This window comes from Wenzhouxiangella sp. YN9, from assembly GCF_056324165.1.
This window is the reverse complement of the sequence record NZ_JBJNIP010000115.1, coordinates 1-56173: the sequence shown is the minus strand read 5'-3', so window position 1 is coordinate 56173 and position 56173 is coordinate 1. Positions and strand designations below refer to the sequence as shown.

At 63.7% G+C, this 56173-nt stretch carries 57 protein-coding genes and 1 pseudogene (1 of these 58 cut by a window edge); 10 read left to right on the top strand and 48 right to left on the bottom strand.

Features of this window, described 5'->3' with window-relative positions:
- On the top strand, window positions 1-299 hold the 3' portion of the coding sequence (locus ACEWQ0_RS12300) for a YkvA family protein (protein WP_476482249.1). 268 nt of this gene lie to the left of the window's left edge; only the last 299 of its 567 coding nucleotides appear in the window; the start codon falls outside the window, past its left edge; it ends in the stop codon at window positions 297-299.
- Here the strand turns inward: ACEWQ0_RS12300 and ACEWQ0_RS12295 are convergent.
- Entirely contained in the window at window positions 279-776 is a 498-nt protein-coding gene (locus ACEWQ0_RS12295; RefSeq protein WP_476482250.1) for a GNAT family N-acetyltransferase, read from the bottom strand. The genes ACEWQ0_RS12300 and ACEWQ0_RS12295 overlap by 21 nt on opposite strands.
- Between ACEWQ0_RS12295 and ACEWQ0_RS12290 the strand changes: the two genes are divergently transcribed.
- Both ACEWQ0_RS12290 and ACEWQ0_RS12285 read left to right on the top strand, forming a co-directional pair.
- Window positions 775-1866, top strand: a complete 1092-nt coding sequence (locus tag ACEWQ0_RS12290) for a hypothetical protein (protein WP_476485479.1) — start codon at window positions 775-777, stop codon at window positions 1864-1866. The two genes, ACEWQ0_RS12295 and ACEWQ0_RS12290, sit on opposite strands and share 2 nt — an antisense overlap.
- Window positions 1863-2222, top strand: a complete 360-nt coding sequence (locus ACEWQ0_RS12285; protein ID WP_476482252.1) for an SET domain-containing protein — start codon at window positions 1863-1865, stop codon at window positions 2220-2222. Before ACEWQ0_RS12290 ends, ACEWQ0_RS12285 begins: the two co-directional genes overlap by 4 nt.
- Before the next feature lie 12 nt (window positions 2223-2234).
- Here the strand turns inward: ACEWQ0_RS12285 and ACEWQ0_RS12280 are convergent, their stop codons facing one another.
- The gene (locus ACEWQ0_RS12280) at window positions 2235-2717 is read right to left on the bottom strand and encodes a YajQ family cyclic di-GMP-binding protein (protein WP_476482253.1); all 483 of its coding nucleotides are present in this window, start codon (window positions 2715-2717) and stop codon (window positions 2235-2237) included.
- Between the two features lie 254 nt (window positions 2718-2971).
- Here ACEWQ0_RS12280 and ACEWQ0_RS12275 point away from each other — a divergent pair, with 254 nt between their 5' ends.
- Together ACEWQ0_RS12275 and ACEWQ0_RS12270 are read left to right on the top strand one after the other, a co-directional pair.
- The gene (locus ACEWQ0_RS12275; protein ID WP_476482254.1) at window positions 2972-3487 is read left to right on the top strand and encodes a gamma-glutamylcyclotransferase; all 516 of its coding nucleotides are present in this window, start codon (window positions 2972-2974) and stop codon (window positions 3485-3487) included.
- 92 nt (window positions 3488-3579) lie between these two features.
- Complete coding sequence (locus ACEWQ0_RS12270) at window positions 3580-3717, top strand: DUF3096 domain-containing protein (RefSeq protein WP_476482255.1); 138 nt, start codon at window positions 3580-3582, stop codon at window positions 3715-3717.
- A gap of 41 nt (window positions 3718-3758) precedes the next feature.
- Here ACEWQ0_RS12270 and ACEWQ0_RS12265 read toward each other — a convergent pair whose 3' ends face one another.
- On the bottom strand, window positions 3759-5636 hold the full coding sequence (locus tag ACEWQ0_RS12265) for an ATP-binding cassette domain-containing protein (RefSeq protein ID WP_476482256.1): 1878 nt from the start codon (window positions 5634-5636) through the stop codon (window positions 3759-3761).
- A gap of 183 nt (window positions 5637-5819) precedes the next feature.
- Here ACEWQ0_RS12265 and ACEWQ0_RS12260 point away from each other — a divergent pair, with 183 nt between their 5' ends.
- Window positions 5820-6296 carry an NfeD family protein gene (locus tag ACEWQ0_RS12260; RefSeq protein WP_476482257.1) on the top strand — a complete coding sequence of 159 codons (477 nt, stop codon included), beginning with the start codon at window positions 5820-5822 and terminating at the stop codon, window positions 6294-6296.
- A 37-nt stretch (window positions 6297-6333) separates the two neighbouring features.
- Window positions 6334-7266 (top strand): SPFH domain-containing protein, encoded by a 933-nt coding sequence (locus ACEWQ0_RS12255; RefSeq protein ID WP_476482258.1) that lies wholly within the window; start codon window positions 6334-6336, stop codon window positions 7264-7266.
- A gap of 72 nt (window positions 7267-7338) precedes the next feature.
- Here ACEWQ0_RS12255 and cysQ read toward each other — a convergent pair whose 3' ends face one another.
- The 14 genes from cysQ to ACEWQ0_RS12185 all read right to left on the bottom strand — a co-directional run bounded on the left by cysQ (window position 7339) and on the right by ACEWQ0_RS12185 (window position 19168).
- Window positions 7339-8145 carry a 3'(2'),5'-bisphosphate nucleotidase CysQ gene (cysQ, locus tag ACEWQ0_RS12250; protein WP_476482259.1) on the bottom strand — a complete coding sequence of 269 codons (807 nt, stop codon included), beginning with the start codon at window positions 8143-8145 and terminating at the stop codon, window positions 7339-7341.
- Window positions 8132-8317, bottom strand: coding sequence for a hypothetical protein (locus tag ACEWQ0_RS12245; protein ID WP_476482260.1), 186 nt, complete (start codon window positions 8315-8317; stop codon window positions 8132-8134). The genes cysQ and ACEWQ0_RS12245 overlap by 14 nt, the downstream gene beginning before the upstream one ends.
- A 97-nt stretch (window positions 8318-8414) precedes the next feature.
- The gene (galU, locus tag ACEWQ0_RS12240) at window positions 8415-9275 is read right to left on the bottom strand and encodes a UTP--glucose-1-phosphate uridylyltransferase GalU (RefSeq protein WP_476485478.1); all 861 of its coding nucleotides are present in this window, start codon (window positions 9273-9275) and stop codon (window positions 8415-8417) included.
- A gap of 1013 nt (window positions 9276-10288) precedes the next feature.
- A complete protein-coding gene (ybgF, locus tag ACEWQ0_RS12235) occupies window positions 10289-11113 on the bottom strand; it encodes a tol-pal system protein YbgF (RefSeq protein WP_476485477.1) in 825 nt (274 codons plus the stop codon).
- Window positions 11114-11142: 29 nt separating this feature from the next.
- The gene (gene pal, locus ACEWQ0_RS12230) at window positions 11143-11673 is read right to left on the bottom strand and encodes a peptidoglycan-associated lipoprotein Pal (protein ID WP_476482263.1); all 531 of its coding nucleotides are present in this window, start codon (window positions 11671-11673) and stop codon (window positions 11143-11145) included.
- Between the two features lie 53 nt (window positions 11674-11726).
- Window positions 11727-13010 carry a Tol-Pal system beta propeller repeat protein TolB gene (gene tolB, locus ACEWQ0_RS12225; protein ID WP_476485476.1) on the bottom strand — a complete coding sequence of 428 codons (1284 nt, stop codon included), beginning with the start codon at window positions 13008-13010 and terminating at the stop codon, window positions 11727-11729.
- Between the two features lie 28 nt (window positions 13011-13038).
- Window positions 13039-14019: a cell envelope integrity protein TolA gene (gene tolA / locus ACEWQ0_RS12220; RefSeq protein WP_476482265.1), complete on the bottom strand. Its 981-nt coding sequence runs from the start codon at window positions 14017-14019 to the stop codon at window positions 13039-13041.
- Window positions 14020-14194: 175 nt separating this feature from the next.
- On the bottom strand, window positions 14195-14638 hold the full coding sequence (gene tolR, locus ACEWQ0_RS12215; RefSeq protein ID WP_476482266.1) for a protein TolR: 444 nt from the start codon (window positions 14636-14638) through the stop codon (window positions 14195-14197).
- A 7-nt stretch (window positions 14639-14645) separates the two neighbouring features.
- Window positions 14646-15335, bottom strand: a complete 690-nt coding sequence (gene tolQ / locus ACEWQ0_RS12210; RefSeq protein ID WP_476482267.1) for a protein TolQ — start codon at window positions 15333-15335, stop codon at window positions 14646-14648.
- Entirely contained in the window at window positions 15332-15778 is a 447-nt protein-coding gene (gene ybgC, locus ACEWQ0_RS12205) for a tol-pal system-associated acyl-CoA thioesterase (protein WP_476482268.1), read from the bottom strand. The genes tolQ and ybgC overlap by 4 nt, the downstream gene beginning before the upstream one ends.
- 243 nt (window positions 15779-16021) lie before the next feature.
- Window positions 16022-17059: a Holliday junction branch migration DNA helicase RuvB gene (gene ruvB / locus ACEWQ0_RS12200; RefSeq protein ID WP_476482269.1), complete on the bottom strand. Its 1038-nt coding sequence runs from the start codon at window positions 17057-17059 to the stop codon at window positions 16022-16024.
- A gap of 265 nt (window positions 17060-17324) precedes the next feature.
- Entirely contained in the window at window positions 17325-17912 is a 588-nt protein-coding gene (gene ruvA / locus ACEWQ0_RS12195; protein WP_476482270.1) for a Holliday junction branch migration protein RuvA, read from the bottom strand.
- Window positions 17909-18397, bottom strand: coding sequence for a crossover junction endodeoxyribonuclease RuvC (ruvC, locus tag ACEWQ0_RS12190; RefSeq protein ID WP_476482271.1), 489 nt, complete (start codon window positions 18395-18397; stop codon window positions 17909-17911). Before ruvC ends, ruvA begins: the two co-directional genes overlap by 4 nt.
- A gap of 33 nt (window positions 18398-18430) precedes the next feature.
- A complete protein-coding gene (locus ACEWQ0_RS12185; RefSeq protein WP_476482272.1) occupies window positions 18431-19168 on the bottom strand; it encodes a YebC/PmpR family DNA-binding transcriptional regulator in 738 nt (245 codons plus the stop codon).
- Window positions 19169-19811: 643 nt separating this feature from the next.
- Here ACEWQ0_RS12185 and ACEWQ0_RS12180 point away from each other — a divergent pair.
- The gene (locus ACEWQ0_RS12180; protein WP_476482273.1) at window positions 19812-20867 is read left to right on the top strand and encodes a hypothetical protein; all 1056 of its coding nucleotides are present in this window, start codon (window positions 19812-19814) and stop codon (window positions 20865-20867) included.
- A 179-nt stretch (window positions 20868-21046) separates the two neighbouring features.
- Here ACEWQ0_RS12180 and ACEWQ0_RS12175 read toward each other — a convergent pair whose 3' ends face one another.
- The 4 genes and pseudogenes from ACEWQ0_RS12175 to ACEWQ0_RS12160 all read right to left on the bottom strand — a co-directional run.
- Window positions 21047-21664 (bottom strand): alpha/beta fold hydrolase, encoded by a 618-nt coding sequence (locus ACEWQ0_RS12175; RefSeq protein ID WP_476482274.1) that lies wholly within the window; start codon window positions 21662-21664, stop codon window positions 21047-21049.
- 153 nt (window positions 21665-21817) lie between these two features.
- On the bottom strand, window positions 21818-23587 hold the full coding sequence (gene aspS / locus ACEWQ0_RS12170; RefSeq protein ID WP_476485475.1) for an aspartate--tRNA ligase: 1770 nt from the start codon (window positions 23585-23587) through the stop codon (window positions 21818-21820).
- Between the two features lie 3 nt (window positions 23588-23590).
- Window positions 23591-23803, bottom strand: a complete 213-nt coding sequence (locus tag ACEWQ0_RS12165; protein WP_476485590.1) for an FmdB family zinc ribbon protein — start codon at window positions 23801-23803, stop codon at window positions 23591-23593.
- Between the two features lie 12 nt (window positions 23804-23815).
- Window positions 23816-23911, bottom strand: a pseudogene (locus ACEWQ0_RS12160) (FmdB family zinc ribbon protein); the annotation flags it as partial.
- A 138-nt stretch (window positions 23912-24049) separates the two neighbouring features.
- Between ACEWQ0_RS12160 and ACEWQ0_RS12155 the strand changes: the two are divergent.
- The gene (locus tag ACEWQ0_RS12155; RefSeq protein WP_476482277.1) at window positions 24050-24703 is read left to right on the top strand and encodes an RIO1 family regulatory kinase/ATPase domain-containing protein; all 654 of its coding nucleotides are present in this window, start codon (window positions 24050-24052) and stop codon (window positions 24701-24703) included.
- Here the strand turns inward: ACEWQ0_RS12155 and ACEWQ0_RS12150 are convergent.
- Window positions 24698-25675, bottom strand: coding sequence for an NAD-dependent epimerase/dehydratase family protein (locus ACEWQ0_RS12150; protein ID WP_476482306.1), 978 nt, complete (start codon window positions 25673-25675; stop codon window positions 24698-24700). The two genes, ACEWQ0_RS12155 and ACEWQ0_RS12150, sit on opposite strands and share 6 nt — an antisense overlap.
- 167 nt (window positions 25676-25842) lie before the next feature.
- Here ACEWQ0_RS12150 and ettA point away from each other — a divergent pair, with 167 nt between their 5' ends.
- Window positions 25843-27513: an energy-dependent translational throttle protein EttA gene (ettA, locus tag ACEWQ0_RS12145; protein WP_476482278.1), complete on the top strand. Its 1671-nt coding sequence runs from the start codon at window positions 25843-25845 to the stop codon at window positions 27511-27513.
- A 530-nt stretch (window positions 27514-28043) separates the two neighbouring features.
- Here the strand turns inward: ettA and ACEWQ0_RS12140 are convergent.
- From ACEWQ0_RS12140 to ACEWQ0_RS12015, 26 genes are all read right to left on the bottom strand, one after another.
- Window positions 28044-28877, bottom strand: coding sequence for a Rossmann-fold NAD(P)-binding domain-containing protein (locus tag ACEWQ0_RS12140; protein WP_476485474.1), 834 nt, complete (start codon window positions 28875-28877; stop codon window positions 28044-28046).
- Window positions 28874-29737, bottom strand: a complete 864-nt coding sequence (locus ACEWQ0_RS12135; protein WP_476485473.1) for a glycosyltransferase family 2 protein — start codon at window positions 29735-29737, stop codon at window positions 28874-28876. The genes ACEWQ0_RS12140 and ACEWQ0_RS12135 overlap by 4 nt, the downstream gene beginning before the upstream one ends.
- Window positions 29734-30606: a class I SAM-dependent methyltransferase gene (locus ACEWQ0_RS12130; RefSeq protein WP_476485472.1), complete on the bottom strand. Its 873-nt coding sequence runs from the start codon at window positions 30604-30606 to the stop codon at window positions 29734-29736. Before ACEWQ0_RS12130 ends, ACEWQ0_RS12135 begins: the two co-directional genes overlap by 4 nt.
- A 143-nt stretch (window positions 30607-30749) precedes the next feature.
- Window positions 30750-31559, bottom strand: a complete 810-nt coding sequence (locus tag ACEWQ0_RS12125; RefSeq protein ID WP_476482282.1) for a glycosyltransferase family 2 protein — start codon at window positions 31557-31559, stop codon at window positions 30750-30752.
- Window positions 31556-32731 (bottom strand): ABC transporter ATP-binding protein, encoded by a 1176-nt coding sequence (locus tag ACEWQ0_RS12120; protein ID WP_476485471.1) that lies wholly within the window; start codon window positions 32729-32731, stop codon window positions 31556-31558. The genes ACEWQ0_RS12125 and ACEWQ0_RS12120 overlap by 4 nt, the downstream gene beginning before the upstream one ends.
- Window positions 32728-33504, bottom strand: a complete 777-nt coding sequence (locus tag ACEWQ0_RS12115; RefSeq protein WP_476485470.1) for an ABC transporter permease — start codon at window positions 33502-33504, stop codon at window positions 32728-32730. Before ACEWQ0_RS12115 ends, ACEWQ0_RS12120 begins: the two co-directional genes overlap by 4 nt.
- A complete protein-coding gene (locus ACEWQ0_RS12110; protein WP_476485469.1) occupies window positions 33501-34373 on the bottom strand; it encodes a peptidylprolyl isomerase in 873 nt (290 codons plus the stop codon). Before ACEWQ0_RS12110 ends, ACEWQ0_RS12115 begins: the two co-directional genes overlap by 4 nt.
- Window positions 34374-34599: 226 nt before the next feature.
- Complete coding sequence (locus tag ACEWQ0_RS12105) at window positions 34600-35742, bottom strand: hypothetical protein (protein ID WP_476485468.1); 1143 nt, start codon at window positions 35740-35742, stop codon at window positions 34600-34602.
- 386 nt (window positions 35743-36128) lie between these two features.
- Window positions 36129-37739 carry a hypothetical protein gene (locus ACEWQ0_RS12100; protein WP_476485467.1) on the bottom strand — a complete coding sequence of 537 codons (1611 nt, stop codon included), beginning with the start codon at window positions 37737-37739 and terminating at the stop codon, window positions 36129-36131.
- A 79-nt stretch (window positions 37740-37818) separates the two neighbouring features.
- On the bottom strand, window positions 37819-38244 hold the full coding sequence (locus ACEWQ0_RS12095; protein ID WP_476485466.1) for a hypothetical protein: 426 nt from the start codon (window positions 38242-38244) through the stop codon (window positions 37819-37821).
- 44 nt (window positions 38245-38288) lie between these two features.
- Window positions 38289-40514 (bottom strand): type II secretion system secretin GspD, encoded by a 2226-nt coding sequence (gene gspD / locus ACEWQ0_RS12090; protein ID WP_476485465.1) that lies wholly within the window; start codon window positions 40512-40514, stop codon window positions 38289-38291.
- Window positions 40504-41265, bottom strand: coding sequence for a hypothetical protein (locus tag ACEWQ0_RS12085; protein WP_476482290.1), 762 nt, complete (start codon window positions 41263-41265; stop codon window positions 40504-40506). Before ACEWQ0_RS12085 ends, gspD begins: the two co-directional genes overlap by 11 nt.
- Window positions 41266-41267: 2 nt before the next feature.
- The gene (gene gspM, locus ACEWQ0_RS12080; protein WP_476482291.1) at window positions 41268-41876 is read right to left on the bottom strand and encodes a type II secretion system protein GspM; all 609 of its coding nucleotides are present in this window, start codon (window positions 41874-41876) and stop codon (window positions 41268-41270) included.
- Window positions 41848-43011: a PilN domain-containing protein gene (locus ACEWQ0_RS12075; RefSeq protein ID WP_476485464.1), complete on the bottom strand. Its 1164-nt coding sequence runs from the start codon at window positions 43009-43011 to the stop codon at window positions 41848-41850. The genes gspM and ACEWQ0_RS12075 overlap by 29 nt, the downstream gene beginning before the upstream one ends.
- Window positions 43008-43901, bottom strand: a complete 894-nt coding sequence (locus ACEWQ0_RS12070; protein WP_476482293.1) for a type II secretion system minor pseudopilin — start codon at window positions 43899-43901, stop codon at window positions 43008-43010. Before ACEWQ0_RS12070 ends, ACEWQ0_RS12075 begins: the two co-directional genes overlap by 4 nt.
- On the bottom strand, window positions 43898-44647 hold the full coding sequence (locus ACEWQ0_RS12065) for a prepilin-type N-terminal cleavage/methylation domain-containing protein (RefSeq protein ID WP_476485463.1): 750 nt from the start codon (window positions 44645-44647) through the stop codon (window positions 43898-43900). Before ACEWQ0_RS12065 ends, ACEWQ0_RS12070 begins: the two co-directional genes overlap by 4 nt.
- Window positions 44648-44724: 77 nt before the next feature.
- Window positions 44725-45297 carry a type IV pilus modification PilV family protein gene (locus tag ACEWQ0_RS12060; protein WP_476485462.1) on the bottom strand — a complete coding sequence of 191 codons (573 nt, stop codon included), beginning with the start codon at window positions 45295-45297 and terminating at the stop codon, window positions 44725-44727.
- Between the two features lie 10 nt (window positions 45298-45307).
- The gene (locus ACEWQ0_RS12055) at window positions 45308-45796 is read right to left on the bottom strand and encodes a GspH/FimT family pseudopilin (RefSeq protein WP_476485461.1); all 489 of its coding nucleotides are present in this window, start codon (window positions 45794-45796) and stop codon (window positions 45308-45310) included.
- A 1-nt stretch (window position 45797) separates the two neighbouring features.
- On the bottom strand, window positions 45798-46208 hold the full coding sequence (gene gspG, locus ACEWQ0_RS12050; protein WP_476482297.1) for a type II secretion system major pseudopilin GspG: 411 nt from the start codon (window positions 46206-46208) through the stop codon (window positions 45798-45800).
- A 59-nt stretch (window positions 46209-46267) separates the two neighbouring features.
- Entirely contained in the window at window positions 46268-47479 is a 1212-nt protein-coding gene (locus ACEWQ0_RS12045) for a type II secretion system F family protein (RefSeq protein ID WP_476482298.1), read from the bottom strand.
- A 4-nt stretch (window positions 47480-47483) separates the two neighbouring features.
- Window positions 47484-49247, bottom strand: a complete 1764-nt coding sequence (gspE, locus tag ACEWQ0_RS12040) for a type II secretion system ATPase GspE (protein ID WP_476482299.1) — start codon at window positions 49245-49247, stop codon at window positions 47484-47486.
- A 32-nt stretch (window positions 49248-49279) separates the two neighbouring features.
- On the bottom strand, window positions 49280-49933 hold the full coding sequence (locus tag ACEWQ0_RS12035; protein WP_476482300.1) for an exosortase H-associated membrane protein: 654 nt from the start codon (window positions 49931-49933) through the stop codon (window positions 49280-49282).
- Window positions 49934-49943: 10 nt separating this feature from the next.
- Window positions 49944-53780: a phosphoribosylformylglycinamidine synthase gene (purL, locus tag ACEWQ0_RS12030; protein ID WP_476485460.1), complete on the bottom strand. Its 3837-nt coding sequence runs from the start codon at window positions 53778-53780 to the stop codon at window positions 49944-49946.
- Between the two features lie 91 nt (window positions 53781-53871).
- Window positions 53872-54621: a DsbC family protein gene (locus tag ACEWQ0_RS12025; protein ID WP_476482302.1), complete on the bottom strand. Its 750-nt coding sequence runs from the start codon at window positions 54619-54621 to the stop codon at window positions 53872-53874.
- 161 nt (window positions 54622-54782) lie between these two features.
- A complete protein-coding gene (gene xerD / locus ACEWQ0_RS12020; protein ID WP_476482303.1) occupies window positions 54783-55700 on the bottom strand; it encodes a site-specific tyrosine recombinase XerD in 918 nt (305 codons plus the stop codon).
- Window positions 55697-56173 (bottom strand): hypothetical protein (locus ACEWQ0_RS12015; RefSeq protein ID WP_476485459.1); only part of this gene is annotated, 477 nt, incomplete at its 5' end. The genes xerD and ACEWQ0_RS12015, both read right to left, overlap by 4 nt.

Genomic DNA, 56173 nt, shown 5'->3' with positions numbered 1-56173 from the left:
TGAGCTACTTCAACAACCCCAAGGATCTGATTCCCGACAACATTCCCGGCCTGGGCTTTCTCGACGACGCCATCATGATCGAGCTGATGACCCGCGAGCTCAAGCCGGAGATCGACGCCTACCGTGACTTTGTGGCCTATCGAACCTCCGAGTCGGAGCGCCGCGGCATGGACCCCGACGAGCTCAATCGCGGCGACTATCTGCAGGCGCGCGAGCAGGCCCTGCTGGCACGCATGCGCCGACGCCGGCGGCGCAGTGGCGGCGGTGGCGGCCACAGATCACCCTTCTCGCTGTTCTGAGCCGGGGCGGCGAAGCATTTCAATGTGGGGAATGCCGTCCTCGAGATAAGGGGCGCTGACGGTTTCGAATCCCAGCCCGGAATAGAACGCCTCCAGATAGTGCTGGGCGGCAATTCGCACGGCCTGCCCACGAAAACGGCGATCGGTCAATTCGAGACAGCGCCGCATCAGGTCGCGGCCCAGACCACTGCGCCGCGCCGAGAGCATCGTCAGAACACGCCCGATCGACGGCTCGGCGAACGGCTTGCCCGGCGGCAGCACGCGAGCATAGGCCAGAATCGAGTCACCTGACCAGGCGCTGACATGTACACCGGCCGCGTCAAGCCCGTCGATGTCCTGATAGGGGCAGTCCTGCTCGACCACGAAAACCGCCATGCGCGCGGCCAGAATGGTATACATCCGGCTCAGCGCCAGCTCGTCAAAGGCTTCGGTCCGCCACACGATTTCGTCATTCATCGCCAGAGGCCATTCCGTCATGAGTGAAAGCGTGCATCATATCCGCCTGCTGGCCGGACTGGAAATCAAACCGGGCAGCGGCATGCAGCGATACCTGGAGCGCCACCAGGCCGAACTGCTGGCCGGCCACCTCGCCGCCGACCTGCAAAGCGTGGTCGCCGCCGTCGACCGGGCAATGCTGGTGCTCGGCGGCAGCCTGTTCGAACCATTCGAGGTGATCCGGCCCGGCTTTCCCGTCTGGCAGGCGCTGGAAGAACTGGCCGCGACGACGCTGCGCGAACGCGGCTTCGAGCCGCGTATTCTCGCCATCGGCGCCTATCGGGGCAGGATGCCACACACCGCACTGCAGCCCCCGGGCCAGCCACCTCAGGGACAACTCCTTGTCCTGCCCATGACCCTGATCTGCAGCGAAGACGATGCGCAGGAGCTGCGCAACGCGCTGGAGGCGGAGCTGTTCGAGCGCGCCGGCATCGATCCGCCGGCGCGCGCGCTACTCAGCGAGGCCTGCGGCGTGGAAACCGTGCACGGCCAGCTACTGACCCTGGCCGACCTGATTGCGCTGCAGCATGTCCAGCTCGACAGCGTCGGACTGGGCGGCTTCTGGCCGGTGGTCGAGCAGATTCTGGTCGACGACACCCGGGCAAAGGCCCACACGCTGCCGGCCGAACTCGAAGCCCGCTGGGAGCCGGAATCTGCCAGCGTGAACATCACCTTCATCAGCTTCGATCAGTACGCCGGCGAGCTCAGCGACTACACCCTGTGGCTGCGCTCGTTGCGCACCCTCACCACGCTGCTCGACACCCATGGCGTCGACTGGCGCGCCATGGCCGAAGCACCGGTGGTGTTCGACCCCGACGGCCCCAGCATGATCGAGTCGGCCGGCCCCAGCCAGCACCCCGACGGCATCACCGCCCACCGGCACCCCGATATCGGCCTGCTGGCCTGGACCGTGGTCGAGGACGGCCGCATGATGCACATCTACCCCCTGCGACCGCAGGCGGCCGAACGCATCAGGCAAGACATGACAGCACGCGGTCTGCCGCGCTTCGATCAACAGCAGCAAATCCACTTCGACCCGGAGAACGGTCGCCTGCGACCCGCCAGCGAATGAGTACAAAAGAATACAACGACGATTACGACAACAATTACGACAACAATCGCCTGGCCTATGTGGCGCCCTCACCGATTCACGGTCACGGGCTGTTCGCGCGTCGGCGCATCGACGCAGACGAATACATCGGCACCTACGTCGGCCCAGCCACCCGCGATAACGGCATGCACGTGCTCTGGGTCTGGAATGAGGACAGCAACGACTGGGAAGGCATCGACGGCGTCAATGAAATGCGCTTTCTCAACCATGCCGCCGAACCCAACGCCGACTGGTGGGGCGATGAGCTCTATGCGCTCAAGACCATCGAAGCCGATGAAGAGATCACCTTCGACTATGGCTGGGACGAAGAGGAGTGAGCGCGCAAACGCTCAATCGCGCAGGTTCTTGAACTGCAGCGGCAGGCCGAGCTCGGCCTCGCGCAGCAGCGTCATCACCGCCTGCAGATCATCCCGCTTCTTGCCGGTCACGCGAAGCTGGTCACCCTGAATGCTCGTTTGCACCTTGAGCTTCGACTGTTTGACGAGTTTGACCATCTTCTTTGCCATTGCCGTATCGATGCCCTCCACGAGGGTCACGTGACGGCTCGCACTCTTCGCACCGATTTCCGGCTCGTCGGCCTCGACACCATCCAGATCGATGCCTCGCCTGGAAAGCTTTGCGTAGAGCATGTCGAGCATCTGGCCAAGCTGCAGCTCGGACTCGGTCTTGAGCGTGACCCGATTGCCGTCGAGTTCGAACACCGAATCCGTGCCCTTGAAATCAAAGCGGGTGGCAACTTCACGGTTGGCCTGGTCAACGGCATTGGCCAGCTCGTGATGATCAACCTCGGAGACGATATCGAAAGACGGCATGATGACGGTTCTTCTTTGTGGAAAAGGCCATCATACGATCAAAACGCAGCGCACTGCAGCGCCGTGTGCACAGCGGTTACGGCAACTGCATCGCACCTCTCCGCTATACTCTTGCATGGTGCAAACGCTGATCAACACCCTGCCGAACCATTGATGGACTCGTCAATCATGCTCGAGCCGCCTGCGCGAACCGTCGCCCGGCACAGGCTTGGGGGTATCGCTGCTGACGGCATGGACTCGACCGGAGATTCGCCATGACGGACTGGGTTTTTGGCTACGGTTCGCTGATCTACAAGGTGGATTTTCCCTGGCTGGAGCGCCAGCCGGCAGAAATCTCGGGATGGACCCGACGCTTCTGGCAAGGCTCGCACGACCACCGGGGAACGCCCGACGCGCCGGGCCGGGTAGTAACTCTGGTGCCGGCTGCCGGCGAGATCTGCCGCGGCATGGCCTACCGCGTTGAACACCGGGTCTTCGAGCATCTCGATCATCGCGAGAAGAACGGCTACGAGCGTCACCGCGTGGAGATCAGCCTGCTCGACAGCGCGCGAACAGTGGCCGGCAACCTCTACGTCGCCGCCGATGACAACCCGGCTTTTCTCGGCCCCGACGAGCCGGAAAAGATGGCGGCACATATCCTCGGCGCGCGCGGCCCCAGCGGCGACAATCTCGAGTACCTGCTGCAGCTGGCCCACGCACTCAGAGAGCTCGGCGAACAGGACGAGCACGTCTTCGATCTGGAACAGCGCGTCAGCGCCCTGCGCGGCTGAGCTGGCGAACGCGGTGCCCCGCAGCCGCCCGTCATTGCCGGCCCGGTTCTGATAGGCTCGGTGAACAAATTCAAAGCAAAGGTTTTCCTGCCATGACCATCCACCTTGAACTGATCCCCGTCCTGTCGCTGGTCGCCGGCATTGCCATCCTGATCGTGCCCAAGCTGCTCAATCTGATCGTGGCAATCTATCTGATCGTGATCGGCATCGTCGGCATTTTCGGCATCTGAACCGGCGGGACGCTCACCATGATCCGGGCCGGTAACGCAGATTATCCGGCCCGGCTTTCCAGCTCCTCCCAGCGGCTGTAGGCGGCATCCAGCTCGGCCTGCACCGCTTCCACCTCAGCGGTATGGCCAGTGATGGCCTCGGCGTCCTGGCGATAGAATTCAGGGTCATTCATGCGCTCGGTCAGGTCGGCCATCCGCGCTTCCAGCGATTCGACCTTCTCCGGCAAGTGCTCGAGTTCGCGAGCCAGCTTGTAGCTGAGCCTGGCCGGCTTGCTCTTTTTCGGCTCCGGCCTGGCTACGGCCGGCGGGGCTGGCTTGTCCTGCGCAGTCGTTGTCGGTTCGGGGCGCCGCTGTCTGAGCCAGTCGCTGTAGCCGCCGACATACTCGCCCACCCGGCCGGCGCCTTCCAGCACGAAAGTGGCGGTCACCACGTTGTCGAGAAATTCACGGTCATGGCTGACCAGCAGCAGCGTGCCGGTATAGTCGGCGACCAGCTCTTCGAGCAGCTCGAGGGTCTCGGCGTCGAGGTCATTGGTCGGCTCGTCCATGACCAGCAGATTCGACGGACGGGCGAACAGGCGGGCCAGCAGCAAGCGGTTGCGCTCGCCTCCGGACAGCTTGCTGATCGGCGAGCGCGCCCGCTCGGGCGTGAACAGGAAGTCCTGCAGATACCCGATGACGTGCTTCTGCCGGCCGTTGATTTCGACAAACTCGCGGCCGTCGGCCACGTTTTCGGCCGCCGACCAGTCGTCGCGCAGCACTGAACGGTGCTGATCGAAGTACGCAATTTCCAGATTGGTGCCGTGGGTGACGCTGCCCGAGTGGGGCTCGAGCTGACCGAGAAGCAGCTTGAGCAGGGTCGACTTGCCGCTGCCGTTGGGCCCGATCAGGCCGATGCGATCACCGCGGAACACGGTCGTCGAAAACTCGCGAACCATCGGTCGGCCCTCCCAGGCAAACGAAACGCCTTTGGCCTCGATGACCTTGCGCCCGGACTGGCCCGCGCTGGCGGCCTGCATCTGGATGCTTCCCTGGCGCTCGCGGCGCTGCAACCGCTCGCGGCGCATCTTTTCCAGCGCGCGCACGCGGCCCTCGTTGCGCGTGCGGCGCGCCTTGATGCCCTGACGTATCCAGACCTCTTCCTCGGCCAGCTTCTTGTCGAAGCGCTGGTTTTCCAGCGCTTCGGCATGAGCGCGCTCGTCCGCCCGTCGCAGGTAATTCCGCCAGTCGCCCGGCCACGAGGTGACCTGACCGCGATCGATTTCCACGATGCGAGTAGCCAGCGTCTGCAGGAAGCGGCGATCATGGGTGACGAAGACCACGCTGCCGGGGAATTCCCTCAGAAACGTTTCCAGCCACTCGATCGATTCGATATCGAGATGGTTGGTGGGCTCGTCGAGCAACAGCACGTCGGGCCGCTGCACCAGCGCACGGCCCAGCAGCACACGACGCTTCATGCCGCCCGACAGCTGTGCAAATGCAGCCCCGCCATCGAGCCCGAGCTGGTCCAGCACGCGCTCGACCCGCCCGTCCATGTCCCAGCCCCCGGTGGCATCGAGCCGCGCCTGCACGCGCGCCAGCGCGTCCGGGTTGAAATCGCCGCGGCTGATACGGTGGAATTCGGCCAGCAGATCGCCGATATCCCCGAGCCCCTGGGCCACCTGGTCGAAGACGCTGCCTTCGGCTTGATCGGGCACATCCTGCTGCAAGGCTGCCACGCGCGCGCCATCGGCGACGATGACCTCGCCGTCATCGGGCTCGATGGTGCCGGCAATCAGCTTGAGCAGCGTGGATTTTCCCGCGCCGTTGCGGCCCACCAGAGCGATGCGCTCGTTCGGTTCGATATCGAACGCCACATTTTCCAGCAGCAGCGGGCCACCGATGCTGAAATCGAGCTTGCGGATTGAAATCAGGGGCATGGGGGATCGGGCCTGGCGGCCCAAGCATCAAGGGAAACAATGATTGTAAGGAATATCCGCGCCGCTGCGTGAGCGGATAATCCCGGCGGCCACAGAACAGGCGCGTCGGGGCCTGTGATCGGAGTTCAGGCTATAATCCGGTGTCGCCCCGGGGCGGGCGTTACCGGCGAGAGGGAGCACCACATGATCGAGCAGTCCTGGTTCTGGCTGATTCTGGGGGCCCTGCTGGTCCTGTCCGAATTCTTCATGACCGGCATTGTCGCCATCTTTTTCGGCGCCGGCGCCATGCTTGTCGGCATCGCCACGGCCCTGGGCCTGCTCGCCAGCCTGCCCGAGCAGGTGATTACTTTCGCGGTGCTGTCGGTGGGCAGCCTGCTGTTTGCCCGCGAGCGCATCAAGGTGTGGTTTCGCGGCAACGTGTCCGATCGCTGGGACGGCGACCAGGACCTGATCGCATCGCGCGGCGAGCGCGTCACGGTCACGCGAAGCTTTGCCAACGGCGTGGGCCGGGTTCGGCTCAGCGGCGCCGACTGGAAGGCTGAATGCGAGGACGGCCAGTTGCAGGAGGGAGACACCGCCTGGATCATCGGCCATCGCGGCATCACGCTGCTGGTATCGGCCAGCCGCCCTGAATATCCACACGATCAGACAGCGAGCTGATCGGCTTCCCGCAAACCCCATTGCAGAGGGACCCACAATGGACTTCGCCACCGTTCTTTCCCTGATCATACTGCTGATCGTCATCATCGCGGTGGTCAAGACCGCCCAGATCGTGCCACAACGCTCGGCCTACGTGGTCGAACGCCTGGGCCGCTTCCACAGCGTGCTCGATGCCGGCTTTCATCTGATGATTCCATTCATCGACAAGGTCGCCTACAAGCACACGCTCAAGGAAGAGGCGATCGACGTGCCGCAGCAGGCCTGCGTGACCCGCGACAACATCCAGATCCACGTCGACGGCGTGGTCTACATGCAGGTGATCGACCCGCGCCTGGCCTCCTACGGCATCGAGGATTACCGCTATGCCGCCATCCAGCTTGCGCAGACCACGCTGCGCTCGGTGATCGGACAGACCGAACTCGACAAGAGCTTCGAGGAGCGCGTGATCATCAATGAAAAGGTGGTCGAGGTACTGTCTGAAGCCTCCGAGCCCTGGGGTATCAAGGTGTTGCGCTATGAGGTAGCCGACATCACCCTGCCCGAAACCATCCGCGACGCACTGGAAAAGCAGATGCGCGCCGAGCGCGAACGGCGTGCGGTGGTGGCAGAGTCCGAAGGCGCGCGCGAGGCCAAGATCAACGTCTCCCAGGGCATGAAACAGGAGACCATCAACGTCTCCGAGGGCGACATGCAGAAACAGATCAACGAAGCCCGGGGGCGCTCAGAGGAGATCCGGCTGATTGCCGAGGCCACCGCCACCGGCCTGGAGCGCATCGCCACGGCGATCAACCAGCCCGGCGGCAGCGAGGCGGTCAGCCTGCGCATCGCCGAACAATACGTCGAGGAGTTCGGCAACCTGGCGCGAGAAACCAACACGCTGATCCTGCCGGCCGAGCTGTCGGATATCGGCGGCGTGGTCGCCGGCCTGGCCCGCACGCTGGATAAAAGCGTCAAGTCAACCGCAGGCTGATGTCCGGCTCTTCCCGGCTTTGCATGGGTATCAAGCGCCATCGGACGCCGCCTGGCGCTCGCGCAGTCGCTGTCAGGCCCTTGGCGCGAACCACTCTTCGCGCGGCTCACGACAGACGATGAACCAGGGGTTGAGCAGTTCTTCGCGGGCGTTATAGGTAAGCGGCTCGCCGGTTTCGGCGTTGACCACCTGCGCGCCGGCGGCTTCGACCACCGCCTGGGCAGCACAGGTATCCCATTCGCAGGTCGGGCCCAACCGCGGATAGATGTCGGCCGCGCCGTCGGCCACCAGGCACAGCTTGAGCGAGCTGCCCATGGCCACGAACTCGGCGGCGCCCAGGCGGGCAACGAAGTCCTCCACCTCGCGGGTCTTGTGCGAACGACTGCCCACAACCTGCCAGGGGCGGTCGTACTGTTTCTGCCCGGCCGCGATCGCAACCGGCTCGCGATCATCGTCCTGGCGCCAGGCGCCGTCGTCAACGGACGCGAAGTACCAGCGATCCAGCGCCGGAGCGTAGACAACACCGAGCACCGGCTGATGGTTGCGCACCAGCGCCACGTTGACGGTGAACTCGCCGTTGCGCTTGATGAATTCACGCGTGCCGTCGAGCGGATCGACGACCCACAACTCCTGCCAGTGCCGGCGCTCGGACCATGGCGCCTGAGTCAGCTCCTCCGACAGAATCGGCGTATCGGGCGCAATCTTCTGCAAGTGCTCGACGAGGATGCGATTGGCAGCCAGGTCGGCTTCGGTCAGCGGACTCTTGTCGTCCTTGGCGATGACCTCGATTGCAGCCGGGTCGTCATAGACGGCCATGACCGCCTTGCCGGCTTCGGCCACGGCCTCGCGCACGCGAGGCAGCATTTCATTCAGTTGCATAATTTTCTCGAATAGTCGCTTGATTCAGTGCAGGGAAAGCCCGGGCAAAATCTTCAAAACGCAAAGCAGCAGAGACCGCGACGAAAAAAGATAAAGACCGCTCACCGCGAAAGACAAGGGATGGCACGGAATAAAAGAGCTGCTTCAGATAAGGATCGGCCTTTTTTTCCATCTCGTTCCGTGTGATTCCGTGTCTTCCGTGGTTTTGATGTTTTCCATTCTAACTTGGCGCTTTCCTTGCGTCCTTTGCCACTTCGCTGCTTTGCGTTTCAACGGTCATCGAGCCAGGCGGAAAAGCTGTCTCCAAGCTCGGGGTGTTTGCGGCCCAGATCGACGGTGGCCTGCAAGAAGCCCAGCTTGGAGCCGCAGTCGTAGTGCCGGCCCTCGAACTGGTAGGCGTCGACTGCCCGCTCTTCAAGCAGCGCGGCAATGGCATCGGTGATCTGGATCTCGCCGCGATGATCCGGGGCGGTATGCTCCAGCAGCTCGAAAATGCGCGAGTGGAGAACATAACGCCCGACAATGGCCAGGTTCGAGGGCGCATCCGCCGGCTCGGGCTTTTCCACCATGCCGTGAATGCGGCCGCTGCGGCCGGTAAAGGGCTCGGTAGCGACCACGCCATAGGCGCGGGTCTTCTCGCGCTCCACTTCCTCGACGCTGACCACCGACGCGCCCGTCTCGGCGTGGTGGCGGACAAGCTGGGCCAGCACCGGATCATTGCCGTTGTCGATCAGATCATCGGGGAGGATCAGCCCGAATGCGGCGCCCGGCACCAGGGATCGGGCGCACAGCACGGCATGGCCCAGACCCAGCGCCTGGCGCTGTCGGACATACAGGCACTCGACGCCTTCAGGCACGGTGGCCTGCGCCAGAGCCAGCAGTTCGTGCTTGTCGCGCTGCTCAAGCTCGGTTTCGAGCTCGAATGCGGTATCGAAATGATCGGCGATGGCGCTCTTGGTCCGCCCGGTGACAAACACCAGCCGGCGGGCGCCGGCCGCCACGGCTTCCTCTACCGCGTACTGAATCAGCGGCTTGTCCACCACCGGCAGCATCTCCTTGGGGATGGCCTTGGTGGCGGGCAAAAACCGCGTGCCGAGGCCGGCGACGGGGAAGACGACGGTTTCGATCATGGTGGATGTGCCCCAGGTTGCCACAAAACGGCCATGGTAGCCCATCCCGGATCAGGGGCAGGACAATAATGTTGCCTGACTGGTTGGCTGGTTGGCTGGTTGGCTGGTTGGCTGGTTGGCTGGTTGGCTGGTTCGGCGCGTACGGGTTGGCGGGGCGGCTGCGCCGCGATGCCGTCCGGGCGCTTTGTGCGTTGCAGTCTGGTGAGGTTGATGCTGCCGGGCGCTAGGGTGGCCTCGACAAGTCAAAGGCGTTCCGCCCGCCTGCTGCGCAGGCTGATGGCGGGTAACTTTCTTCCAGAGCAAAAAAAGTAACCAAAAATTGCTCTTCAAAGTCAACGTCCCACGTTCGATTGTTTCAGGACTTACCTGCTGTGCGGGCTGGCCCCTTCGCGACGATACCTTCGCGAATACTCCGTCGGAGGATCTGGTGGCGCTAGCAGGAATGGGGCGATGCCGACATCAAAACGGCCCGGCTTCGATCCCTTGACATTGGATTGCACGGCGGTCGCGCTTGGCTTGCTGGTTTCGAGGACGTCCGCTTCGCGATCTGCGGCAAGCTTCCAGCTCTACTGCCTCGGCTCCCCGCAGATGGCGCGCGCTGTGCGCGCGATGTAACTGATTTCGGGCGTAAGCCCATGATTTCTCCCATGGCCACTTTCGGAAGCCATCCAGGCCAACGCGCGACCAGCCGGGTATTCGCGAAGCCCGCCCACCGAAGGGGCCAGCCCCCGCAGTCATCAATCTTCTGAGATAACCGAGCGTGGGATATTGACCTTCAAGCGCGCTTTTTCGTGCCTTTTTTCGCGCTGGAAAAAAGGTACCCGCCCAAAGTGCTTGCGAAGCAAGCCGGGCGGAACGCCTTTGACTTGTCGAGGCCACCCTGGCGCCCGGCAGCATCAACCTCACCAGGCCGCAACGCTGGAGCCGCTCGGATGGCATCGCGGTGAAGCTACTCCGCAAGCATCGGCAGATACCGAACCAGCTAACCAGTCAACTAACGCGCCAACCGCCGATCAGTAATGTCCGGCCAGGCGCATGTCGCGCAGGCGGCCTTCGGCCAGCCGTGAGAGCGTTGTGCCGGGGTGCTGGCTGCGCACCTGCTCGAGCGCGGCGCGGGCCTCGTTCCAGCGTTCGAGCTCGTAATGGCTGAAGCCGATCTTGAGCAGCGCATCGCCCTGCTTGCCGCTGTCAGGAAATTGCTCCAGCAGCTCTTCGAAATAGCTCAGCGCGGTCTGGAAATCGCGCGTGACGTAGTAGGTCTCGGCCAGCCAGTACAGCGCGTTGGGCGCGTAGGACGAGTCGGGATAGCGGTCGAGGAAGCTCGAAAAACCTTCGGCAGCATCAGCGTAACGCGTTTCGCGCAGGGCGCGGAAGGCGCGATCGTAAGCGCTCTTTTCTTCTGCGCTCACCGAAGCGAGATCGCGGGACGGGCCGGATGACGGCTTCGCCAGCGGGGTGACCTCGGGCTGAGCGTCAATCGGTGCCCGCACCTCGGGCTCATCACGGGCCGGCCGCTGCGGCGGCACGGACTCGCTGGCCGGTGCCACCGGCGCTCTGGAAGCGCTGCCGGACTCGTCTGCCGGGCGCTCGCTGCGGTCGTCGCGGGCAGGCGCCCTGTCCCCCTTTTCCAGCGCCTGCAGACGACGGTCGAGGTCCAGATACTGATCGCGCTGGCGGCGTCGAAGGTTCTCGATTTCGCGCTGCTGAGACTCGGTCTGGCCCCGGAGCTCACGCACTTCCTCGAGCAGCTCCTGAACCTGATAGACCGTGTCGCTGGCATCCTGCGCCTGGGCCGGCGCGGTGACGGCGGTCGGCACCAGGCCGACCGCCGCGATCATTGCTGCTGTGGTGAAGGTCTTCAACGCCATTACCGGGCCGTGTAGACGATCTCCACCCGGCGGTTGCGCTGCCAGCAATCTTCACTGCTTTCGCGGCAGACCGGGCGCTCTTCACCGTAGCTAACAACCTCGATCTGGCTTGAAGAGACGTTGTTGGCACGCAGCAGATCCTGTACGGAATTGCCGCGGCGCTCGCCCAGGCCAAGGTTGTACTCGCGTGAGCCGCGCTCGTCGGCATGGCCTTCGAGAATCACCCGCGCCGAAGAGTTGGAACGCAGGTACTCAGCGTGTGCTTCGATGATGGGGCGAAACTGCGAGCGCACGTTGGAGCGGTCAAACTCGAAATAGACAACGCGCTGGCTCAACAAGCTGTCGGCATTGTCGAGGTTGCGCGGGTCGGAAAAGTCACGCGGATCAAGGCGCTGGGTTTCCGGCTCGGGCGCTGGCTCGGCCGGCGGCGGCGGTTCGGGGGTTTCGGGTTCTTCCACCGTTTCCCTCGCGCAGGCGGCCAAAATGGCAGCCAGCATGACAAGGGCGATAAAACGCAGTGCAGTCTTCATGCTACCTCCTGGGGGATCAAACAGGCATTTTGTTGGGGCAAACTTCAGTCTTTTTATTGAATCATTGGCGACCAGGCCGGCTCTCGAACATCATCACCCTCGCTCAGAACCAGCCTCTGACGAACCCGACCATCGGCCGAAACGGCGGCCAGTTCGTTTCTGCCGTTTCGGCGGGCAGAATACAGAACCATGCTGCCGTTCGGCGCAAAACTCGGCGACTCGTCCAGCCGACCATCAGATAATACACGCAAACGCTCCGTTTCGCGATCATGGATTGCGATGCGGTAGTCATTGTTACCCTCGCTGTAGATAACCGCCAGGTAGCGTTCCTCCAGCCCGATGCTGGCGTGGGCGTTGTAGCGCCCTTCCCAGGTCACCCGCTCGGGGTCACCGCCGGCGGCATCCATGGCATAGATCTGCGGGCGGCCAGCACGGTCGGAGGTGAAATAGATACGCTGGCCGTCAGGCGACCAGACCGGCTCGGTATTGATCGACCAATGATGCGTCATCTGCTCGCTGCGGCCGGTTTCCAGGTCGATCACCCAGATTTCCGGGCTGCCGGTGCGCGACAGGCTGACCGCCAGCTTGCGGCCATCGGGGGAGAATGCCGGCGCACCGTTGATGCCGCGATCGGCGCTGACCACTCGATTTTGTCCGGTATAAAGATCCTGCACGACGATCTGCGAGCGCCCCGTGGCAAAAGAAACATAGGCGAGCTTGCGTGCGTCCGGTGACCAGGTCGGCGACAGGATCGGTTCGCTGTTGCGTACCACCGTCTGGGGGCTGTGGCCGTCCGCATCGGCAACGACCAGCTCGAACAACTCGCTGCCGGCATCGTCCTCGCGCACGGCAACGTAGGCAATGCGCGTGGCAAAGGCGCCGGGCACGCCCAGCAGGGCTTCGTAGACGGCATCGGCCACGCGGTGGGCGCCAAAGCGCAAATCACCCAGGCCCACGGTCATGGCCCTGGAAAACAGGACGCTGCCGCTGTGCACGTCAAGCAGGTGGTATTCGATCTCATAGCCCATGCCGTCGTGGGTCTCGCGCACCGAACCGACCACCAGATGATCGACCTTGAGCAGGCGCCAGGTGCCAAACCGCACTTCCGTGGGTCGGGAGGGGCGGTTGACCATTTCCGCCTCGTCCATCGGGTCGAACAGCCCCGAACGATGAAGGTCGGCGCTGACGATGGCGGCCACGCCGTCTTCGGGCTCGGGCATCTCGGCGTTCCAGGCAAACGGCGCGACCGCAATCGGCATGGCACCCTCGACGCCGTCGACGATCTCGATGCGCAAATCCGCTGCCGCCGGCGAACTGGCCAGCAACAGCAGCAGCACGATGCCGGGGATTCCTCTCAGAAAGCCCTTAACCGTCGTAAACAAAAACAAATGTGATCTGGCGCTCGAATACATCTTCATATCCTTGGTAGGGCAGTTGGCCGACCCGCATCACCGCCGCGGTGATCGAGCGGCGCGTGGCCTGGTCGGCGTTGCAGGGAGAAACAATGCTTGCATCAATGATTTCACCGCCGGGAATCTGAACGACTCGAACCGAGCATTCTACGCCCGGATTGGCCGTTGGCGGTCGAATCCAGTTGCGCCGCACCAATTCACGAATGGTACCCACGTATTCCTCTCTGAGCGTGGCGCGCCGGGCATCGGCGGCGGCCCGCTCATCGGCCAGGCGGAGGCGCTCGGCCTCCTCCTCGGCTTGTTCCTGCTGGCGTTCACGCTCGCGCTCGTCGGCCAGCGCCTGCAGGCGACGCTCCTGTTCCTCGCGCTGGCGCTGAGCCTCTTCGCGCTGCCGCCGCAGTTCTTCGAGCTCGCGCTGGCGGGCCTCCTCGCGCTCGCGCCGCTGCTGCTCAAGGCGACGACGCTCACGCTCGGCCTCCTGACGCGCCTTTTCGTCTTCCTGGCGGCGGCGCTCGGCCTCTTCTTCGCGGCGGCGCTTTTCTTCGCGACGCTGCTGCTCAAGCTGCTCCTGGCGTCGTCTTTCAGCTTCTTCGGCCTGCTGCTGTTCTTCCTGGCGCTGGCGTTCGGCCTCTGCCTCCCGTTGGCGCTCGAGTTCGGCCTGACGCTCACGCTCGGCCCGCTCCGCCTGCTGCTGGCGTTCAAGCTCGGCCTGGCGCTGGCGCTCGGCTTCTTGCTGGGCGGCCTGCTCCTGCGCCCGATCGGGCTCGGCGACCGCGCCCTGATCGACCAGGGTCACGCGTACCGGCACCGGCCGGTGCTCGAACGGCTTCCAGTCCCAGGTCCCCACAATCAGGATCAGCACGAACCCCAGGTGCACAGCCACCGCCAGCCCGAGGGCGGACAGAAAGTCCTTGATTGCCTGCTTTCGCTGCAAGGAGAGCACGATTACCTGTCAACCCGAAGCCGTCGGCAAGCACATTTCGAATCCCGCAGGGCGCGAAGATCACGAAGAAGTGACAGGGAAAGAAAAGGATTCATGAATTCTTCGTGTCCTTCGTGGTGCATTTCAGAATCAGCAATCAACACGGGCGCCCTTGCGACCGGCGGAGTCAGTTCTGGTCCGGATTGTCCGGCTCCGGATCGCCGATCATGCCCACCGAGGCGACGCCGGCGCGCTGGAGCAGCACCATGGCGCGGTAGATGTGCTGATAATCGACCCGGCGATCGCCGCTGACGGTGACCTGCAGCTGCGGATTGCGGGCCACGATGGCGCCGACCGTATCGACCAGGGTTTCGCCATCGATCAGCTCGGGCGCGTCCCCGGTATCCAGATACATGTCGCCCGATTCGGTAACCGTCACCATCAGCGGATCGCCCTGATCGCTGATCGGATCGGCCGAACCGCTGGGCAGCTCGACTTCGACGCCCAGGTTCATCAGGGGGGCGGTAACCATGAAGATGATCAGCAACACCAGCATGACGTCGATATAGGGCACGACGTTGATTTCCGACATGTGCCTGCGGCGCCGGCGAATATACGGTGAGTCGGACATAGGCGGGCTACCCCTTCTCCTGCAGCCGACGCGCCTGTCGGAGAAGGATGGAGGCGAACTCTTCCTTGAAGTTGTCGTAGCGGATCGCCAGGCGTTCGACCTGGTTGGAGAAGCGGTTGTAGGCGACCACTGCCGGAATGGCGGCGAACAAGCCCATGGCGGTGGCAATCAGCGCCTCGGAGATACCCGGCGCGACCATGGCAATGGTCGCCTGCTGCGATCCGGCCAGACCACGGAAGGAGTTCATGATGCCCCAGACCGTGCCGAACAGGCCGACGTAGGGGCTGACCGAGCCGACCGTAGCCAGAAAGCTCAGCCGATGCTCCTGGCGATCGAGCTCGCGGGTCAGCGTCACGCGCATGGCGCGCTGGGCACCGTCGGTGATCGACTCGGGATCGAGCTGGCGCTCTTCGCGCTGGCGCTTGAACTCGCGAAAGCCGGCTTCGAACACGCTTTCCATTCCGTCGCGCGGCTCCCGCCCCCCGGCAACGGCATCATAGAGCTGATTGAGATCAGCGCCCGACCAGAATTTCTCCTCGAACTTCTTTGCCCGCGATTCGGCCCGCGACAGCATCTGACGCTTGCGGAAAATGATCACCCAGGAGGCGACCGAGGCCGCCAACAACAGGGCCATCACGCCCTGCACCAGCAGACTCGCTCCATGGATGAGTTCCCAGACTTGCAACTCGCCGTTCATTGCGCTTCCTGTTTGTATTGTTGTCGTTGAATGGCCGCACGCAGCGCCTCGGGCATGCGCGCCGGAACAAAACGGTCGGCGGCCAGGCAGGCGGCGTCCACCCGCGCTGTAGCCAGCAGCTCGCCATCACGGGCGCGCACCATGCGCTGGCTGAACGTCAGCGAGGCCGCTCGCAGGTGTTCGACGCCGATCGTGATCTCGAGTTCATCTTCGAGCCGGGCCGGCATGATATAGCGGGTGTCGACCCGGCGCACCACGAACAGGCGATTCTGCTCACGGCGCATGGGCACCTGGGGAAAGCCCATCGCCAGCAGCCAGTCGGACCGGGCGCGCTCGAAAAACGCCAGATAGCGCGCGTGATAGACCACGCCACCGGCGTCCGTGTCTTCCCAGTAGACGCGGTAGCGGAAGGGACTCTCCACTTGCCCTGGCAGATCACTCATGAGTGCCGCCATGCCATGCTGGACTCTCCAGAACCGAAGACCACTGCAGCCGCGGAATGCGCGGATGGCCTCTTGCCCACCCCGACCGAGGCGCTGCAGTCATCGCTGTTGACGGCTTTCCAATCACCTTCCGTGTATTCCGTGTGTTCCGTGGATGCCGGGCCTGGATTTTTTGGGGATCTGATCATCGACCCTTCCAGCAACCTGCACGCCAAAAGCCGGCAAAGTCAACAGCGGTATCGGTCATGTCTCGGAACGATTGTCGAACAGATCGTCGGGCCGGTCGGGCGGATTGAGGCCGAAATGGTGCCAGGTGGCGGTGGTGGCCATGCGGCCGCGGGCGGTGCGCATGAGAAAGCCCTGCTGAATCAGATAGGGTTCGATGACGTCCTCGATGGTGCCGCGCTCTTCCGACAGCGCCGCGGCCAGACTTTCCACGCCCACCGGCCCGCCGCTGAAGTCCTCGACCAGTTTTTTCAGCAGCTTGCGATCCATGGCGTCGAAGCCGCGTGCGTCGACCTGCATCATCTCCAGGGCGTCGGCGGCCACCGATTCGCTGATGCGCCCGTCCGCGCGCACCTGGGCAAAATCGCGCACCCGCCGCAGCAGGCGGTTGGCGATCCTGGGGGTGCCGCGCGATCTGCGGGCGATTTCCAGCGCGCCTTCGCGGTCGGCCTCGATGCCGAGGATGCCGGCCGAGCGGATCACGATCTCGGCCAGCTCGCCGGGGGCATAGAACTCCAGGCGCTCGACAATGCCGAAGCGATCGCGCAGCGGCGAGGTCAGAAGGCCGGCGCGAGTGGTCGCACCCACCAGGGTAAAGCGCGGCAGATCGAGCTGAATCGAGCGCGCCGCCGGGCCTTCGCCGATGATGATGTCGATGCGATAGTCTTCCATCGCCGGGTAGAGCACTTCTTCAACGACAGGGCTCAAGCGGTGGATCTCGTCGACGAAGAGCACGTCGCCGGGCTCGAGGTTGGTCAGCAGCGCGGCCAGATCACCGGCGCGCTCAAGCACCGGGCCGGAGGTCTGGCGGACGTTGACGTCCATCTCGTGGGCGATGACGTAGGCCAGCGTGGTCTTGCCCAGGCCGGGCGGACCGAAAATCAGGACGTGGTCGAGGGCTTCGTGGCGCGCGCGGGCCGATTCCAGATAAATGCCCAGGCGCTCTTTCATTTCCGGCTGGCCGATGTACTCGTCCAGGCGGCCGGGACGCAGGCTGGCCTCGATGCGGGCCTCGTCCTGATCCACTTCTCCGGTCACCAGTCTTTCTTCGCTCATCAGTGCACCCCGCCGCCGATTCTGCAAGCTTCAGCGAGTCGGAAAGCATTTGGCTGCAAGGCATGTTTCGCAGGCAATGGCAGCATCCTTGTCAAGAAACATAACGCCGCAGATGAATGCTTTCCGGCTCGCTCTGCGGGAGCGCGCCAGAGCCGACATTGCGGCGTTGCGCCCCGTGCAATGGGCGCACCATTCACTGCAGGTAGCGCCCTGCACTCTTGGCTCAGGCGCGCTCTGAATGTTACAGAATCGGCGGCGGGGTGCACTAGCCCTGCATCTTCTTCTTCAGCGCGTCACGGATCAGGGCCTCGGCCGACTGGTCCGGCGTGGCCACCGCACGGATCATCTTCAGCGCTTCCGATGAGGAATAACCCAGGGCGGTGAGCGCCTCGCGGGCCTCGCCTTCGGCGCTCAGCGCGCTGCCACCCGCGGCATCGGCCCCGCTGCCCAGATCGGAGACCTTGCCGCGCATTTCCAGAATCAGCCGCTCGGCGGTCTTCTTGCCGATGCCCGGCAGCCGGGTCAGCGATTTGGTATCGCCGGCCTCGACCATCAGCGCGAAATCGTCGCTGCTGACCCCCGACAGGATGGCCAGAGCCAGGCGCGGGCCAATGCCGGTCACCTTGAGCAACTCGCGAAACAGTTTGCGATCGGCTTCAGCAAGAAAGCCATAGAGCGTGTGGGCGTCGTCCCTGACCACCAGATGGGTCAGGATCGCCAGCTCCTCGCCGTCTGCGGGCAAGCGGTCGAACGTATTGAGCGGCACCTCGACCTCGTAGCCGACGCCACTCACGTCCACCGTCAGCGACGGCGGCTGACGGGAAACAAGGGTTCCGGCAAGTCGAACGATCATCGCAATACCACTCCACTGGGCAGTCGCCTGGCTGTTTGTGCGGTGTGATGATGGCACAGCGCTGCGGCCAGTGCATCGTAGGCGTCCTCGCCCAGGTCGGCGTCGACCTTCATCAGCGCGCGGACCATGTGCTGTACCTGTTCCTTGCCCGCGCCACCGCGGCCGACGATGGCCAGCTTGATGGCCCGGGGGGCGTATTCATGCACCTCCAGCCCCGCCTCCACCGCCGCGCAGATGGCCACGCCCCGCGCCTGGCCCAGCTTGATGGCCGACTGGGCGTTGCGGCTCATGAACACCGTTTCCACGGCGGCAAACTGCGGTCGATACTCGCCAATCAAGCGGCTCAGGTCGGAAAAGATCTGCCCCAGCCGCTCGGGCATGGGCCCGCCGCCCAGGCGCAGGGTTTCGGCATGAATCAACTTCTCCCCCTCGATGATGCCTACACCGGTCCGGCGCGAGCCGGGATCGAGCCCGAGAATCCTCATGCGCGAACCCGGCCCTCGGGCAACCCGCTGAACTCACTCATAGGCCGCAGCGGGAATATCCGCGTTCGACCACACGTTCTGGGTATCGTCGAGATCTTCGAGGACGTCGATGAAGGCGATCACCGCCTTGCCGGTGTCGGTATCGACTTCGATCAGGTTGTTGGCACGCTCGGTAACCTCGGCTTCCTCGAACTCCAGCCCGGCGCTGCGGAAACCGTCGCGCACGCCCTCGAAATCTTCCGGCTCGGTCAATACCTCGATCGCGCCGTCGTCGTGGTTGACGATGTCTTCGGCGCCGGCCTCCAGCGCGGCCTCCATCACCTGCTCCTCGCTGGTACCGGGAGCGAAAGTGATCACGCCCTTGCGCTCGAACTGAAAGGCCACCGAGCCTTCGGTGCCCAGGTTGCCGCCGTGCTTGGTGAAGGCGTGGCGCACCTCCGAGACCGTGCGGTTGCGATTGTCGGTCAGACAGTCGACCATCACCGCCACGCCGCCGGGGGCATAGCCTTCGTAGCGCAGCTCCTCGTAGGAGGCGCCTTCAAGGTCGCCGGTGGCTTTCTTGATGGCGCGCTCGATGTTGTCCTTGGGCACGTTCGCGCCGTTGGCCTTGTCGATGGCCAGCCGCAGCCGCGGATTGCTGTCGGGGTCACCGCCGCCCTCGCGCGCAGCGACCGAAATTTCGCGCACCAGTCGCGTAAAGATCTTGCCCCGCTTGGCGTCCTGCGCCTTCTTGCGGTGCTGAATATTGGCCCATTTGCTATGGCCGGCCATGAGTGGCATACCTCCGTTGTGATGACCAACCTGTCATATTAACCGAAGGCTGCCCCAGGTCGATCGATGATCGCGCACGTCGGGGCGCCTCCTCGACCTGCGGCCGCCCGGAATGCCATCACCCGGTTGCAGCACGTATTGCCTTTTCGAGTGGCGCCTCTGATCTCGCGGTGCTTCACGCGTTGCAGCATGGGTTGGATTGGCGCAAGAGCTGTGGAAGGGGCTCCAGGCCGCGATTTTTTGCGCCAAGCCGCGTCGGTAAGACTGGTGCTACCGGGCGCTGCGGCGGTGTCGACACGTCAAAATCAAGGTCGAAGCCCGCACGAAATTGCTCGGCTTAAAAGCTGAAAGACGGGTATCAGACCGTGAGCAGGCGGCCGGACCGCAGGCTCCGATCAGCGCCGTATCGCGATCTGGAGATCGCTCCCACCCCCGATGCGAGTCGCTTTCCTTCCACACGTGCTGGCGTCAACGCCCCGCCGATGGCGCGCAAGGCGCGGTGGAGCCATCGCGAGCGCAAGCCGCCGGATCCCTCCCATGGCCACTTTCGAAAAAAGACGCGGGCATTCGCTTCGGTTCCATTCAGCCGCCACTCAGAATCCGGCGCTAGAATAACCGGCACACCTCAAAGACCCGCCGAATCATGCGCTACCTGCTGCTTGCTCTGACTTTTGCGTTCGTCGGCCAGGCCTCGGCCACCGGCAAGATCAACGTGCTGACCGACCTGAACTCGCCCTTCCCGCCGGGCTGCGTGGCCGTATCCCTGCCGCAGGCGCCGCCGCCCGGCGGCGAATACTTGTTCAACGAGAGCAATATCCATGTGCCGTCGGTGGACCCGGGCTTTGCCGCAGCACGTCTTAGCGTCCAGATCTGGCGTACCGGCTGTCACGACGAGGGCTATTCGGTGGTCATGGTGCGTCTGAAAAAAACCGGTGGCGGGCGGGTTCTGACCCCGCGCGTGTTCGCCGACTCGGGCGTGGTGGATTTGCCGGAGCACGTCGCCCGGCTGATCCAGTACCCGGCCGTCGGCAGCGTCGACGCCTCGGCCGATGAAATCACCGAACAGGGCACCACCTACATGCTCGCCGTCGATCCCTACGCTACCGGCTCCGCCAGCGAGCGTCCTTTCGGGCCGGCAGACTACAACGATGAGTTCACGCTGGAAATGTTCTGGGGCGACTATAGCGGCGCCACCGACCGGGACTATCTGCTGTTGAGGATTCCCGAATATGCGCCTCAGCTCGACCCGCCGCAGTCCGATTACCCCGTCCTGCACGGCCGCATGTCCGGGCAATACACCATCGAGGGCATGCCCTACAACGGCCTGGTGCTGCAGATCGGCGAGGAGTTCAACCCGCACGGCGACGACACCAACTCGATCACGGCGCTGCTGTTTACCTACATTGACGGCCAACCCTTCTGGTTGATCGGCTCGCTGGCCCAGGAGGATCCGGGCTTTGACATCGTTACGCTCGATATGCTCGAGGTTTACGGGGGCGAGTTCATCTCCGCCCCCCCGGGGAGCTACGATGAGGACGATGTCGACATGTATTCGGTCGGCACCATGACTATCGAGGCGCTGGACTGCAACACGCTGCTGGTGGGCTACAACTTCCACGAAGGCGGCCTCGGCGCCGGATCCTTCGAGGCCGATCGGCTGATCCGGATTGCGGGGTATGACTGCAATCCGTGGCAGTGAGCATGCTGGTTGGCTTGTTGACTGGTTGAACGCAACGGCACGGCCAGGTCGGCCAGGGATGGGCGGGTTCGCTGAAGGCCTCGCCACCGCATCGAACCGAAGCAAATGCTGCCATCCCTGACCGACTATCGAAGCCCCTGTTTCGGATTTGCTGTTGGTGCTTCGAATTTGAAAGCCCGCTACTGCCCGAAGCTTCCTGAATCCAGAAAATCTGCTGCGGCCATCGAAACCGACGGCGCCGTCACCAGCCCCGTATGCGTCACCGGCAGAACGCACTCTTCAGCGCCTTCAAGGCGGCATTCGGCGACCGTGACCGTGCCGTCATTGGGGCGCGCCATCGACCCGAAAACTCGCCCGACGCCGACCGATCGGCTGCCGGCGATCACGCCGACTTCGCGCCCGGCAGGGGCGTGCGAAAAACCCTGCTCCAGGGCGCTGCGGGCCTGGCCCACCAGCGGCCGGAGCAGGCGTTTGTCGGCCACGCGCCGGCCGGCCGCCGAGCCGTTGACGGGAGACCCCAGCAGCACAACGCGACCGGGCGGCAGGTCGGCGTACTCATCGAGCATACGCAGGATCACCAGCCCGCCGAGGGAGTGACCGACCAGATCGACCCGATCGATTTCCAGCCCGGCAACGAACTCACGCAGCGCCGCCGCATTGGCCGCCAGGGTCTGGCGCATGGTCGGATAGGAAAATCCCCGCGTCGAGAAGCCCCGCCGCTCGAGCCGGCGCCCGAGCAGCCCCATGCTCCAGGCACCCCACCAGAGGCCGTGGACGAGTATCACCGATCTCGTCATGGCGCCTCCGGCTTGGTAACGGAAACCGGATCTCCGCAAACAAGAGTCAAAACCCTTAAAACGCAAAGACGCAAAGCAGCAAAGGACGCAAAGAAATTATTGAATTTCACTTAGCGCCCATTACTGCTTCGCTGCTTTGCGTTTCCAAGGTGTTCATGTCTTGGAAGGCTGCAATTTCAGCTTCAACTCCTTGAGCTGCTCTGCCTCCACCGCCGCCGGCGCCCCCGTCATCAAACACGACGCGTTGGTGGTCTTGGGGAAGGCGATCACTTCGCGGATCGAGTCTTCGCCAGCCATGAGTGCGGCGATGCGGTCGATACCAAAGGCAATGCCGCCGTGCGGCGGGCAGCCGTATCTGAGCGCTTCGAGCAAAAAGCCGAAGCGGGCCTTTGCTTCTGTCTCGTCGATGCCAAGCACGTCGAAGGCCGCCTGCTGCAGCTTCGGATCGTGGATACGAATCGAGCCGCCGCCGATCTCCGAGCCGTTGAGCACCATGTCATAGGCACGCGACAGCGCTTCGACCGGTTCGGCTTTCAGCGCCTCGCCGTCGGCCACCGCCGGGGCGGTAAAGGGATGGTGCAGGGCGTAATGGCGACCGTCTTCGGCGTCATACTCGAACATCGGAAAATCGACGACCCACAGCGGCTTCCAGCCCTCGTTGTACAGCTCGAGATCTTTGGCCACCTCAAGCCGCAGCGCGCCCAGGAAGCTGTTGGCCACCGGCTTCTCACCAGCCCCGAAGAACAGGATGTCGCCATCGGCAGCGCCGGTGGCCTCAAGAATGCCGGTGACGGCCTGCTCGTCTAGGAACTTGGCGATTGGCGACTGCACGCCTTCAAGACCTGCGGTGGCATCGTTGACCTTCATCCACGCCAGGCCCTTGGCGCCGTAGCGGCCGACAAATTCGGTATAGCCGTCAATCTGCTTGCGGGTGAGCCTGGCACCGCCGGGCACGCGCAAGGCAGCCACCCGTGAGGCCGGATCGCTGGCCGGCCCGGAAAAGACCTTGAACTCGACGTGACGGACCTGCTTGCAGATGGTGATCAGCTCCATATCGACCCGCAGGTCCGGCTTGTCGGAGCCGTAGCGCGACATCGCCTCAGCGTATGACATGCGCGGGAACGGGTCGGGCAGCTCGACCTCGAGCACCTGCCTGAATACCTGCCGGATCAGCGCTTCGGCCGTGTTCTGCACTTCGGCCTCGTCGACAAAGGCCATCTCCATATCGAGCTGGGTGAACTCGGGCTGGCGGTCGGCGCGAAGATCCTCGTCACGAAAGCAGCGCGCGATCTGGTAGTAGCGATCGAGTCCGGCCATCATCAGGAGCTGCTTGAACAACTGCGGCGACTGCGGCAGCGCGTAGAAGCTGCCGGTCTGCACGCGGCTGGGCACCAGATAGTCGCGCGCGCCCTCGGGCGTGGCGCGGGTCAGGATCGGGGTTTCGGCATCAATGAAATCGCGCGCATCGAGGAATTGCCGGATCGCACCGACAAGCTGCGAGCGCAGCCTGAGATTGCGCTGCAGCCGCGGTCGGCGCAAATCCAGGTAGCGATATTTGAGCCGCACTTCCTCGCCGTCTTCGTCGGTCATCAACAGCGGCAGCGGCGCTGCCGCGCTGATGATCTCGACCGAGTCGGCCACCATCTCGACCTTGCCGGTGGGCATGTCGGCGTTCCACTGGCTTTCCGGCCGCATGCGCACGCGTCCGGTGATACGCACGCAGAACTCGTTCCTGAGCTTCTCGGCTTCGGCAAAAGCCGGCTCGTTGTCGGGTTCGACCACCACCTGCAACACGCCGGCGTGGTCGCGCAGGCCGACAAAGACCAGGCCGCCCAGGTTGCGCGCGCGGTTGACCCAGCCGCAGACGGTCGCCGTCTGGCCGTCGAGCGTCTCGTTGACTTGTCCACAAAGGTGAGAGCGCATCGGTCAGGTCGCCTGTCCGGCCGGCGCGCCGGCACCGCCACTGTCGCCGGGCTTTGTCGGCTGGCCGCCGGATTTCGAAGCGGACGCGCCGTCGGACTTCTTCGTCTCGGGCTTGCCGTCGCCGGCAAGGTTGCGGCGATTGTCCTTCTTGAAATCGGTTTCGTACCAGCCGCTGCCCTTGAGGCGGAACGCGGCTGCGGAGATCAGCTTGGTCAATTCCGGTTGATCGCATTCAGGGCAGTCAACCAGGGGCGGGTCGGACATCTTCTGCAGTTCTTCGAGTTCATGGCCGCACGACTGGCAGCGGTATTCATAAATCGGCATTGCTATCAATCCCTAGTGAGGCAACTTTGATGCTGCGTATAATGGGGCCCCTCCGGCTGCTTTTCGAGCCCCCGGGAGCCAAACTGCCTGACAGCCCATCCACGCGGAAGGCGGCGGCGGTTCGGCTATGATGGCCGCATGTCGTTGGCCGCCTCCGAATCCGCAGCGCTCGCGCGCCTTTTCGAGGATTTCAACCCCGAAGACTGGCCGTTGGTCGCGCAAAGCAACCAGGGCCGAGTGGTGCGCGTTACCGGCAACGGCCTTGACCTGGCAGTGAAAACCCCGCGCGGCCGCGGCCTGGTATGGCGCGCTCGTCAGTTTTCCTTGTTGCGCGAATTCAACGCCTACCGCCATGTTCAAGGGCTGGCCGGGTTTCCGCGCTGTCATGGTCTGTTCCGACAGTGTTACCTGGCGCTCGAGTACATCGACGGCCCGCTGCTCCGGCACGCGGCACCCGCAGATCCGGAAACCTTCTTCGACGAAATGCAGCAGATTCTTGCGGCCATGCATGCCCGTGGCGTTGCCCATGGCGACCTCAAAAGCCGCAAGAACGTGATGATTTCCGCCGATGGTCGCCCGGTCATCATTGATCTGGGCACATCGGTGGTTCAACGATCCGGCTGGCGTCCCCTCAACCGTCGACTGTTCAACTACCTGCGCCAGATCGACCTCAACGGCTGGGTCAAACTCAAGTACGGCAGCTACGACCGGGTCGACAAACTCGACCGCCATCTGGTACGGCGCACCCGTATCGAGCGCATCAATCGCTGGGCGCGGCGGCGGGGGTTATGACGCGTCGCCCAAACGTCGCATGCCCTCGTCAATGCTCACCCGCGGCGCGTAACCGAGGTCGCGCCGCGCGGCAGTGATATCGAACCAATGCGCCGTGGCCAGCTGCTCGACGACAAAGCGCGACAGCGGCGGATCGCGTTTGAGCCGCAGCCCCCGCCAGACCCCTTCGACCAGGGTAGCCGCAGCCATGGCCAGGCGCGGTGAGATTCTCCCCAGTCGCGGCGTCTCGCCGCTGGCGGCGAGCAGTCGCTCGAGCCATTCACCCACGGCCAGTGGCTCGCCGTTGGTAATGAAATAAGCCTTGCCCGCGGCCGTGGCCGCACCGGTCAGATTGTCGAGCGCCAGCAGATGCGCCTCAGCAGCGTTGTCGATGTAGACGGTGTCGATCAGCCTGTCCGGCGCGGGCAGCTTCAGCCTTCCGGTGCGGTTTCTTTCGGCCAGGCGCGGCAGCAGATTGTTGTCACCCGGCCCCCAGACCAGGTGCGGTCGCAGGGCGCAGGTCTTCAGGTCACCACCGTTGGCGGCCAGCGCCAGGTGCTCGGCCTCGGCCTTGGTGGCCGGGTACGGCGCCGGAAACTCCGGCGGATACGGCAACGACTCGTCACCGCCTTCGATATCGCCGCCGGCGTGCACCACGCTGGGCGAGGAGGTGTGCACCAGATAACGCACACCGTGGTGCCGACAGGCGTCGATGACGTTCCGGGTGCCGTCGACATTGGCCGCGAAAAAGTCCGGGCAATACAGGCCGGGGCCGGCCTTGGCGGCCACGTGTATCACCGCCTCGACGCCGTCAACGGCCGCCATCACCGCCTCGCGATCGGCCATGTCGCCGCGATGGCAGATCACGCCAAGCTCAGCCAGCTCCGGATAGTCGGAACGACTGATGGACGAGACACTATCGCCGCGCTCGAGAAGCTGGCGAACGATCGCGCGCCCGAGAAAACCGCCGCCGCCGGTGACCAGAACTCGCATCAAGGACATGCTCCGAGTGTGAAGTGTAAAGTGTGAAGTATGACGTAACGCGGGTTTCGGGTTTCCTTCACACTTCACACTGAGCACTTTACACTCGATAACCATCTGGCATTCCCAGCGACTCGCCCCCACATCCCTCAATTGGCACCCAACCAGCCCAGAGCACAATGAGCCAGTACGTCTACACCATGCACCGCGTTTCCAAGGTGGTGCCGCCCAACCGCACGCTGATCAAGGATGTGTCCCTGTCGTTCTTTCCCGGCGCCAAGATCGGCGTGCTGGGGCTCAACGGCGCGGGCAAGTCCACGGTGCTGCGCATCATGGCCGGCGTTGACAAGGAATTCGACGGTGAAGCCCGGCCGCAGCCCGGTATCCGCATCGGCTACCTGCCGCAGGAACCCGAGTTGCCCGAAGACCAGACGGTACGCGAGGCGGTCATGGACGGCGTCGGCGAACTCCGCGACATGCTCGAGCGCTTCGAGGACATTGCCGAGAAATTCGCCGAGCCGATGGACGACGAAGAAATGACCGAGCTGCTGGCCGAGCAGGCCGAGCTGCAGGACAAGATCGATTCGGCCGGCGGCTGGGAGATCGAGCGCACCCTGGAGGTCGCTGCCGACGCGCTGCGCCTGCCCGAATGGGATTCGAAGATCAAGGTCCTGTCCGGTGGCGAGCGCCGCCGCGTTGCGCTGTGCCGCCTGCTGCTTTCCAAGCCCGACATGCTGCTGCTCGACGAGCCCACCAACCACCTCGACGCCGAGTCGGTAGCCTGGCTGGAACGCTTCCTCGACGAGTTTCCCGGCACCGTGATGGCGGTGACGCATGACCGCTACTTTCTCGACAACGTTGCCGGCTGGATCCTGGAAATGGACCGCGGCCACGGCATTCCCTTCGAAGGTAACTACACCTCGTGGCTGGAGCAGAAGGAAGCCCGCCTGGCCGTGGAAGAAAAGCAGGAGCAGGCACGCCAGAAGGAAATCAAACACGAGCTGGAATGGGTACGCTCCAACCAGAAGGGCCGCCAGGCCAAATCCAAGGCGCGCCTGAGGCAGTTCGAAGAACTCAATTCCAAAGAAGTTCAGAAGCGCAATGAAACCCAGCAGATCTATATTCCGCCGGGCCCGCGCCTGGGCGACAAGGTCATCGAGGTCAACGGCCTGTACAAAGGCTATGACGACCGCCTGCTGATCGAAGACCTGAGCTTCAAGGTGCCGCCGGGCGCCATCGTCGGCATCATCGGCGGCAACGGCGCCGGCAAGACCACGCTGTTTCGCATGATCTCCGGTCAGGAGCAGCCCGATAGCGGCAGCATTGAAGTTGGCGACACGGTGCAGCTGGGCTATGTCGACCAGAAGCGCGACAGCCTGCAGGACGACCGCCAGGTCTGGGAAGAAATCTCCGACGGTGCCGACGAAATCCACGTCGGCAACTACCGCATTCCGGCCCGCGCCTACGCCAGCCGCTTCAACTTCAGGGGCTCGGAGCAGCAAAAGCGCATCGGCCAGCTTTCCGGCGGCGAACGCAACCGCGTGCACCTGGCGAAAGTGCTGCAGTCGGGCTCCAACGTGCTGATGCTCGACGAACCCACCAACGACCTCGACGTCGAGACCCTGCGCGCGCTGGAAGAAGCGCTGCTTGCCTTCCCCGGCTGCGTACTGGTGACCTCGCACGACCGCTGGTTCCTCGACCGCATCGCCACCCACGTGCTTGCCTTCGAAGGCGACAGCCACGTCGAATGGTTCGAGGGCAACTTCAGCGAGTACGAAAAGGACTACAAACGCCGCCACGGCGACCAGGCTGGCCCGCGGAGAATGAAGTACAAGAGATTGAAGGGTTAGGCGGGGTTGGCAACGCCCTGCGATGGCCGGTGACCACCGCTCGCGGTGCAGTCGTCCGTCGAGGACCTCACCCCGACCGATGCAGGCCACGATCACAACCCCGCAATGCCTTGGGCCCAGACGGTGGGTCGCGGTGACATCCGCGACGGACGAGGTAGCGCACCGGCACCAATGCAATCAACGCGTGGCCGGAGCCGCCACGTCGCTACGCCCATCCATGGCCCGCCGATCGAAGGCGGGCCGCCGGCCTGCCGGCTTCGTTCCATTATTGCGAACGCCACCGAATCCGCCGACGGAATCCTCGCGAAGGCAGCGCCGCGAAGGGGCCAGCCCGCACAGCAAGCCAGTCCTGAAACAATCGAGCGTGGGACGTTGACCTTGAAGAGCGATTCTTGGTTACTTTTTTCGCTCTGGAAAAAGTGACCCGCCATCAGCCTGCGAAGCAGGCGGGTGAAACCGCCTTTGGCCTTGATCTTGAAGTGTCCAGACCCGCACCACAACCGGGTGTCTGACGTGCCTGGATCCAGACTTCAGGGCCGAAACGGGCGCGGGTTCCAGCCGAGATTTTCGCGCGCCGGCGCATCGTCAACCACCAGGTCCATGCGCTGGCGATCAATCATGGCGGGCTTGATATCGGTCATGCGGCCGGTGCGGTGCGCCGCTCGGAGCACAGCATTCATCAAGGCTGCCGGCAAGCGCAACAGTCGCTGACTGCGGCCCTGCGCGGCGGCAACGCGTCGCAGCATGTCGGGCCAGGTCAGGGTCTCCCCTCCGGCCAGCAGCCAGGTGCCGGCGCTTTTCGATCCGGAGATGACGCACTCCACCGCCAGGCGGGCCAGGTCGTCGGCATGGACCGGGGCGCGCAGGCCGCGTCCGGCATAGGGAACAACGGGCAGCCGCGTCATCAGCCCGGCAATGCGGCTGACGTTGGCATCCTGCCCGCCATAGATCATGGTCGGCTTGAGAAGGGTCAACACGATGTCGCGCTCGCGACAGACTTGTTTCAACGCGTCTTCACACTGGCTCAGCGCGCGCATCTGGCGGCGCTCGCCTCGGTCGGGCGAACCTTGCTTGAACTGAGTACTCGCCGAACTCAAGGCGATCACACGACCCAGCCCCACGCCCTGACTGACCTGGGTCAGCGCGTGCGCCAGCGGGCCGAAGCTGACCAGGGTGCCGGCCCTTACGTCGGCCGGCTTGCGCTCCAGATCGTGCTGCAGCCAGGTCACATGCGGCCAGGAGCGCGCCGGGTCCTGGCGGGATACGGCGATGGCCCGCACCCGCTGCCCTGCCGTGCGGTCGAGAAAGTGCTGGCCGACCGGGCCGCTGGCGCCCAGCAACAGAATGAGTGCAGTATCGCTCATGTCCGGGTGATCAGGCTGACCGGCGTCATCACGATGGCGTGCAGCTGGATGAACAACCACCACAGGGCGCGGCTGAACCCGCTCCAGTCTTCGCTGCAGTGCTTGTTGAGGTAGCGCCAGAGACTCTGATGCTTGGCCCAGAGCACCGCCAGCGGACGGCGCCGGGACGACACGCCGCCGGCGTGGGAGACGAAAACCGAGGGCACCAGGCGGATGCGCCAGCCCGCGGCATGCAGACGGGCCATGACGTCAAGATCCTCGAAATGCATGTGGAAGCGGGGATCAAAACCACCGATCTTCTTCAGCGCACTGGTGCGCATCAGCATGCAGGCGCCGGAGACGGCGTCGACATCCACCGGCTGATCGGGTACGGGCTCGTGCGTCAGATCGATGCCGTTGACCTGGCTGAACGGCATCACCTCCGAAAGGATCTGCTGACGGGTGGGCAGGCGTCGCCGGCTGCCCCGCTGCTCGCGCCCGCTCATGTCGAACACCCGGCCCGAAGCCAGCGCGGCGTCAGGGTGATGATCGAGCTCATCGATCAGCCGTGCCAGCGAGTGGGGGGTGAGCAGGCAGTCCGGATTGATGATCAGAAGATACTCCGTATCGATCTTGCGCAACGCCTGGTTGACGCCTCGACCGAAGCCCAGATTGCGATGCGCCCGGCGCACCGTGAGACCGTCGGCGGCGTCGAGGATATCGATGCTGCCATCGGTCGAGGCGTTGTCGATCACGACCACGCTCGGCGCCGAACGACCCGGCCCCCGCAGGCTTTCGATACAGCGTGCCAGCCAACGGCCGGAGTTGTAGTTGACGATCACCGCGGTAACGCGTGCGATTGCCTCTGTCTTGCCGTTCATGAGCCGCCAAGCAGGCGCCGCCACCAGGGGCGTTCGAGCTGCGCTCTCAGGCGCTGGATCTCGGCTTCGCGCTCGGCCAGCAGGTGACCAGCACGAATGTGCCTGGCGACTTCGTCGTTGTAATGGCTGTAGACTGATTCCTCGCGGTCGCCGTAAAGCGACAACGCGGGTGCGGCAGGCAGCGAGGCTTCGTTCTGCGCCGCCACGGCAATGTAGTAGAGCGGCGGCAGGCTGGGGAGCTCACTGCGCTCGATGACGCTGTCGTCGTTGAGCAGAAACTGGCTGCCCTGGCCGGCATTCAAATCCCACATGGCCGAGGCAAACATCAGCTTCTGACCATAGAGACGGTAGCTCGGGAACACGCTGGATAACAGAGCCTCGAGCTCTCCGCGGTAGAGCTCGCGGACGTGATAGGGATTGTTGTAGCCGGTCTCGTCGCTATAGGTCTTGCGGTCTGGCGAGGAAATGATCAGAAATCCGTCCGGACGCAGCACGCGTCGGAACTCCGCCAGCAGCGTTTCCTGAGCCTCGAGATGCTCGAGCGTTTCAAACGACACGACGGCATCAAAACAGCGGTCCGCATAGGGCAGCTGCGTGGCATCACCGTGGTCAAACTGCAGGTTGCCGTGCGGGTAGCGTTCACGGGCGTGAGCCACCGCGTCTGCGCCGATATCGAGGCCGACTACCGCGGCCGCCCGGGCGGCCAGCAGGGAACTGCCATAGCCCTCTCCACAGGCCGCATCAAGCACCTCGAGGCCGTCTACCAGCCCGGCGGCCCAGGCATAGCGGTGCCAGTGCTCATAGGCCATTTCACGCACGCATTCGGGGGTGAAACGCTCACCAGTGAATTCAAGGGATGGCTGGGACATGGCTCAAGAGTTGATGATGTTCACAGCCCAGTTTAACCGCTGGCGCAGGAATCGGCGCAGCGTTGTCGGGTCGATCGCAAGTCATGCTCATCGGCAAGGCCCGCCTCCGGCTGAATGCAATCTACTTTGATGCCGGGTTGATATCAGGCCTCTGCGGCGCGATAGGCCTGGATGATTCGCTCGCGGCGCGCGGCCATCGGGTCGGCGTCGATGAAGGCGCGCACGTGATCCATGTAGTCAGGATGGCGCGCCAGCAGCGCATCCATCGCTTCTGCGCCGGGCGCGATGCCCAGCGGGCTGAAGCTGGCACCGCCCTCGTGGGCGACAAAGGCGTCGTCGCAGATCACGTGGCGCCAGCCGGCCTGTATGGCGCGCATGCACCAGTCATTTTCTTCACCATAGCCGCGCCCGAAGGCCGGCTCGTCGAACAGGCCCACTTCCTCGATCGCCCGGCGGCGCAGATACAGACAGAAACCGACACCGGTTGGCACTTCCGGGTACTCGGGTGGCCCGGCCTGGCGGCACGCCGCGGCCCAGCGGTACGGCTTTCGCGGCCACGGATTGTTCCGGCAAAACTCCGGAATCGAGGCGATTTCGCCGTTATTGGTCAGCGGCGTGATGCTCGCAATGGTGGAGTCGAATTCAGCGCAGCGCTCGATCGCCTCGAGCCAGCCGGGGGTCACCTCGGTGTCGGCGTTGAGCAGCACCACGTCGCGGCCGGATGCCAGCGTCATTCCCAGATTGGCCGTGGCAACAAAGCCGAGATTGCGCTGGTTGCGCACCCGTGTCCATTGCTCCGGCAGATCCTCCATTACTTCGCGGGTGGCGGGCTGATCAGAGGCGTCATCAATGACGATGACCGGCTGCGCGGCCGGCACCGTCTCCTCCAGGGCCTTCAGACAGCGGCGCGTGGCTTCGGGCGCGTTGAATACGGGAACCACGATGGTGGTCATGGTTGCCGCCACTGATGGGCCAGCCGCACCAGGCCAAGCTCGCGGGTGCGGCCGGTCACGGTAAACAGGTTTTCCTGAGTGTCGTGTATGCGCAGGCCCTCGGGGTCCAGGGTATGCGCCCGCACCGCGTAGCCGCCGGGCAATAGCGCCAGATCCGGAAAGCGCAGCTGCAGGCTCACCTCCTGATCAGCCGTGACTTCGACCTGAAATTCATCGTGGTCGGTGGCCACACCGTAGACCGGGGTGCCGTCGGCGCGAACAATCCCGACCAGCACCTCAGGCGCGCGGCCGTCGGGCGCTGTCAGCTGCAAGTGAACGTCCAGCGTGTCGCCGGCGGCAAGCGACGGCTCACGTATGTCACCCGTCCCCAGTTCAATCTTCCGGATCCGGTAGACGGCGCTGGTGTTGCGGCCGTGTTCGGCTTCCTGAGCATCCTTGCGCTCGTGCCAGGCCAGGTAAGACTGGCTCACGTCGAATACATCACCGTACATTGCCACCCGCCCCCGGTCGAGCCATAACGCGTGCCGGCACAGCTTCTGCACCTGATACATGCTGTGCGAGACCATCAGCATGGTGCCGCCGTCGGCCAGATAGCTCTCGATCCAGCGAATGCACTTTTTCTGAAACGATTCGTCACCCACCGCCAGCACCTCGTCGGTGATCAGCAGATCGGGCTTGACTGAAGCGACCACGGCAAAACCCAGTCGCACAACCATGCCAGAGGAATAGTGCTTGATCGGTTCGTGAATCGATTCGCCAATATCGGCAAACGCCAATATATCGTCTAGACGCTCGTCAACCTGTTTTGCCGTCAAACCGAGAAAGGCTGCGTTCATGCGCAAGTTGTCCAGCCCGGTGTATTCGGGGTCGAACCCGGCGCCAAGCTCTAACAGCGCGGCAACGCTCCCATTTTTTTCGATGCGGCCGCTGGTCGGCGCCAGCACGCTGGAAATGATTTTGAGCAGGGTGGACTTTCCGGCTCCGTTCGCGCCGATCAACGCCATGGACTCACCCGGTTGAATCGCGAAACTGATGTCTTCGAGAACGCAGGTACCGCCTTCGGCCTGGCCGCGCCACAGCAGCTGCCAGAAAGCCTTCAAGCGCTCGCCGGAATTGACCGTCGGTGGATAGCGCTTGGAAACGTTATCTAGGCGCAAGAGCGGTCGAGTCACAGAAAGTCCTCGAAGTGCGGACTCAGGCGGCGAAAGACCTGCCGACCCAGCCAGACCACCAGCAGCCCACCCGCCAACAGAATCAGTGCGGGCCCGCCGGGCACAGCCTGACCATGAAGAACGCCTGCGCGAATCTCCGCCATGAACCAGGTCATCGGATTGTAGTTCAGCCAGCCGGCATATTCTGCCGGCAGCAGCGATGGCGCGTACAGAATCGGCGTCAGAAAGAACCAGAACATGAACAGCGTCGGTAGCGCCTGCTCGAGGTCACGAACATAAACCTGAATAGCCGAAAGCCCCAGGGCAAGCCCGGTGGTCAGCACATACAGACTGAGTAGCGCCAACAGCAGCCTCGGAAGCCCCAACCAGTGCAGCTCGATGCCCAAAAGCGCGAGCACCACGAACACGGCCAGATAGCCAGTGAGGTGCAGCACGAAAACAGCTGACACCGATGCCAGCACCAGCAACTCTCTGGGAAGCGCGACCTTCGAGATCAGCGCGGCATGGTCACGAATGGCTTTGGCACCCGTGAGCACCCCTTCTGAAAACATCAGCCACGGCCAGAGCGCAACGGCCAGCCAGGCAACGAAAGGAACATCCAGGCCCGGCGGTACCCGGGCCTGGAAAATCACGCCGAAAACGAAGGAATAAACCGCCAACAGCAGCAGCGGGTTGAGAATCAGCCAGATCCAGCCGCTGGCGCTGCCGATGAAGCTGGAACGAATTTCCCGGCCGATGAGCCGCCGTAGCAGCGCTCGGTCGACCCGGCTCATTGGCCCGGCCGTCTAGCCTCTTCGACCTGTTCGCTGATGCTCTCGGCGGTAGGACGCCCCGCATCGCGAATGCCATGGCGCTCAAGCAATTTCTCTATTGATCCGGGGACGATTTCCAACGGATTTGCGTCGAGCGCTTCACGGTAGAGCCGGTCGACGAGATCCTGGCGATGGCGCTGCCGAGCGATCTGACGAGCTTGTTGCTCAGCCTCTTCCCAGGACAGTGTGCGCTTTTCGCTCGTGGCATCCAGGCGAATGATGTGCCAGCCATGATCTGAAAGCACGGGTTCGGAGATCTGACCCGGTTGCATCAATCGCAGCGCTTGAGCCACCTCCTCGTCCAGCTCTTCGAAGGCGACATTTTCATAGCTTCCGCCATTTTTTTTGGCGTAGGGGTCGTCGGAGTGTTCTTCGATCAGAGCTTCGAAATCGGCGCCTTCCTGGAGCTTTTCGTACACCCCGAATATCGTTTGCATGGCATCGAGCTCGCCGCGGCCCCTGCCGCGATTGACCAGAATATGCGAGAAACTGACCCCAGCCGGAACATCAAACAGAGAAGGCTGGGTCAGATACAGCTCCCGCGCCTGGTTGGCGTAATCATCGAGGATATTCTCGGCGATGTAGCGCTTGCGCCGTTCTTCAGCCAGATAGACCGAGGTGGTCTGGTACAGGCTGCCCTGCACCACGGGCTCCTCAAGCAGGTCGTTATCGATGGCCTGCTTTGCCAGAATCCGGACCAGCAGCAGCTGTTCGATTGCCTGGCCGAGGCGCTGGTTGTCCATCAGGAAGGCCGCCCGGTTTTCTTTCGGGATTCGGCTCAGATAGGCGTCGATATCCGCCTGGGTCACATCGATATCGCCCTTCTGCACCACCGTCGCAGAATCGCGAGGAATCGTAAAACTCTCCGCTGCCAAGGCGGGATTTGCCAGCAACAACAGGGAAAGGACGGGTATCAGAATAAAAGTGCTCTGCGAGCCTCGATTCAGCATGGCTTTTTTGTCAGTCTGCAGGTTGGTTGAGTCAGGTAAGGCGAGACCGGGTTGAAACAGGTCGAGGCCGCATCAAGCGGCCCCGACCTGGACAAACCCCGTACGCTCAGTAGTTGTCAGCGCTATATCGGGTGCCACATCCAGCGCCGGTAGAGCAGTCAGGGTGTGGTGTGATCTGGCTCGGGTCGGTACCCGCCGGATCCTTGGTATAGATTATGTTGAAGTAGTAGGTTTGGTTCGGCTCAAGCGCACAGCGGTTTTGATCGTTGCGACTGCCCGTACCGCCCCATGCAAAGGAGCTAAGCCAACTCTCGATTATGCAACCGGGGCCCATTTCGTCAGTAATCTCGGCGGCGTTGAAGTCACCGGGGCACTTTGACACGCTGATAAGCTTTTCGCGGTTTTCCAGATTGCTGCTCTGGGGAATGCCCACGGTGAGCTTCTTTTTCGCATCGGCAGGCACGTTGCCCGAGTTGAACTCGAGAGCAATGTAGGCGCGGCCGCTGTTGGTTGTTCCAACGCCGAGAACGCGCTGAAGGCTTGTCTGCTCATCGAAGTCGAATGGCCAGACCTGGTTGAAATAGCGGCAGTCGTGATCTTTCTTCAGGCCGTGTCGGCCCTGATATTCGTAGCTGCAGCTATTTCCGCCGGTGGTCTTGCGAACCCAAGTGGATGGCATCGTACGGCTCGTACACTCAGCCGGTACGGGTGGCGGCGACACCTGTTCATCAGTGATTTCGATATTGACGCTGCGGGTGTTTTCAGCAAATACCGTTCCGTTGTAGCAGGCCAACTCTGCAGTGTAGTTGCCAGGACCAAGGCTGCTGGTCGAGATCACCTGGCCCACGGAGTTGACGGGGTTCTTGCCCGTTTCATTCCAACCGACCATTCCCGAGCCATCGCAAGCCCAGGCACCTTGAGTTTGCCAACGGAATCTCAGGCTCTCGCCCTGCGCTACAGAGACGTTTGAAGCGGCCCCGTTGACGGTAAAGCTCGATATGGCAACCGCTACGCCCTCACAGTCGCCGGTGGCGGTGCAGGCTTCCGGGTCAACCGGGGTGACTTTGATATTGCCTTGATCGTCAAATTGCATGTTGCCCTGCAGTTCGATCACGGTCGGATCCCCCGAAGGGGCATGCAGGATAAGTTGCTTGGTCGTCTGTGCATCTGCGGCTGGGGCAAACGCCACCCCGCAGGCCAGAGCGCCGAAAGCCAATGCCTTCAAGATATAGGACATACTGTTATTCATATCCGTTCCGGGATTCCTGTTGCTTTCACTGGGCAAACGCCCTGATTGAAGAGACCCGGAGTATCGGGCCCCGGCGTGAGAACACATTAATCAATTGTAGGTTATCTGACCTGTAACCGGCTGTAAAGATTCCGTACTGGACAAATTAAAAGGCTAACCGGAGCTGACAGCACCGTGTGAGGGCAAAGAAGTTCGATTAGAGCGGGCACCTCGCTGCCGGTAGCGCTCGGCCTCGACTGGCAAACCGGGCCGTCAGGATGTCGGCATGTCGTGATTGAATCGGACACCTTCTGGCCGGGGTATAACAAACAAAAGGGCCACCCAGTGGGTGGCCCTTTCTCGATTTCATTTCAGAAACCGAACGGAATTTCTATTCGAAAACCGTTTTAGGACTGCACGATAGCACGACTACCGCGATGGTTGAACGAACCACCGTAGTTGGCCAGCGCGCCATCCACATCGCCATTGGTGTAGGTGTTGGCCCAGAAGCCGATCACCGGCAGACCACGCACCTGGTCGCCATTGGCGGCCGGCTCGCTCAGACGCTCATCAACGCTGAGCGGCGAGTTCGACGGAACCGTGCCCAGGTCAAATTGCATCCAGCCTTCGGTGAAGCCCGGCAGGTTGAAGTTGACGTAGCTCAGGCGTGGGAAGTCTTCACGCAGCGGCTCCTTCATGATCTCCGACTCCTCCGGCAGCGGACCTTCGCCACTGAAGCGGACCACGTTGGCCTCGCGGCAGAGCTGGAACACGTCCGGGGTTTCCGGCGGCGGCGGCGGTGAAACGATCACGTCACCCGGCTCGTCGGTCGGCTCAGACTCTTCACGGTCCCAGACACGGAAAGCCATATCTTCACAAGAGTGGTTCAGCGAGCCATCGGCAAGCTTGTGCCAGGTGCGGGTGAACGGCGGAACCGGCGCATCCGGGGCAACGTAGCCACCGTCAGCATCAGTGTGGAAGCGCTTGGTCGGGAAGGTCAGCACCCACTCCGAATGGCCGCCGAGATTTTCACTGATAGCGTACTCGTTCATCAGCATGTTGTAGGTCAGCGTCGCATTCAGAGCCGACGTATCCGTGCTGGCGCCTGACCAGTCGTGGGTCACGACCTGGCCATCAATGAAGATATTGCTTTCGTTATTGCTGCCTGCACCCAGATCCGGGAAGAGGCTGACCGGGTTGGTGTGGAAAGAGTCACCCTGGACCCAGAAGCCATCAATGGCAGTCGCGTTGTAGCTGAACATCGTGCCTTCGGCAACGTTGAGCACGCTGGCAGCGCCGAACAGGCCACCGCTTGCGCCCATATCGGTATCAAAGCCGAATTCGGTGTCGCCCGAGAACCAGGGGTTGTTCGAAATGCCCTGGGCCCAGTACTTTTGCAGGGTCGCGCAGTCGCGCGGCTGGCCGGCAACGTGCTTGGAAGCGTACGGCACGTAACCCGGGCTGGCCGGGTTGTCGCTCGAATCGCTCTGCGGCAGCATGGTGTGCATTTCGATCACTTCGACATAACCTGAAGCGGTACGCTCGATACCCTGCGGACCGCCGTCGCCGGCGTATTCGAAGTCCAGGAAATTGCGCTCGCCAATGCCTTCGGCGGGATCATAGATATTCGGCGCCGTACAAGTGGAGTCGGTGGTGACCATCTTGCCACCGCCGTCACCGGTCGCGGTCACAGCACCCGTCCATACGTCGTACGGAGACATGTAGATGTTGAAGTCAAGAACTTCGCGCGAGTTCAGGGCTTCGATGAAGCGGATCTTGACCGCCTTGCCACGCTCGGTGGTATTGACAATCGAGATCAGCGTGTCGTTACCGCCGCGGGCGGTGTAATACGGGTACAGCAGCACCTGACCAAGGCCGTCGGGGTTGACGTTGACGGCGTTTGCCACGCTCGCCATGCCCGCCACGCCCGTCAGACCCGCCAGAACTGCGGTCGTCAAGGTATTTCTTTTCATTACAACACTCCTAAAGTTGTTGGACACAGGGCTCTGTGTAAGCACAGTGAGATGAACACGGCTCCTCCCGAGCGCATCCCAGCATGTGCAATTCTATGCTAAACGAAGGGATCGTGTAAAGCAATCAGTTTTTCACGTACCACCACTGGCCGTCGAGACGGATCCATTCGTCCTCAAGGCGGCGAGAGAGCTCGATCTGCGAACTGGCCTGACGCATTCCCGGCACTTCGGCACGATACCCGACCTCGACCGTGACCACGCAGCGATCAGGCTCATCGCAGCTGGAACCGAGCACTTCCCCACTCAGCCAAGTGACGGGCCGTCGACTCATGTCCCGCGCAAAAACGTCCTGATTGACGCGCTCGCGAAAGCCTGGGGTGTAATACTCCCAGGCCTGCGCAAACTCGCCTTCGGCCATCAGCTGCCATCGCGCCTGAGCGCGCTCTTCGACGGTTTCAGGCTGTGACGAAGCCTCTTCGCCGGGCTGGCAGGCAGCCAAAAGCGCAATGCAGCCAAGCAGGGCCGCGATGTTGATCTTTCCTGTTTTCAAGACTCGATCCTTTTTCGAAGATATTGATAAAAGCTTTTTATGGCTCAAAGCCCGCGTTCACGCAGCGGCTTGAGCGCCTCGAACTGGCTCCGCACGTCGTCGGAGACGCGCTTGAGCTCATTGGTCGACTCGACCACCGTTGGGGTGATCAAAACAAGGGTTTCAGTGCGGATATTGTCGCGCCTCGTGCTCCGGAACAGGCTACCCAGAAACGGGATGCGCTGCAGCCCCGGCACGCCGCTGCGGCTGTCGCTGGTCTCTTCGCGAATCATTCCGCCCAGCATGATGGTCTGGCCCGACTGGATCGCGACCTCGGTCTGCAGATTGCGGGTATTGACCGGCGGATTGGTGTTGCTGCCTTCGGCAGGGCGCTCACCCGGTGAAGACACTTCCTGGCTGAGGCTCAGATAGACCAGGCCGCCCGGGTTGACCCGCGGGGTCACCTCGAGAATCGTGCCGGTATTGAGATACTGAACGCTGCCGAAGCGGCTGCCATCGCCCGAGCCGCCGATAAAGCTGGTCGACTGGACGGGCACCTGCTCGCCGACGTTGATAGTGGCGTCGGAATTGTTGCGCACCACCAGGCTGGGCGAAGAGATCGTGCGCACGTTCGAGACTGATTCAAGAGCATCAATAGTGGCGGCAACGAAGGTGCGGCCGACTCCGCGGCGGGTAATGGTCCCCAGCACATCCGATGTTTCCTGGCCGCCAAGCTGGAGGAAGTTCTTGTCGCGCGACTCGGCAAAGCCGTCCGGCAGGCTGGGTCCGTTTTCGCCATCGGGGTGCTCACCGGAAAGAAACCAGTTGACGCCGTAGCGCAGGCGATCGTTGAGTTCGACGATGAGCACCTGCGCCTCGATCAGCACCTGCAGAGGCTCCTCGTCGAGGCGCTCGATGGCCGAAAGGATGCCATCGTAGTCGCTGGGCGAGGCCTGGATCAGCAGAGAGTTGGTTTCTTGCACCGCGGTGACGCGCACATCGCCGTCTTCGCCCAACGACATACCGCCGGCGCTGGACCGGCTGCTGCTCTGGCTGTTGTTGTCGCGACCACCGGCACGCGACTGCTGAAAATCGCTGATGCTGGACGCCTGCGCCCGCTCCAGGCCGGGCGCGAGTGAGCCCCCGGATTCACGCGAGCGCCGGCCGCCGCCCCCGCTCGTGCCAAACAGGTCGCCCAAATAGCCGGCCAGCACGTCGGCCTCGAGGTTCTTGACGCGGTAGACGTAGAGCCGCGCACCGCCCTGAGCGCTGGAGCGATCGAGGCGCTTGATCCACTTCTCGGCCTCATCCAGATAATGTTCGCTGGGCGTAATCACCATGATCGCGTTGAGGCGCTCCAGCGGCATGAAACGGAACATGCCGGCCAGCGGGGTCTCCCCCTCTTCGCCGAACACGCCCTCGAGCTCGGGCAGCAGCTCATCGACCTCAAGACGCTCGAGGTTGAAAATGCCCACGGACATGCCTTCGAGCCAGTCGACGTCGAAGGTCTGGACAATCTGCAGGTAGTTGCTGAGCTCGAAACGGGTGCCGGCCAGAAACAGCAGGTTGCGGGCATTGTCGGCGTTGAAGACGGCGTCTTCCTTGACCCAGGGCTCCAGCAGCTCGGCCATCTTGCCGGCCGAAATGAATTCCAGCGGCACCGCCAGCACTTCGTAACCCCGTGCCCGGCTGGCCGAGTCGAAGCGCGGCACCAGGTTGCCGGCCACCGCCTGCGAGATCGGCACGACGTGGTAGCTGCCCTCGCGCCAGATCAGCGTGGCGCCGTTCCAGCGCAGCAGCATTTCAAGGATGGGCATGACCTGGTCGCGCTTGATCGGCTTGGCGGTGGAAAAAGTGACCTCGCCGCTGACGCCCGGCGCGATGATGTAATTTTCCTCGAACATGTGGCCCAGAATCGCCTGAACGACCTCCTGGATGCCCTGCCCTTCGAAGTTCAGCGTGATCTCACCGTCCGCGCCGGGCGGCTCGGCGCGCGGGCTGACAGCGCTTTCGTTGATGAACACGCCGTCGCCGGGATAGACCTCGGTGGCCTCGAACGTGCCCTCCTCGTCACTCGGCTGCTCGTCCATGCCGAGCTGAATGCCCTCGCGATCAGGCGGGCGATTCTGCGGCTCAACGGCGCTCTGACCGGGCTTGAGGCGGGTGCGGTCGGCGTCGTCGCTGCGCTCGCCCATGGCGGCGCAGCCGCCAAGCGCCAGGCTGGCAAGCAGCAGGGCCGTCAGCGCGGGCCGGAAACGGGTCACTGGATATCGGGTTTGCTCAGCCATCATTGTCCTGTTTTTGCTCGTTCTGACGCGCGCGTCGTTCGGCCTCGGCCCGCAGCTGGGCGCGGCGTTCGGCGACGCGACGGCGGATTTCCTCGGCCCGGGCACGCGCTTCTTCGCTGGCCTCGGGCTGGCGGTTGACGGGCTCGGCCTCTTCCTCGGCCGCGGCGGACTGCTCGGCCGCGGCCCGCTCCCGGGACTGTTGCGCCACCACCGGGGCCTTGAGACCGCTGGTATTGACCTTCAGTTCAAGTTCGCTGCGTCGGCCGTCGACGGAAACAAAGCTGACCTGCCGCGGCTCAATGGCGTCCAGCTTCCAGGCCGCCTGCTCGCCCTCCAGGCTCATGCCTTCGCGCAGCACCAGGGTCTTGCCGGCCTGCTCGTCGGTGATCATGGCCAGCTTCATCTCGGGCGTGATCACGATACCTGCAACCGCAGCCTCGAGGTCCGAGATCTCCTCGGCCTCGTCTTCCTGCTCGGCCAGCTGCTCCGGCTCGGACGGCGCCTCGACCACCGGCAGTTGACGGTCGGAGAAGAACACCGGCCGCTCGATGATGGCCGAGTAGGCAGAAAACTCCTTCAGGCCGGTCTCGGGCGCGTCAACCTGCCCCTGGGGGGCCGAAGTGTCGCCCCTGGGCTGGATGGCTGCAACATCGGGCCGGCCCATCAGCAGCGCAATGGCCACGCCGGCAAACGCGAGCGTGCCGATGCCGGCGCCCAGCAGGGTGGTGAGCAGATTACGCTGCAGATCGAACATGCTCAGCCCTCGGCCTGCTCGGACAAAAAGCCGTAGATATCGAAGCGCGCGTCAAGCTGGCCGTAGCCGTCGCTGCCGCGCCGCCCCGCACGATCGGCGGGCGTGCGCTGATTGATGATCATGTTGTCGACAAAAATCAGCGGCACGTTGTCTTCCAGCTGGTAGAGAATGCGGGTGAGATCCGGCAGCGGACAGTTCAGGCGCACGTTGAGCGTGACCTGTTCGAACCGCTCATCATCACCGTCGCCGCTGCGATTGGTGGTCGAAACGATACGGCACAAGTCAGTATCGTCGGCCTCGCGCTGGATGATATCCCGAAGCCGGCGCGTGAGCCCGGCGGCCGCGACGTTGAAATTCGACTCCGGCAGAAACAGGGCGCTGTCCAGGCGCTCGGCCTGAAGCTCGTCGAGCCGCTCCTCCAGATCGGGCCGACGGGCCACGGCAGCCTTGAAGCGCGCCGCATGCTCTTCAAGTGCATCAACCTCCTCGGCCGCCTCCAGATGCCGCACCACGAACCAGTGAAACCCGATGAAGTAGACCACGATCAGCACGATCACCAGCAGGGCGATGGCCAGCGGGCGATTATTCTCCAGATCCGGCAGCAGCTGCATGCTCGCCTCCTCCGCTTGTGATCCGCGCGCGCGCATTGAAGCGCTCACGCCCGCTCCTTTTGTCAATGTTGACCGGGCCGCGGAATTCGGCGTCGGCGAGCAGCTCCGATTCGTTGATCAGCTCGATCAGGCGCTGCGACTGATCGGCCAGGCCCTGCAGCTGCAGCTCATTGCCGCGCATCTGCAGCTGCATCAGCCAGATATCATTGGGCAGGATGCGGGTGAGCTCATCGAGCACCTGGACGCTGACCGGCTGCTGGCGGCGGCGCTCGGCCAGAAAGTTGGCGGCCGCAAGAGCGTCCTGCAGCTCGCGCTGAAGCGCCATGACCTGATCGGCCTCGCCGCGCAGCGCCTCCACTTCGGTTTCAAGGCGATCGACGGTGCGCTGATGCATGTAAAGCGACTCGAACATCACCACGGCCAGCACCAGCACCAGGGCACCGGCCAGCAGCCAGTTGATGCGGGCCCGTCGATAGACGTAGCGGGGCCGCTCGGCCAGCGGCAGCATGTTGAAGCCCTCGCAGGCCGGCGCGGCGGCGTCGCGCGCCAGGCAATCAATGGCGTGCGGACGAATGCCGATGGCGTGCAGGCGCTCGATCAACTCATCCACGCGCGAGCGCAGCGCCAGGCGCAGTTCCAGCTTGAGGCGGCCGTATTCGGCGTCGCGCTCGACGATGGTGTAGTCGAAATAAACCTGATCGGCACTGAAGGGCGTGAGCTGGTCAAGCTGGTAGCGCAGCGACTCGTCCAGATTGGATTCCACCGCCAGCGGCAGCTCGACCGGGCAGCGCAGCACATCACTTTCCGGCAGGCACAGACGGATTTCCGGCGGCCCATCGTCAAAGCCGGCGACCACTTCCTGCCAGCGGTCACGCAGCAGACCCACATCTTCGGTATGACCAAACGAATCGCGCTGCGCCGGCTCGTCGCCACCCACCCAGATGGTCAGCGCCCGACTGTCGGGCTGCGGCTCGAGCCACAGCTCGGGGCGCGGCGGAATCATCCGGCGGCGCAGGCTGCGCGGCAGGAGGCTGCCCAACTCGCTGCGCCACCAGGCCAGAAAGCCCGGCAGGGGCCCGGCCCGGTAGCGGGCAAGCAGGCTGCCCCAGTAGTCGTTGATGGCACTCTGATTCATCGGTCCTCGACGTTGTCTCGCCAGCGCAGCACTTTAAAGGGACGGCCGCGCCGGTTGCCACCCAACTCGATGGTGGCCTGCACTTCACTCCAGGTTCCGGAATCCAGCACCGCCCGCGAGCGAATGCTAAAGGTCCGCCCACCCCCTTGCAAGTTGACCATCGTGCCGTCGGGCATCAACAGCGCCTGCTGATCGCGCGGATGAACCTGCCAGCGCTCTTCGACAAAGGCATTGGCCTCCTCGACGCCGATCTCGGGGTCAGCCGCCAACACTTCGGCCGAGGCAAAGGCCGGGTTGAAACGCCCGCTGGAATCCACGGTCAGCATCGGCTCGAGCTCCTTGAACAGATCCCAGCTCATGCCGATGACCTGCTGCAGCTCGTCAACCGAGCCAAAGGGCTCGTTGGCCGGGCCGTAAGGATACCCGGCTGACTCGTATTCGGCCAGCTCGGCGCCGTAGAGCCGGGGCAGATCGTCCTCGTCGCGCCAGTCGGCAATGGCATCGGCCAGATACCACGCCTCGGTCTCTTCCATCCCTCGTGAGATGAACAGATTGGACAGAAGTTCCGGATCCGCGCTGTTGAGATCGATCTTGCCGGACTCGTCGGTGACCCGGATCTCGACCTCGGCGGCCCCGAACCCGATGACGTACGGGCGCCCGTCAGGCACCCAGCGGGTTTCGAAATCAGGATTGCGCATTTCGTAGGCTGCCCGATGAATACCGGCCTCGGCGGCATAGCGCGCGCGGGTGGTGTCGAACAGAAAGCGCGACTGCAGGCTCTCGGTGCGGGCCAGCACGGCATAGGTGCCCACGATGATGGTCATCAGCACCAGCACCCACAGGACGACAATCAGCGCGATACCGCCCTGCCTTGCCATGCCGGCCGTCATCGGTTGGCACCCCGCCCCTGCCGGGGCCGAAGCATGTCGCTGGCGCGCTGAATGGTGCGGGTGCGCCTGTGATCGCTGGAGTCAACCATCACCGGCACGATCAGATCCGGCCAGACCAGTCCGCGCGACGAACCCAGATCCAGCAGCACACCGACGCCCAGCGGCAGGCGCTCGGGCTCTTCCCAGAAGTCGGTCCAGAACGTCTCGCCGGTTTCGGGGTTCTCGCCCAGAAAGATGAACTCGCCGCCGTCAAGATCCTTCATCAGCACGCGGCCGTCGCTGGTGCGCTCGAGATCACCGGGTTCGTAGCCGTTGAGCATGGCGTAGTAATAGACCAGCTCGAGCCCGTCGTTGCCGCGCTCGAGCCGAAACTCCTGAACATACGGGCCGCCGTAGCTGAGATAACCCGGCATGGGCGAAACCAGACGCAGGCGCTGGCGCTCGCCCTCAAAGCGGACGATCTCGCCGTCTTCGAACTCTTCGATGATGAGCGCGCGCGCCTGCATCAGTTGGCGGCGCATGAATTGCTGCACCACGCGCAGACGATTGGTTTGTTCAATGACGGCCTCGCCGGAACTGGTCGCGCGCACGCTGGCGCGAAAGCCGCCGTAGGCCATGGCCATGATGATCGACACCAGCGCGATGGCCAGCAGCACCTCGATCAGAGTAAAGCCGCCTTCGCGCGCGCCTTGCGCGCGAGAAGGCGTCCCGGACCCCGATCCGGGACCTCCCTGATGAAGCTGCAAGCTTGAACCGAAGGGCAACCCCGATCCGGGACCTCCCCGACGAAGCTGCGAACCTGAACCTAAGGGCAGGAAGGCCGTCACGGTCGCGGCCCGCCGCCCATCTGCATCTGCCGCTCTTCCCAATGCACATCGACCGAGCGCAGGGTGTCGAAAACAGCTTGGCGCCGGCCGTTGGCCCACTCGACGGTCAAGCGTACGTGATACAGCGCGATCGGCAGCTCCTGGGTCATATCGAGAGCGCGTTCGTCGATGACCTCGGTCTCGCTCACCTCCATGACCCAGGAGAACTCCTCATTGAAGCGGCCCTGGGTAACGCCCGGCTCGATCATGCGCTCGATTCCCAGGGTGTCGAGCCGGGACTGCGCCCACAGCGCCGCCTGGGTGTAGTCGCCCGACAGGCGCGTGTTGCCGACCGAGGTGGACAGAATCTGCAGCACCACGCCGAACAGCAGCGCAAAGACCATGAAGGCGACCATCACCTCGATCAGGGTGAAGCCGCCCTGTCGGCCACGCCGACAGGGCGTCCCGGACCCCGATCCGGGACCTACCCGACCGGTCTCCAGACGCCTACTGGAGAGGAATCCCGATCCAAGGCCTGGCGGACGCCGCCGCAAGTGCTGCACAGCGACTTGGCCTCGCCCCTTGTGCATGGCTGGCCACTCACGCATCATCCGCGTCCCGGTTGATGCTCACTTCACCGGTCAGCCAGGAGACCTCGATCGCCCAGCTGCGCTCGCCGGCCAGCAGCTCGACGCTGCCGCCGGTCGAGGCGCCGTCGGGGTAGAAGCGGATGCCGCCGGCGTCCTCACCGGTCATTTCCGAACGCGCGGTTTCGAGAATGATCTCGAGCCCCTCCGGCAGCTCTACCGGCTCGCGCCCGGCCGCCGTCCAGGTGCGCGCATCGGCATCGGCGCGGAAGACCTGCTGCTGGCGCTGAATGATGGCCTGGCCACGCGTATGACGAATGCCGGCAACGATCTCGCGCGAGGCGTTGCGGATTTCAGCGCCCCGCACCGAGCGGCTGACCGACACGCCGATGACGGCAAACAGCAGCGAGACCAGCACCATCACCACCATCAGCTCGAACAGCGAAAACCCGCCATCGCGGGTTCGGACTGGCAGGCGACGAATACCGATCAGCGCGCGCAAGTCAGTCCCAGTTGGTTATTTCCGCGTTGGGACCCTCACCACCAGGCGAGCCGTCGGCACCGTTCGACCAGATATCGAAAGACCGATGCTCGCCGGGATAGCGGTACTGGTAAGCGTTGTCCCACGGATCCTTCAGGTTGGATTCGTTAACGTAAGGGCCGTTCCAGTTGCTGGCATTGCCGGGCTTTTCGACCAGCTCGCGCAATTCGCGGGGTGCACGCCCGTTGTCGAGGTAGTACTCGTCGACGGCCATCGACAGGCGCTGCACCTCGGCATCGGCGGCGCGCAGCTTGGCGTCCTCGCCGCGCTGCATGATATTGGGCACCACCAGGCCGGCAATCAGGCCCAGAATAATGAGCACCACCAGCAGCTCGATCAAAGAAAAACCTGAACTGTTTCCAGCCTTGTACATTCCTTCTCCTCCGGCCCGTTGGGGCATGCGTTGATTCAATTTCCGAGTCATCCAGGCCGTCAGGCCACCAGCTCGTTGATACTGAGAATAGCCATCAGCACCGACATGACGATGACACCAATCAGCACGGCCAGGCCCAGCGTCAGCGCCGGCACCAGCAGCGCCATCAAACGGTCAATGGTGGTCCTGACCTCGCGATCATAAGTGTCGGCCACCTTGAGCAGCATCTCGTCGAGCTTGCCGGTCTCCTCACCCACGTTGACCATCTGCAGCGCCAGGCGCGGAAAATTGTCGTTGGCCGCCAGCGCAGTGGCCATGGGGGTGCCCGTCTTGACCTGACTGGCCGCCTCGCCCACGTCATCGGAGAGCACGGTATTGCTCATGACATTCTTGGCAATGGAAAGTGCCGAAAGCAGCGGCACGCCGTTGACCAGCAGGGTGCCCGCCGTGCGCGCCAGGCGGGCGGTCTCGATCTTGCCGATGACATCACCCACGCCTTTCAGGCGCAAGAAACGACCGTCCCAGCGACGCCGCGACGCCGGCCGCCGCATTTGCCCGCGAAACCACAGCGCGACGACAAGCACCACCGCGATCATCGCCCACCAGTAGTTCTGCAGCGCCGAGCCGACGGCCATAACGATCTGGGTCAGGAAGGGCAGCTCGCCGCCAAACTCCTCGAACATGGGCGTGAACTGCGGAATCACGTAGCCCATCAGCAGAATCAGCGAACCAATCGCCAGCACCACCAGCAGCGCCGGATAGACCATGGCCGAGACAACTGAATCCTTGAGCTCCTTGGAACGCTCGAGGTACTCGGCCATGCGCGAGAGCGTGTGATCAAGCGAACCGCCGATCTCGCCGGCGCGCACCATGTTGATGTAAAAGCGCGAAAACACGCCGTGCCGCTCTTCCAGGGCTTCAGACAACGCGCCGCCCTCGCGGACGCGATTGCGGATGGTCTCGACCGTCTCCTGAACGCGCTCGTTCTCGGCCAGCTCGGCGAGGATGCCCAGCGACCGGTCCAGCGGCAGCCCGGCGCTCAGCAGCGTGGCCAGCTGCTGGGTGAGATCCCCGATTTCAGCCTGCTTGAGCCCACGACGCCCGCGCAGCAGCGCGGACAAACGAAAGCCCGAGCCCACCTCCCTGGCCGAAACCGGAATATTGCCCGACTCCTGAAGGTGCGCAATCACCAGCTCCTTGCTGGGGGCGTCCATCTCGCCGGTGGTGGTCTCACCGCTGGGGGTGACGGCCTTGTATTCAAAAAGCGGCATCGACCTAGGCGTCCTGCGTGACTCGCAGCACTTCCTCTGCGGAAGTCACGCCGTCGAGCGCCTTCATCAGGCCGTCTTCGTACATGGTCAGCATGCCTTCGGCGCGTGCCTGCTTTTCGATCTCGGTCGCGGTCGCGTGCTTCATCACCAACCGGCGAATTTCTTCCGACAGCACCAACAGCTCGTGAATGCCGGTACGGCCGCGATAGCCGGTGGGGCTGGCCTCGGAGCTGCCGGGCCGATACAGACGCAGCGGCCGCTCATCACTGAGTTTGTCGAGACCGAGTTCATCGATCATTTCCGGCAGCACCTCGTAGGCCTGCATGGTCTCCGGATCGAGCCGGCGTACCAGGCGCTGGGCCATGATGGCGTTGACCGTGGAGGTCAGCAGATAGTCTTCCACCCCCATGTCGATCATTCGGGTCACGCCACCGGCGGCGTCGTTGGTATGCAGGGTCGACAGCACCAGGTGGCCGGTCAGCGCCGACTGGATGGCAATCTTGGCCGTTTCCAGGTCACGCATTTCACCGATCATGATCACGTCCGGATCCTGGCGCACGATCGAGCGCAGCGCGCGGGCAAAATCCAGCCCGATGGAAGACTTGGCCTGAATCTGGTTGACGCCCTCGAGCTGATACTCGATGGGATCTTCCACCGTGATGATCTTGCGCTCGGGCGTATTGAGCTTCGACAGCGCGGTATACAGCGTCGTGGTCTTGCCCGAGCCGGTCGGTCCGGTGACGAGAATGATGCCGTGCGGCACATCCAGCTCGTGCTCGAAGCGCTCCTGCAGCCCGGGCTCGAAGCCCAGGCTGGAAAAATCCAGCACCACGGCTTCGCGGTCGAGAATACGCATCACGACCGACTCGCCGTGCGCCGTGGGCACCGTCGAGACACGCAGATCGAGCTCCTTGCCGCCGACGCGATGCATGATGCGCCCATCCTGCGGCAAGCGGCGCTCGGCGATGTTGAGCCGCGCCATGATCTTCACGCGCGAGATCACCGCCGCGGTCGAGCGCGCCGGCGGCGCCTCGACCTCCTGCAGCACGCCGTCGATGCGATAGCGCACCTTCAGACGATTCTCGAACGGCTCGATGTGAATATCGGAAGCGCGCGACTCGACCGCGCGCTGGAGAATCAGGTTGACAACGCGGATGACCGGCGCCTCGGATGCCAGGTCACGCAGGTGTTCGACGTCTTCCTCGTCTTCACCGGCACCGCCTTCGCCGCCCAGATGTTCGGCAATCTGGCCCATGGCGGACTTGCCGCCGCCGAAATAGCGCTCGATGGTGTTGTCGATTTCAGAGGTCACGCCGACGCGCGGCAGCACTTCGCGTCCGGTGGCCATGCCCAGCGCACGCAGGGCGAACTCGTCGCAGGGGTCGGCCATGACCACTTCGAGCGTGTCGTCGTCGACGCCCACCGGCACCAGATGCTGCTGTTTCATGTAGCGCACCGAAATCGAGTCGATCTGTGGTGCCGACTCGGGGTAGTCCTTTTCCGAGACCATGGGGATATCGAGCAGCTCGGATTGGGCACGCGCCAGGTCGCGCTCGGAAACCAGCCCCAGCCGAACCAGCAACGTCAGCAGGTTGCCGCCGTGCTGCTCACGATAAGCCTTGGCGCGCTGCAGATCTTCCTCGCGCAGGCGCTCCTGCTCGATCATCAGCTTGCACAGCTCGGCGGCGCGATCCTCGAGATGATCGCTGACGCTGGGCAGCAGCTCGCTTTCGTCAGTGGCAGTCAGGGCTTCCGTTTCCATACTCATACCTCAAACAGACAGTCCGGCCCCGAGTCGGTTCAGCGACGCCGACTCTGCACCAGCTTTTCGATGAAGGGGCGATTCATCAGAATCCAGGCCGCAATCGGGATCACGCCGGGAAACATCAGGTAGCCCAGCTGGTAGCACAGGGCGATGGCCGTAGGCGACAAACCGCTGTTGGCAACCACCGTGGCCACCGGCCCCTGAAACTGCTGGCTGAACTGAAAGGCCAGGTCGCGCCAGATTTCCCAGTAGGTGGCCCACACCGTGACCAGGCTGACCAGAACAAACCCCGCAGCCAGCTGCATCAGCCGCCGCCACAGGCTCAGCGGCGTGGCCATGATCAGCCCGAACAGCAGCGCCATGCCCCAAGCATAAATCATCGGATTGACGTCCCAGATCAGCGGCATCTTCTGGCCGCTTTGCTGATGGTCAACGACTATGCCGGTTTGAATCTCGAAGGTAAAACCGGCCTGAAAGATCTTCTCGAACACGTCTCCGTGCAGCACGCCCAGAAGCGTTTGCAGAATCAGCCGGGTCGGAAACATGAGCAGGCTGGCGGCAAAGAACCACAGGAAGAACCCCAGCGGCAGATACAGCAGGGCCAGGAAGAACATCTCCCTGACCGGGTTCACGAAAGACTCGCTGCCGCCGGTTTCGCTTTCGCCTTGCTGTTGATCGGTCCTGCTCATGGTGTCGAATTCATTCCAGCCACAGCCGCGCATTGTGAAACATCTTCATCCAGGGTGAAAGGTCTCCCCAGTCTTTCGGCGCCCAGGAGTAGTTCACCCGCCGCAGCAAACGCTCGGGGTGCGGCATCATGATCGTCACTCGGCCGGTGCTGCTGCTCAGGCCGGTAATGCCGCCCGGCGAGCCGTTGGGGTTGCCGGGATAACGCTCCGTCGGCGCGCCTTCGGCAGTGACAAAGCGCAGCGCCACGGCGGCGCGCGCACTCGCCCCGGCGGCAAACTGCGCCCGCCCCTCTCCGTGCGCAGCCACCACCGGCAGCCGCGAGCCTGCCATGCCCTGCAGGAACAGCGACGGGCTGTCTTCGATGGCCACCTGACTGAGCCGGGCCTCGAACTGGCGCGAACGGTTGACCACAAAATGCGGCCAGTGCTCGCTGCCGGGGATGATCTCGCGCAGCGCCGAGAGCATCTGACAGCCGTTGCACACGCCCAGCGCAAAGCGCGCCGGATCTTCGAAAAACGCCTGAAAGGCGTCGCGCAGCTGCTGGTTGAAAAGAATCGAGCGCGCCCAGCCCTGCCCTGCCCCGAGCACGTCACCAAAGGAGAAACCGCCGCAGGCAGCCAGGCCGTGAAAGTCTGCCAGAGATTGGCGGCCGGAAGCCAGGTCGCTCATGTGAACGTCAACGGCCTCGAAGCCGGCCGACATGAAGGCCCGCGCCATCTCGCGCTGACCGTTGACGCCCTGCTCGCGCAGAATGGCCACGCGCGGCCTGGCACCGCCGTTGATGTGCACCGGCTCCGGCGGCGTGAAGGTCAGCTCCGAGACCAGGCCCGGACGCGAGAAATCGGCAAGGGAAGCGAACTCCTCATCGGCACATTCGGGATGATCACGCAGGCGCTGCATGCGGTAGCTGGTTTCACCCCAGCGCCGGGCCAGGTCGGCCAGCTCGCGACGGCACAGCTCGCGCTCGCCGGCACGCACGCTCAAGCGCGGCTCGTCGACAACACGGCCCGCTACCGAAACGCAGTCGGCCAGCCCGGCCGCTTCCAGCTGTGCCTGCACGGCAGCCAGCTGATCGGCGCTCACCTGCAGTACCAGACCCAGCTCCTCGTTGAACAACGCCGCCAGCGGATCAACCGCACTCGACCCCAGGTCCAGCGCCACGCCGCAGCGACCGGCCAGCGCCATCTCCAGCACGGCAGTGAACAGCCCGCCGTCAGAGCGATCATGACAGGCCAGGACCTGCCCCGCCGCGACCAGACGCTGTACCGCAAGGAACGCGGCGCGCAGCCGAGCCGGGTCGTCGACATCCGGCACCTCGCCGAGCTGGCGCGAGAACACCTGCGCCAGCGCCGAGCCCCCCAGACGGCCGCGCCCCAGATCGAGCAGCAGCAAGCGGCTGTCCGGCTCGGCACGCAGCTCGGGCGTGACGTGGCGGCGCACGTCGCTGACCGGCGCAAAGCCGGAAACAATCAGCGACACCGGAGCGATCATGTTCTGCTCCTGCCCGTCCTGCTGCCAGATGGTGTTCATCGACAGCGAATCCTTGCCGACCGGAATGGAAAGTTCGAGCTCGGGACACATGGCGCTGACCGCCTCGACGGCGGCGCGCAGCGCGGCGTCCTGTCCCGGCGCTCCGGCGGCCGCCATCCAGTTGGCCGAGAGCTTGACGTGCGAGAGGTCGCGCACGACCACGCCAGCCAGATTGGTGAGCACCTCGCCGACGGCCACGCGCGCGGCCGCGGCCGAATCGTGCACCGCCAGCGGCGTGCGCTCGCCCATGGCCATGGCGGTGCCGCCATGGCCGTCGTAGTCAAGCAGCGTGATGGCGCAATCAGCCACCGGCACCTGATATGGCCCGACCATCTGGTCGCGCACGCTCAGGCCTCCGACGGTGCGGTCACCGATGGTGATCAGGAACTGCTTGCTGCCCACCGCCGGCAAGGCGAGGGTGCGATCGATGGCCTCATCGATACTGACGTCGTCGAGCAGCTCCGCTTCCAGCGCCAGACGCCGGGTGGTTGCATCGCGATGCATCCGCGGCGGCTTGCCCAGCAGCACCTCCAGCGACATGTCTACTGCAGGGCGGTCACCGAGCCGATCGGAAACCAGCAGCCGACCGTCGTCGCTGGCCGCGCCCAGATCCGCCCAGGGGCAGCGCTCGCGCTCGCACAACGCGGCAAAATCGTCCAGGTTTTCGGGCGCGATCGCCAGCACGTAGCGCTCCTGCGCTTCGTTGCACCACAACTCCATGGGCGAGAGCGCCGGATCGTTGCTCGGAATCTCGCGCAGCTCCAGACGCCCGCCCACGCCACCGTCGTGCAGCAGCTCGGGCAGGGCGTTCGACAACCCGCCGGCACCGACATCGTGAATCGACTTGATCGGATTGGTCTGGCCCCGCATCCAGCAGCGATCGATCACCTCCTGGGCACGGCGCTGCATTTCCGGGTTGCCCCGCTGCACCGAGGCGAAATCCAGATCGGCGTCGGACTGGCCCGAGCTCATCGACGAGGCCGCGCCACCACCCAGCCCGATCAGCATGGCCGGGCCACCCAGAACGATGATGCGGTCGCCGGGCGCCAGCGTTTGTTTATGCGTTTGTCCATCGGCAATCATGCCGCTACCGCCGGCGATCATGATCGGCTTGTGATAACCCCACAGCTGCCCGCCGATTTCGGCACTGAAAGTTCTGAAGTAGCCAAGCAGCGCAGGCCGCCCGAACTCGTTGTTGAAACCGGCCGCGCCAACCGGGCCGCTGAGCATGATGTCGCAGGCCGAGGCCAGGCGAGCCGGCTGCGCCGGCGCCGTCTCCCAGGGCTGAAACCCGTCGGGGAGACGCAGATCGGAAACCGAATAGCCGCTCAGCGCAGCGATCGGACGGGCGCCGCGACCGGTTGCGGACTCATCGCGAATTTCGCCACCGGAACCGGTGGCTGCGCCCGAGGCCGGCGCAATCGCCGTGGGATGGTTGTGCGTCTCGACCTTGATCTGGATATGGGCGCGACCGGCGCTGAGGCGATAGGTCGGATGCGCCAGCGTGGTTTCGAGCAGCCGGACGTCGAATCCTTCGACAACGGCCGAATTGTCGTCATAAGCCACCAGAGTCGCCGCGGGCGTGGCCGCATGGGTACGGCGCACAAGCCCGAACAGGGAGTCGTCCAGCCTGCGACCGTCGACACTCCAGTCGGCGTTGAAGATCTTGTGGCGACAGTGCTCCGAGTTGGCCTGCGCGAACATCATCAGTTCGGCATCGCTGGGAGCACGCCCCATGCCGGCATAGGCATCGACGAGATATTCGATCTCGTCGTCGCTCATTGCCAGTCCGAGCTCACGGTTGTATCGATCAAGCGTGGCGGCGGCATCGGCCCCCAGCTCGATGACCTCCAGCGCGGCTGGCTGACGCTGCTCGAACCAGCCGTCAAGCGATGCCAGGTCATCGACCAGCACCTGAGTCATGCGATCGTGCAGACAACGACGGGCGGGCGCAGACAGATCGCCGCAGTCAATGCCGTCAAGCGTGAACAGGGTGGCGTGCTCGAGGCGGGCAAACTCGCCCAGGCCGCAGCGCGTCAGGATATCGCCGGCCTTGCTCGCCCAGGGCGTGACGGTACCCGGGCGCGGCACCGCCAGGAGTTGATTCGGCGTCAGCGCCTCGTCGGCAAACGCCTCGGCCGACAGCAGTGACAGCAAGCGCTCGCGCTGTGGCTGTGCGGGCAGCCCGGCGGCATCAATCAGAAACAGTTCACGAGCCTGCAGGTCAACGCGGCAACCCTGCAGCGCAGACAGTTCGGAGGCAAGACGAGAAAGACGAAATGGCGGCAGCGAGTCCCTGCCGAGCAGGATAATCATTCAAGACCCCGCGAGAGCGCTCAAGTGAGCGCGCCATTATAGGCCCTCGTCGACCTGAATGCCCGGGCCATTGGCAGCCCGGGGCAATTGATCATTCGCCAGACGCAGCCTTTCCGGCCAGGCTGTCGAGACGCTCGCGCAGCTGCCTTGGTGGCACATAGCCGGGAATCATGTCGCCGTCGGCGGTCATCATCGAAGGGGTTCCGGTCACGCCCAGGGCGCGGCCCAGCTCATACTGATCGGCAACCGGATTATCGCAGGTGGCGCGCGCGGGCTCGCCGCCCGCCTTGGCAGTGTTCATGGCACTCTGGGGGTCGTCCGCGCACCAGACAGAAACCATGGTGTCATACGTCTCCGACTCCTTGCCGGCCCGCGGGAAGGCCAGATACTTGATGCGGATGCCCTGATTGGCGTATTCATCCATCTGTCCGTGCAGGCGACGACAGTAACCGCAGCTGACATCGGTGAACACCATCAACTCGTAATCGGCATCCTCCGGACCGAAGACAATCGTCTCCGACGGATCCACTTCGGCGAGCAGCTCACGGCGCAGTACGGCCTTGGCCGCGTCGGTCAGGTCAGTCTGGGTCTCCAGGTCGATCAGCCGGCCCTGCATCAGATAGCGGCCGTCCTCGCTCATATAGAGAATCTCGGTGTTGAGCTGCACCTGCATGACCCCCGGAATGGGGCTGTTGGCGATCACCAGGGTTTCGATCTCGGGCACCAGCGCGCGCATGCGCTCTTCAATGGCACCATTGTCGATGGCACCGTTATCGGCGGCCGCAGCCCAGCCGGCCAGCAGCAAGCCGAATGCCGCCATCATTCCTGCAAAACTCTTCATTCAATAGCTCCTGAAAAACAGACTCGACCGGACCAGCCACCGGCTGTTGTCAAAGCGCGGTCACCAAGGCGCGAACATGATAGCCGAGCCGGGCGAATGAGTCATTGGAACGCGTCAGCGGCGACAAGTTTCATCGAAACGAAACCACGGGACGGATGCTTTCAGCCCCGCGGGTGGTGGCGTTGGTGCAGCGCCTTCATGCGCGTTCGCGAAACATGAGTGTAGATCTGGGTCGTGGCCAGATCGGCGTGGCCAAGCAGCATCTGCACCACACGCAGATCGGCGCCGTTGTCGAGCAGGTGCGTGGCGAAAGAGTGGCGCAGCTGGTGCGGGTGCACGGGCCGGCCCAGCCCGGCGCGCGTGGCCAACTGACGAATTCGGGCCCAGATCGCCTGGCGTGACAGCGCGCGACCGCTTCTGGAGACAAACAGCCACTCGCCCTGCGGGCGCAGCTGCGGTCGCACCGCCAGCCACTGCTCAATCGCCTGGGCGGCAGCCTCTCCCAGCGGCACCAGACGCTCCTTTCCGCCCTTGCCCAGCACGCGCACCACCCCCTGCCCGGAATTGAGCCGCGGCAGCGTCAGGGCGGCAAGCTCCGAGACCCGCATGCCGGTGGCATACAGGGTTTCGAGCAGGGCCCGATCACGCACGTCGAACACGTCGTTTGAGTCCGGCGCCGCCAGCAATGCCTCTACCTCACTGGCAGTCAGCGTCCCGGGCAGGCTGCGGGAGCGGCGCGGACCGTCGAGATCGGCCATCGGATTGTGCACGATGCGGCGCTCGCGATGCGCCCAGGCAAAGAACTGGCGCAAACAGGAGAGCTGCCGAACGATGCTGCTGGTATTGGCGCCCGAGCGCATGCGTCGGGCCAGAAAATCGAGCACGTCGGCGCGGGCAATGTCTTCGACACCACGCCCGACGCTGGCGAGAAAGCTCGCCAGGTCGCTACGATAGGCAGTCGCTGTAGCCGGGCTGATGCCGCGCTCGGCCCACAGCGCATCGAGAAAGGTGTCGATGAGCCGTTCGAACTCGCCGGGGACGGCGTCCGCCCCCGGACCGGTACCGGCAGCCCCGGTCAATCCTTTCCGGTCAACCGACCGAGGGTGCTGCTGACAGCATCGCGGAAATCTTCCATCAGTTCGCGACGCTGCTCCATTCGGTGGGTAGCCATCTCATAGAGCGCATCGCGCAGCCCATCAGCGGCGGCGAGCACCTTCGCCATGTCATCGCTGACTGCGGCCTTGCGCGAAGCCTTCTTCTTGGAAGCCTTCTTCTTGGAAGCCTTCTTCTTGGAGGCCTTCTTCTTGGAGGCCTTCTTCTTGGAGGCCTTCTTCTTGGAGGCCTTCTTCTTGGAGGCCTTCTTCTTGGAAGCCTTCTTCTTGGAAGCCTTCTTCTTGGAAGCCTTCTTCTTGGAAGCCTTCTTCTTGGAAGCCTTCTTCTTGGAAGCCTTCTTCTTGGAGGCCTTCTTCTTGGAGGCCTTCTTCTTGGAGGCCTTCTTCTTGGAGGCCTTCTTCTTGGAGGCCTTCTTCTTGGAAGCCTTCTTCTTGGAAGC

Coding starts and splice junctions, on each gene's coding strand:
- ACEWQ0_RS12290 (WP_476485479.1), top strand. CDS start 775: ATGAGTGAAAGCGTGCATCATATCCGCCTGCTGGCCGGACTGGAAATC.
- ACEWQ0_RS12295 (WP_476482250.1), bottom strand. CDS start 776: ATGACGGAATGGCCTCTGGCGATGAATGACGAAATCGTGTGGCGGACC.
- ACEWQ0_RS12285 (WP_476482252.1), top strand. CDS start 1,863: ATGAGTACAAAAGAATACAACGACGATTACGACAACAATTACGACAAC.
- ACEWQ0_RS12280 (WP_476482253.1), bottom strand. CDS start 2,717: ATGCCGTCTTTCGATATCGTCTCCGAGGTTGATCATCACGAGCTGGCC.
- ACEWQ0_RS12275 (WP_476482254.1), top strand. CDS start 2,972: ATGACGGACTGGGTTTTTGGCTACGGTTCGCTGATCTACAAGGTGGAT.
- ACEWQ0_RS12270 (WP_476482255.1), top strand. CDS start 3,580: ATGACCATCCACCTTGAACTGATCCCCGTCCTGTCGCTGGTCGCCGGC.
- ACEWQ0_RS12265 (WP_476482256.1), bottom strand. CDS start 5,636: ATGCCCCTGATTTCAATCCGCAAGCTCGATTTCAGCATCGGTGGCCCG.
- ACEWQ0_RS12260 (WP_476482257.1), top strand. CDS start 5,820: ATGATCGAGCAGTCCTGGTTCTGGCTGATTCTGGGGGCCCTGCTGGTC.
- ACEWQ0_RS12255 (WP_476482258.1), top strand. CDS start 6,334: ATGGACTTCGCCACCGTTCTTTCCCTGATCATACTGCTGATCGTCATC.
- cysQ (WP_476482259.1), bottom strand. CDS start 8,145: ATGCAACTGAATGAAATGCTGCCTCGCGTGCGCGAGGCCGTGGCCGAA.
- ACEWQ0_RS12245 (WP_476482260.1), bottom strand. CDS start 8,317: ATGGAAAAAAAGGCCGATCCTTATCTGAAGCAGCTCTTTTATTCCGTG.
- galU (WP_476485478.1), bottom strand. CDS start 9,275: ATGATCGAAACCGTCGTCTTCCCCGTCGCCGGCCTCGGCACGCGGTTT.
- ybgF (WP_476485477.1), bottom strand. CDS start 11,113: ATGATCGCGGCGGTCGGCCTGGTGCCGACCGCCGTCACCGCGCCGGCC.
- pal (WP_476482263.1), bottom strand. CDS start 11,673: ATGAAGACTGCACTGCGTTTTATCGCCCTTGTCATGCTGGCTGCCATT.
- tolR (WP_476482266.1), bottom strand. CDS start 14,638: ATGTCCGACTCACCGTATATTCGCCGGCGCCGCAGGCACATGTCGGAA.
- tolQ (WP_476482267.1), bottom strand. CDS start 15,335: ATGAACGGCGAGTTGCAAGTCTGGGAACTCATCCATGGAGCGAGTCTG.
- ybgC (WP_476482268.1), bottom strand. CDS start 15,778: ATGAGTGATCTGCCAGGGCAAGTGGAGAGTCCCTTCCGCTACCGCGTC.
- ruvB (WP_476482269.1), bottom strand. CDS start 17,059: ATGAGCGAAGAAAGACTGGTGACCGGAGAAGTGGATCAGGACGAGGCC.
- ruvA (WP_476482270.1), bottom strand. CDS start 17,912: ATGATCGTTCGACTTGCCGGAACCCTTGTTTCCCGTCAGCCGCCGTCG.
- ruvC (WP_476482271.1), bottom strand. CDS start 18,397: ATGAGGATTCTCGGGCTCGATCCCGGCTCGCGCCGGACCGGTGTAGGC.
- ACEWQ0_RS12185 (WP_476482272.1), bottom strand. CDS start 19,168: ATGGCCGGCCATAGCAAATGGGCCAATATTCAGCACCGCAAGAAGGCG.
- ACEWQ0_RS12180 (WP_476482273.1), top strand. CDS start 19,812: ATGCGCTACCTGCTGCTTGCTCTGACTTTTGCGTTCGTCGGCCAGGCC.
- ACEWQ0_RS12175 (WP_476482274.1), bottom strand. CDS start 21,664: ATGACGAGATCGGTGATACTCGTCCACGGCCTCTGGTGGGGTGCCTGG.
- aspS (WP_476485475.1), bottom strand. CDS start 23,587: ATGCGCTCTCACCTTTGTGGACAAGTCAACGAGACGCTCGACGGCCAG.
- ACEWQ0_RS12155 (WP_476482277.1), top strand. CDS start 24,050: ATGTCGTTGGCCGCCTCCGAATCCGCAGCGCTCGCGCGCCTTTTCGAG.
- ACEWQ0_RS12150 (WP_476482306.1), bottom strand. CDS start 25,675: ATGCGAGTTCTGGTCACCGGCGGCGGCGGTTTTCTCGGGCGCGCGATC.
- ettA (WP_476482278.1), top strand. CDS start 25,843: ATGAGCCAGTACGTCTACACCATGCACCGCGTTTCCAAGGTGGTGCCG.
- ACEWQ0_RS12140 (WP_476485474.1), bottom strand. CDS start 28,877: ATGAGCGATACTGCACTCATTCTGTTGCTGGGCGCCAGCGGCCCGGTC.
- ACEWQ0_RS12135 (WP_476485473.1), bottom strand. CDS start 29,737: ATGAACGGCAAGACAGAGGCAATCGCACGCGTTACCGCGGTGATCGTC.
- ACEWQ0_RS12130 (WP_476485472.1), bottom strand. CDS start 30,606: ATGTCCCAGCCATCCCTTGAATTCACTGGTGAGCGTTTCACCCCCGAA.
- ACEWQ0_RS12125 (WP_476482282.1), bottom strand. CDS start 31,559: ATGACCACCATCGTGGTTCCCGTATTCAACGCGCCCGAAGCCACGCGC.
- ACEWQ0_RS12115 (WP_476485470.1), bottom strand. CDS start 33,504: ATGAGCCGGGTCGACCGAGCGCTGCTACGGCGGCTCATCGGCCGGGAA.
- ACEWQ0_RS12105 (WP_476485468.1), bottom strand. CDS start 35,742: ATGAATAACAGTATGTCCTATATCTTGAAGGCATTGGCTTTCGGCGCT.
- gspD (WP_476485465.1), bottom strand. CDS start 40,514: ATGATGGCTGAGCAAACCCGATATCCAGTGACCCGTTTCCGGCCCGCG.
- ACEWQ0_RS12085 (WP_476482290.1), bottom strand. CDS start 41,265: ATGTTCGATCTGCAGCGTAATCTGCTCACCACCCTGCTGGGCGCCGGC.
- gspM (WP_476482291.1), bottom strand. CDS start 41,876: ATGCAGCTGCTGCCGGATCTGGAGAATAATCGCCCGCTGGCCATCGCC.
- ACEWQ0_RS12075 (WP_476485464.1), bottom strand. CDS start 43,011: ATGAATCAGAGTGCCATCAACGACTACTGGGGCAGCCTGCTTGCCCGC.
- ACEWQ0_RS12070 (WP_476482293.1), bottom strand. CDS start 43,901: ATGACGGCCGGCATGGCAAGGCAGGGCGGTATCGCGCTGATTGTCGTC.
- ACEWQ0_RS12060 (WP_476485462.1), bottom strand. CDS start 45,297: ATGCACAAGGGGCGAGGCCAAGTCGCTGTGCAGCACTTGCGGCGGCGT.
- gspG (WP_476482297.1), bottom strand. CDS start 46,208: ATGTACAAGGCTGGAAACAGTTCAGGTTTTTCTTTGATCGAGCTGCTG.
- ACEWQ0_RS12045 (WP_476482298.1), bottom strand. CDS start 47,479: ATGCCGCTTTTTGAATACAAGGCCGTCACCCCCAGCGGTGAGACCACC.
- gspE (WP_476482299.1), bottom strand. CDS start 49,247: ATGAGTATGGAAACGGAAGCCCTGACTGCCACTGACGAAAGCGAGCTG.
- ACEWQ0_RS12035 (WP_476482300.1), bottom strand. CDS start 49,933: ATGAGCAGGACCGATCAACAGCAAGGCGAAAGCGAAACCGGCGGCAGC.
- purL (WP_476485460.1), bottom strand. CDS start 53,780: ATGATTATCCTGCTCGGCAGGGACTCGCTGCCGCCATTTCGTCTTTCT.
- ACEWQ0_RS12025 (WP_476482302.1), bottom strand. CDS start 54,621: ATGAAGAGTTTTGCAGGAATGATGGCGGCATTCGGCTTGCTGCTGGCC.